The following is a 56,469-nucleotide window of genomic DNA, read 5'->3' on the forward strand; positions in this document are numbered from 1 at the left end:
GCTGCGCCAGAATGGTCTGCACCATCGATTGTACGTTAGGTCGGCCGGTGTCGATGACCAGGTCGGCAATTTCGCGGTACAGCGGCTCGCGCTGGGCGGTCAGTTCCTCGAGTTTCTTGCGCGGGTCGGCCGTTTGCAGCAGTGGGCGGTTCTTGTCGTTGGAGGTGCGCAGCATGATGCTGCTGACACTGGCCCGTAAATAGACAACGCGCCCCCGTTGCTTGAGATAGGCACGGTTGCGCGCATCGAGCACGGCACCGCCGCCGGTGGCGAGCACGATGCCGTCCTGCGCCGTCAGGTCGCGGATGACTTCCGCTTCGCGCCGGCGAAAACTGTCCTCGCCTTCGATTTCGAAGATCCACGGGATCGAGGCGCCGGTGCGGGCCTCGATCTCGTGGTCGGAATCGATAAAGCGTTTTCCTAATTTCCTGGCAAGGATGCGGCCGATGGTGGTCTTGCCCGCGCCCATCAACCCTACCAGGAAGATGTTTCCTGAACTCAAGGCGCCGTGAACCGGTAGGTGTAGGTCGACGCAGTTTGCAAGCTCGGCGACTTGAGTACGATGCCGAACGAACCAGCCTCACACGTATCGGACGGGGTGATCAACACATTATGGATGGTACCGCCCGGAACGGAGGTCGATGCCACGAGATTTGGCGACACTGAACTTACTGCCACTTTTTTCACATCGGCGGTACCCACCGTGGTCTCGGAAGGCAAGGGGTTGTTGTGCAGGTCGTACAGGCGGAACGCTACTGACTGCGCCTGGCAGCCAGGGCCCGTCAGCCCGGTGACGACGAACTGGTCGCCGTCAGCGGCGATCCAGTCGCGGCAACTGCCCGCGCCGCACACCTGGCGGATCAAATTCGGCACGGCATCGCTGAAGGTGATCTCGGCCTGGGCGCGGATGTAGTTCAAGCCCCACTTGCCATTGCCCGCAGCGACAAAGCTGGTGCGGTTGTACGGGACAGGCAAGTCGCCGTTCGAAAAATCGTAACTGCCGTCAAGTGCACCATAGCGGGGGATGTTCTGGAAGCCAAACACCGACCCGAGGACCCCGGCATCAAGGAAAGGATCGCCCAGATCGGTGAACGGCTCGCCGCCGCTATTGCAGGTATCGACCAGCGGACGATACACCCCGGTGCCGTCGGCAGAAGTGAAGTCACTGCAGCTGTACTGACCGTCGCCATTGACGTCGACGAAGTCTTCGATACCTTGCACGAAGGCCAGCACGGTAACCCGGCCGTTGGCAGGACGGAAGTTCTGGCTCTTGAGCGTGACGCTGCAACCACCATTGATGGTCTGGCAACCGCCCTGGGCCGAGGAACCGATGGCGCCGCCTTCGGTGACAAAACTGACCGCCGTGTTATCCGAAATCGGATTGCCGTATTGGTCGGCCATGCGAATCGTTACGTTGGCAATGGCGCCATCGACATTCCAGCCATTGATGTTGTAGCTGTCCACGCTGAGCGACATCGACTTCTGGATCGGCAGGCCGGTCGAGATGATCAGGGTGTCGGACAGCCCGCTGATGGTCTTGCCATTGCGGCTGGCCTGCGCCAGCACGCGCACCGGGGTCGGAATCGTACCCGACGACACCGTGGTGGTCACCTGGCCGGTGGCGTCGGTGGTGCCAGCGGCTGGAGCAACGGACAGCCCGCCGGTCGCGGTGGACGGCCGGAAGGTGACGGCCACGCCGGCCAGGCCGACATTGTTTTCGTCAAGCACGCGGAAGGTCAGCAGCGCCGATTCCTGGCGCCCCTGGCCGCCCGAGCCCTTGAGCACGATCGACTGGCCGGTCGGGTTCGAACTGACGAACTGGATGGTGCCGATATTGGCGGCATCAACGGCAATCGTGGTGTTCATCGACGAGCTGCCCAGCGTGGCGGTGAGAACGTCGGTGCCGCGGGTGCAGCCTTTGTTGACGTAGGTGGCGGTCTGGACGCCGTTGGTGAAGGTGCCCGCTACCAGCGTGGCGGTGCCGTCGCTGACGCACAGCGAGGTCAGCACCAGGCCGGGGGCCGATGCTGCCGGACGACCGCCGGTGGTGATGCCGATATTGAGCGCAGCGCTGCTTTGCGAAGGCAGCGAGCCCACCGGCGCCGGCGAAAAGGCCATGCTCGACACGGTCAGCGGAGCGGCAACCACCGAGACGTTGGTGGTGGCGCTGGCGGTCTTGCCGGCAACAACTGCCGTGGCGCTGATCGCCACCGCACCTGCCGAGCTGATGCTGGCGGGAGACACGGCGATCACGGCGAAGCCGGACGCATCGGTCAGCGCAGAACCGGACTGTGGCGTAAATACCAGCAGCGGGCTGCTGATGGTGTATTCCACGATGACATTCGGCACCACCGCCCCGTTACTGTCCTTGATCAGGCTGCGCACGTTGGCAGACTGGGTGCCGGACAACGAGGTGATTGCGGCATTGGTGTTGTCGACAACGGTCAGCGCCATGGTCGGATTGGCGGGCACGCCAGCCGGGCCGACCGCGATATTGACGGTGGCGCTCACCGGAGCATTGTTCACGATCGCGCTAGCGATAATGCCAACGGCGCCGGCCACGGTAGTGGAGGCAGGCTTGACCGTAATCACGGCAACGCCGTTGGCGTCGGTCAGCGACGAGGCAGAATCAGGAGTAAATGCCAGCAACGGATCGGTCAACGTGAATTTGACAATGGCATTCGGCACAACCGCGCCGGTGCCCGACTTGAGGACAACGCGTACGGTACCGCTCTGGGTGCCGGACAGCGAACCGAGCGGGGCATTAGCGCTGTTGACGACGGTCACGGCCAGGGTCGGCTCGACGACGGCCACTGCGGGGCCCACGGACACGTTGACACTGCCCCTGGCCGCCACATTCTCCACCGTCACACTGGCGGCAATGGCAACCGCACCAGCCGACGTAACCGAGGTGGGCTTGACCTTCAGCTCGGCAACGCCGTTGGCATCGGTCAGCGCCGTGGCCGAATCAGGAATGAATACCAGCAGCGGATCGGACAGCGTGAACTTGACGATGGTATTTGCCACGGGCAAACCGGCTTTTGACTTGACGAAAGCGCGCACGGTGCCGCTCTGGGTGCCGGACAACGAACCGAGCGGGGCATTGGAGCCGTCGACCACGGTAACGGCCAGGGTCGGCTCGACAACTGCGCCTGCGGCGATCACAGACAGGTTGAAGCTGCCCCTGGCCGTTACGTTCTCCACCGTCGTAGTGGCGGCAATGGCAACCGCACCGGCCGAACTGGCCGAGCTCGGCGTGACCTTTAGCTCGGCAACGCCATTCACATCAGTCAGCGCCGAGGCCGAATCAGGAATGAACACTAGCAGAGGATCGGACAGCGTAAACTTGACGATGACGTTTGCCACCGGCAAGCCGGCTTTTGACTTGACGAGCGCGCGTACGGTGGCTGTCTGGGTGCCGGACAGCGAACCAAGCGGGGCATTGGCGCTGTCGACCAGGGTGACGGCCAGAGTCGGATCGAGGACAACGCCTGCGGGCCCCACCGCCAAGTTGATACTGCCCGTGACAGGAGCGTTCTCCACCGTCGCCGTGGCCGTAATGGCCAGCGCGCCAGCCGCAGCGGCCGAGGTCGGCTTGACCGTTATCACGGCAACGCCCTTGTCATCGGTCAGCGCCGAGGCCGAATCAGGAGTGAATACGAGCAGCGGATCGGACAGGCTGAACTTGACAATGGCATTTGCCACCGGCAAGCCGGCTTTCGACTTGACGACGGCGCGCACGGTGGCCGTCTGTGTGCCAGACAGGCCCGTGAGCACGGTGCCGTCGGCCGCGACGGCAGTCACGGTCACACTCGCTACCGCGACGGGCGTCCCCGGCGTCCCCGGAGTGGTGCCGCTGCCCGGAACCGAGCCGGGGCTGCCGCCGCCGCCGCCGCAGGCCACCAGCGCGGCCGACAGCGAGGCCGCGACCAACAGCCGGGCAGGCCGGGCCAATGCACTTTGTATGAGTTTGAGAAACATTTTGTAGTCCTGGTAAATAATCTGCAATTAACGTGTCGTCAAGCGTTCGGCAATGATCTTCGGCGTAATGAACACCAACAACTCCGTCTTGGTGCTCTGGCGCGCCGTGGTCTTGAACAGGTTGCCCAGCACCGGCAAGTCACCGAGGAACGGCACTTTGCTGACATTGTTGGTGTCTTGCTGTTGGTAAATCCCGCCCAGCACCACGGTACCGCCATTTTCAACCATCACCTTCGTCTGCACGTGCTGCGTATTGATGGCGAAGCCGGCGCGCGTCTCGTCGCCCTTGGAATCCTTGTTCACGTTGACGTCCAGAATCACATTGCCGTCAGGGGTGATCTGGGGCGTCACTTCCAGGCGCAGGTTGGCCTTCTTGAAAAAGATCGAGGTGGCGCCGCTGCTGGTAGCGACCTGGTAAGGCAGCTCGATACCCTGCTCGATGACGGCCAAGACATTGTCTTGGGTAACCACGCGCGGGCTGGAGATGATCTTGCCCTTGCCGTCAGCTTCGAGGGCCGACAGTTCCAAATTCAGGAAGCGGTTGGCCGCGGCCGAAAACAGGCTGGCCGCGAGCGAAGCGGGCGCCACGCCATTGATGCCCTGGGCCGGCAAGTTCACCAGTTGCTGGTTGGACCAGGCGTCGCCGGCGTCGGGGGTCTGGCGCGTCACCTGGCCGACGCCGGTGTAATTGCCGCCGATGGCGATGCGCTCGTTGCCCGACACCTGGTAGCCGGCGTCGCCGCCGCGCAAACCGCGCAAGTCGGCAAAACCGAGCTTGACGCCAAGGTTACGGCTAAAGCCATCGTTCGCTTCGACCAGGCGTGCTTCGATCAACACCTGGCGCGAGGCAATGTCGGTTTTCTGGATCAGCTTGCGGATGTCTTCAAGACGCGAAGGAATATCGGTCACAAACAATTGATTGCTGCGGGGATCAATGATGGCACTGCCGCGCTTGGACAGCACGCGGTTCTGCCCACTGGTGCCGCTGGCGCCGCCACCGGCGTCCAGACCGAACACGGTACGGAACGCTTCAGCCTTCTGGTAGTTCAGCTGGAAGATTTCCGACTTGAGTGGTTCGAGGTCGGCGATCTGCGCCTTTTGTTCCAGTTCCAGCTTTTCCTTGGTCAGCAGCTCTTCTTTCGGGGCGATCCACAACACGGTGCCGTTCTTGCGCATGTCCAGGCCCTTGGCCTGCAGCATTGCGTTGAGCGCCTGGTCCCATGGCACTTCCTTCAAGTTCATCGTCAGGTTGCCGGTGACGGACTCGCTGGTGATGATGTTCAGGCCCGAAATGTCGGCGATCGCTTGCAGCGCGGCGCGCACTTCCACGTTCTGGAAGTTAAAGGTAATTTTCTCGCCACGGTAGCCCTGGGTGCCCTGGGTCAGCGCGTTCGGGTCTTCCTTGATCGGCTTGACGTCGATCACGAGCTGGGTGTCGCTCTGGTACACGGTCTGTTCCCACAAGCCGCGCGCTTCCACGGTCATGCGCACATTGTCGCCTTGCGGCACAGTGGTGATCTGCGACACGGGAGTGCCGAAGTCGGTCGTGTCGAGCCGGCGCCGCAGCGTGTCGGGCAAGCCGGTCTTCATGAAGTCGACCACGATGCTGTTGCCGACCTGGCGCACGTCGACCGCTACCTGATTGTGCGGCAGGTCGACCACGACGCGCCCTTCACCATTGGCGCCCTTGCGGAAGTCCAGGTTCTTGAGCATGGAGCGTTTTGGCGCGCCGGCCACAACGGGGGCGACGACCGCGATGCCGGCGCCGTTGACAGCCTGGGCCACGCCGCCGGAACCGTCGACGGTGACGATGACGGATTTGCCATCGATGGCCATCGCATAGTTCAGTGAACGCTTCAGGCTGAACACGAGGCGGGTGCGCTCGCCAGCCTGTACCACGTTGACCGAACGCACGTCGCCTAGGTTGACTTCCTGCGCCGTCTTGCCGGTGTTGTTGGCGGTAGAGCCGAAGTCGAGCGCAATGCGGGTCGGGTTAGCGATCGTAAAGCCGAGCGGCAACTTGGTGGGCGCGTTTTTCAGCGCGATGTTGAGCACCACGTTGCCGCCCTGCTGGGCGGCCGTGATCGATTCGATCGCGTTTTCCTGGGCCGTCGCATGCTGTGCGAACAGGGTCAGAGCCAGCAATGCGCCCATGCGTGCCGCCAGCGCGGTCACGGCGGTGAAATTTTTTCTTAGTGCGATCATTTCTTGGTCTCCTTACTTTCCTGCAACTCAAGCTTCGTCATGCGCTCGACCCATTCGCCGCCAGCGTCCTGAACTCTTTCCGCGACATTGATGGCGCTGTCGGCCACCCCCGTCACGACGCCGAAATTCTGGCCCAATTTTTGCCCTTTTTTGACCTGGTGCACGGCGCGGTCAATCTGGATCAGGCCATAGTTTACGCCCGCCTTGTTAATCGTTCCCACCATCACCATGCCATCGAGCGGAAAGGTCTCCAGATATTCCTTGCGCCGCTCGGTGTCCGGCTTGAGCGGATTGGGAATCGCGTTGGCCGAACGCGCCAGTTCGGCCAACAGCTTGTTGGCGTCGAACGGCTCGATCTCGTCGCGTACGCCATAGGCGAAGGGAATGAACGTTTTCGGTTCCGAGATCGGCTCGACGCTGATCTTGGTGCCGGCCTTGACGCCCGCCATCCAGGTGTTGATTTCAGCCTCGTCGCTGCCGCCGCAGCCGGCCAGCAGCGCGCCGCCCAGCAGCAGCGCGAGGGCATGTCGCAGTGTCGTCATTTTGGCTTGCCTTTCTTCAGGTCCGCAGCGGCCTTGCGCTGCGACGACACTTCATCCATGTCGAGGTAGCGGAACGTCTTGGCGACCGCATCGAGCACCAGGGTGCCGTTGGTGCCGGTGGTGAGCGACATGTTGTTGAGCGTGACAATGCGCGGCAAATTGGCCATGTCGCTGGCAAATGCGCCAATGTCATGGTAGGAGCCGACCACCCGGATATCGATGGGCTGCTCGGCATAATAGTCGCGCACCACCACCGCCCCCGGCTTGAACAGGTCAAACGTCAAGCCGCGCCCGGTGCCGGCCTGGTTGATGTCCGACAGCAGGGCCGCCATTTCCGCCTTGCCCGGCAATTGCTTCTGGAGCCGCTCGACATACTGGTCGACCTGCATTTTCTGCAGCTTGAGGGCGGGCAGATTGATCGCCGACGAAATTTTGGTGGTGTACTCGTCCTTGAGCGTGGTTTCCTGCGCCACCAGCGTATCGTGGGCTTCGAACTGGCCGCTCCAGTAAAAGAAGTAACCGGCCGCCACCACGGCAGCGGCCATGCCCAGGCCGCACAGCAGGCGCGGCGCGAGCGGCCACTGGCCGGGCGGCAGGCCGGCCAGGTTCTTGAACTGGCCGCTGAGCGACTGGCCGGCCCTTTTGAGATCTATATTCATCGTCGTATCCGTTCTCGGCTATTTGGGCGCAGGCGCGGCGGGCGTGACAATGACGCCGGTAACGGGCTTGACGCCGCCCTCGACCTTGTCCTTGTCGCGCGGCCGCTTGATGCCCACTGACATGGTGAACTCGCCGATTTTCTTGCCGTTCTTGCTGCCCACCAGCGGCACTGCGCGCACTTCCACCAATTCCGGCTTTTCCAGCCAGACCGAGCCAGTCGACAAGTTGCGCAGCAGTTCAGCCACCCGCTCTTGCGACTGGGCGCTGCCCGTCAGGAGCACTTTCTGGCCTTCCTGGCGGAACGAGCGCAGGTACACGCCCTGCGGCGTCTGGCGCACCAGCTCTTCGAGCAAGTACACCGGCTGGTTGCGATCGCCCTGCAAGTCCTCGACCGCCTGCTGACGTGCCTTGAGCGCTTCGATTTCCTGCTTGAGGGTGGCGATTTCCGCGATTTCCTTGTCCAGCGCCGCATTGGCGCGCGTGAGCACGGCATTGCGGTCGCTCTGGCTGTCATTGCGCGCGGCATTGTAGCCGCTGACCATGATCACGATCACCGCGCCGATGACGGCCGAGGCGGCCAGCAGCGCCATGAAGGCGGTTTTCTTGGCCTTGCGCCTGGCTTCCCGGTGGGGAAGCAGATTAATTTTGATCATCAGCCAAACCTCCGCAGGGCCAGCCCGCAGGCGACAAGATAGGCGGGCGCCTCGGCACGCAATTGCTGCTCGCGCACGGAGGGACCGAGCGACATGCCCTTGAACGGCGACACCACCGCGCTACTGATCTTGGTGCGGTTGGCAACAATGTCGAGCAGGCCGGGAATCAGCGCGCAGCCGCCGGCCAGGAACAACTGGTCGATGCGGGTGTACGGCGTGGACGTGTAGAAAAACTGGATGGCGCGCGTGACTTCCAGCGCAGCGCTTTCCAGAAACGGCATCAACAATTCAGCCGGGTAGCCTTCCGGCAGCTCGCCCGACTTCTTCTTGGCGTCGGCGTCCTCGAACGAGAGGCCATAGGCGCGTACGATGTCCTGGGTCAGCTGGTTGCCGCCGAAAGGCTGCTCGCGCTCGTAGATGGTTTCGCCGTCAAGCATGACGGAAATATGGGTCACTTGCGCCCCGATCTGGAACAGGGCCACGATCTGGCCGGCGCCGGCATGCGGCATCTGGGCCGTGATGCGGTCGAGCGCGGCGCGCGCGGCGTACGATTCGATGTCCATCACGACTGCCGTCAGGCCGGCCGCTTCGGCGATCGCGACCCGGTCCTCGACCTTTTCGCGGCGCGACGCGGCCAGCATGACTTCAATATCTTCGGGGGAACTGGCAGCCGGGCCGATCACGTCGAAGTCGAGGCTCACTTCGTCGAGCGCGAACGGGATGTACTGGCTGGCCTCGGACTCGACCTGCATTTCAAGCTGGTCTTCGGACAAGCCGGCCGGCAAGATGATCTTCTTGGTGATCACGGACGCCGGCGGCATGCCCAGCGCCACCAGCTTGACGCGGGTGCCGCTCTTCTTCCAGACCCGGCGCACCGCTTCGGAAACCAGCTCGATATTTTCGATATTGCCGTCCACCACGGCGCCACGCGCCAGCGGCTCGGACGCATAACGCTCCAAGCGCAGCTCATTTTTGCCGATCACCACCAATTCCACCAGGCGCACGCCCGACGTACTGATGTCCAGCCCCAATAAAGGCGGACTGGCCTGACCGAACAAAGAACCCAGATTGATCATCGAGCGTACTCCCTCACCTACCGACTTGATTGCTTACGCTGCAAAAGCGACTCTGCAGAACGATTATTTAAACGGCATCTATGGTGTTTAATTGTTATAAAACCGCCATTTACACACTACTCATAAGACACTACATTAAATCGTAGCAACTATCCTGAGTAGCTGTAAAGGTATTTCTGTCGAGGAATATCAAACGGTCGGGCGGGAAAGATACACTCTGTAACCCAAGGAACATCATAGTTGCGCAGAGGCAAATTTCTTTGCGTGACAAGGGGCCACGCGGGCGCGCCGCGCTCCCCAGCCGTGCTTTATAATCAACAGCAACTTCTCAGCGAAAGATCCGACCCGCATGGCCTCTTCCAAACCGGACGCAACCTCCCCCTCCACCGGCGCGCGCGGCAAGCGCTCGCCCAAGCGCCTTGTCCTGCTGTTTCTGGGCGCGGTCACCGGCACCGCGCTGGTAGGATTGCTCATCGTCGTGTTCGCGCTGGCAATGGCCTACCCCAACCTGCCGGCGCTCGACACCCTGACCGACTACCGTCCCAAGATGCCATTGCGCATTTTTACCGCTGACGGCGCGCTGATCGGCGAGTTCGGCGAAGAGCGGCGCAACCTGGTGCACTTGAAGGACATTCCGGACGTGATGAAAAAGGCCATCATCGCCATCGAAGATGACCGCTTCTACGAGCACGGCGGCGTCGACTACAAAGGCTTGCTGCGCGCCTTTTTGCACAACGCGAGCAGCAGCGGCGCGCGCCAGGGCGCCTCGACCATCACGCAACAGGTCGCCCGCAACTTTTTCCTGTCGTCGGAACAGTCGTACAAGCGCAAGGCGTACGAGATCCTGCTGTCTTGGAAGATCGAAAAAAACCTGACCAAGGACCAGATTCTCGAGGTCTACATGAACCAGATCTACCTGGGCCAGCGCGCCTACGGTTTTGCTTCGGCCGCGCAGATTTATTTCGGCAAGAGCATCAAGGACATCACGATCGCCGAAGCGGCCATGCTGGCCGGCCTGCCCAAGGCGCCGTCGGCCTACAACCCCGTGGTCAACCCCAAGCGCGCCAAGACGCGCCAGCAGTACATCCTGCTGCGCATGCACGAGCTCAAGTACATTAATGACGCCCAGTTCGCCAGCGCCAAGGCCGAGCCGCTGCACATCAAGACCGACAGCGGCGAATTTGGCGTGCATGCCGAATACGTGGCTGAAATGGCGCGCCAGCTGGTCTACGAACAGTTCAAGGAAGAGACCTACACGCGTGGACTGAACGTGTTTACCACCATCACCAAGGCCGATCAGGACGCGGCCTATCTGGCGCTGCGGCGCGGGGTGATGGACTACGAAAAGCGCCACCAATACCGCGGCCCGGAAGCCTACATTGAGATCCCCAAGAACAAGGAGGACGCGGACGAAGCGATCGAGAACGAATTGGCCGAGCATCCCGACAGCGACGACATCATCGCCGCCGTGGTGCTGGCCGCCTCGCCGACCGAAGTAACAGCCGTCACGGCCTCCGGCGAGGAATTGAAAATCAGCGGCGCCGGCTTGTCCTTCGGCCAGGGCTGGCTGTCGGCCAAGGCCGCGCCCAACCGGCGCATCAAGCGCGGCGCGGTCATTCGCATCAGCCAGGATGGCGGCACCGCCTGGAGCGTGACGCAGATGCCGGAAGTGGAATCGGCTTTTGTAGCGAGCGACCCGACCGACGGCGCGATTCGCGCGCTGGTGGGCGGCTTCGACTTCAACCGCAACAAGTTCAATCACGTTACACAGGCATGGCGCCAGCCCGGCTCGTCGTTCAAGCCTTTTATATACTCGGCCTCGCTCGAGCGCGGGCTATCGCCGGCGACCATCATCAACGACGCGCCGATCTCGTTTGATGCCGGCCAGACGGGCGGCCAGGCGTGGGAGCCGAAGAACTACGACGGCAAGTATGAAGGGCCGATGAGCATGCGGCGCGGGCTGACCAAGTCCAAGAACATGATCTCGATCCGCATCCTGCAAAAGATTGGCGCCAAGTACGGCCAGGAATACACGACGCGCTTCGGCTTCGACCCGGAAAAGAACCCGCCCTACCTGACGCTGGCACTGGGCGCGGGCGCCACCACGCCGCTGCAGATGGCGGGCGCCTATTCGGTGTTTGCCAACGGCGGCTACCGGGTCAGCCCGTACCTGATTTCCAAGGTCAGCGACAGCAACGGCAAGGTGCTCTCGCAGGCCAATCCGGACAAGGCCGGGATCGAGGCGCACCGCGTCATTGACGCCAGAAACGCCTTCCTGGTCGACAGCATGCTGAAAGACGTCGTGCGCTACGGCACCGCGGTCAAGGCGCTGGCGCTCAAGCGCACCGACCTGGCTGGCAAGACCGGCACCACCAACGACTCGATCGACGCCTGGTTCGCCGGCTACCAAAACAACAAGCTGGTCGGCATTGCATGGATGGGCTACGACCAGCCCAAAAACCTGGGCAACAAGGAAACGGGCGGCGGACTGGCCTTGCCGATCTGGATCAGCTACATGCAAAAGGCGCTCAAGGACGTGCCGATGGAAGAGCGCGAAGTACCGCCCAACATGGTGAAAGTGGGTGAGGAATACTACTACGCCGAAAACCCGCCCGGCGCCGGCGTGCAAAACCTCGACACCGGAGCGCGCGGCACCCCGGCCGAAGAAAAGGTCAAAGACGCCGTCAAGAACGACCTGTTCTAACCTCTCCCCCGGGGTGTTGCTGCCCCGCCGAGGCCTTGTTACAAGGTGACGGCGGCGCCGCCCTGGGCGCTGGCCAGTTGCGACAGCGCGGCGTACAGCTCGCTGCCGTCGCGCGTGTTGATCCAGGCCCCGTCGACGTACTTGTAGTGGAAACCGCCCGCCTTGGCGGCCACCCACATTTCCTTCATCGGCGCCTGGCTGTTGATGATGATCTTGCTGCCATTGTCGATGAACTCGATTTCGAGCACGTTGCCGCTGCGCTTGCATTCCACGTCGATCACGTCCTCGTCGTTGAGCCGGTCAAGCGCCGCTTCGATGGCAGTCAGGGTCGTTTCAGCCAGGTCCAAAAATTCTTTTTCGCTCATGCTACACTCCACAGGTCTAATCCAACCGTGATTCTAATCGTGAAGTCTCCTTTTGCGCGCAATACCGGCATCGCCGCCGTGGTCTTATCGGGACTGCTCGCGGCCGGCTGCGGCCAACCCGGCCCGCTCTACATGCCCAAGCCGCCCGCCAAACCGGCGTCTGGGCAAGCGCCGTTTCCTCCGCCGCCAACCTCTCCTCCAGTACAACAATAAAATCTATGTCGCATTTTTTTCACCTTGACGGCGTGCTGCACGCCGACAGTACCCCCTTGCCCGCCATCGCTGAGCGCTTCGGCACGCCAACTTACGTGTATTCGAAAGCCGCCCTGCTGGGCAATTTCGCCGCGTTTGCCGACGCCTGCGCCGGGCGCGACGCGCTCGTGTGCTACGCCATGAAGGCCAATTCGAACCTCGCCATCCTCGACCTGCTGGCGCGCCGCGGCGCCGGTTTCGACATCGTCTCGGGCGGCGAACTGCTGCGCGTGATCGCCGCCGGGGGCGATCCGCACAAAGTGATCTTTTCGGGCGTGGGCAAGAGCGCCGACGAAATGCGCCTGGCGCTGTCGCACGATATTCTGTGCTTTAACGTCGAATCGATTCCCGAACTGCATCGCTTGAACGAGGTTGCCGGCGCAATGGGCAAACAGGCGCGCGTGTCGCTGCGCGTTAATCCCAACGTCGACCCGAAAGTCCATCCCTACATCGCCACCGGCCTGAAGGCGAGCAAGTTCGGCGTTGCCTTTGACGATGCGCTGGCGACCTACCGCACCGCAGCGGCGCTGGCGCACATTACACCGGTCGGGATCGACTGCCACATCGGCTCGCAATTGCTGGACGACGCCCCGCTGCTGCAGGCGCTCGACAAACTGATCGAGCTGGTCGACGCGCTGGGCGCCGAAGGCATCGTGCTCGATCACCTGGACATGGGCGGCGGCATTGGCATCAATTATGGTGAAGCAGGCGGTTCGGAACCGGTGCCGGTGAGCGACTATCTGGCCCGTGTGTTCGCCCGCATCGATGCCTGGCGCGCCGACAAGCACGCCGGTCGTGCGATCAAGGTGATCTTCGAGCCGGGCCGCGCCATCGTGGGCGACACCGGCGTGCTGCTCACCCGCGTCGAATACCTGAAACCGGGCGCCGAAAAGAACTTTTGCATCGTCGATGCGGCCATGAACGACTTGATGCGCCCTGCCCTGTACCAGGCCTGGATGGATGTGCAGGCGGTGGCGCCGCACGGCGGCGAAGCGGTGACTTACGACGTGGTCGGACCGGTGTGCGAGTCGGGCGACTGGCTGGCGCGCGACCGCCAGCTAGCTGTTGCCGAGGGCGACCTGCTGGCCATCATGCAAGCTGGCGCCTATGGTTTCACGATGTCCTCGAACTACAACACACGCGGCCGGGCGGCCGAGGTGATGGTTGACGGCGACCAGGTGCACCTGGTGCGCCAGCGGGAGCATCCGGCGGACCTGTTTGCGCTGGAATCGGTCTTGAAGTAAATGCCATCCGGCGGCCAGTGATCAGCTGTCCGCCGGAAGCGCCAGCAATGCCGCGATACTGGGCGTATCGCGCGCCCTCACCAGCAAGACGCCGAGCTCTTCAAGGGACGCCTGGTCCAGCAGCGTCAGCGCTGCCGGCGGGACGACCCCGAAGCGCCTGCCAAGGACGTCCTTTAGTGCCGAGCGCACGGAACCGGCCGCAAGTTCGCGACCTTGCTGCATTCCTTGCTGCATTCCTTGCTGCATTCCTTGCTCGATTCCTAACTGCAATCCCTGCTGACGCCCCTTGTCCTCGAGGTAGTCGGCCCACGTTTCGCATTTTCTGGCACCCATGTCGCTTTCCCTTTCGCCGGCAAGCACGGCAGGCATGTCGCTCGCGTTGAACTGGCGCGCCATCAACTGCTCCACCCAAGCGAGCACCGAGCGCCGCAAGGGTGCCTGCGCGTCCTGCACCAGCCAAGCTCCCAGCAGCGGTATAACCTTCTTTAGGACGTCCGGCACTTCCGAAAGTTCCAGCCGAAAGCGCATCGCAAGCACGCCGGGCTTTTCGGCCAACGCCTCCGGGTCGAGGCGCTGCTGGTCGATCAGCACGTAGCGCTGCGCCGCCTGGAAAGGTGCCAGCTTATCGGGGCCGTCCACAATCATCGTTGCCAGGTCAGTGGCCGCCGTCCATGCTGCGGCGCCGCTATAAAACACGAGCGGCAACACCGGCGGCAACAGCGCGCGTGGTGCCAGTTCTTTTCGTTTTACCAGATCCTGATAGAGCAAGCCAATATACACTTGCATGCGCAGCGCTATCCAGCGGTCTATGCCGGATTGGAACTCAAGAAGAATGTCGATGTAGAACCACTGCTCGCCTACCCTGGCGCGCCACACGATATCATCATGCCGTTCTAAAAAACGGTCGCTGACATAGCCCGGATTGACCCGCTCGAAGGCGCTGGGAGCGAGCGCTCCCAGGGCATGAAACTCGGTGAAATCGACAAGCAATTCGCGCACCAGTTCAGGATGCGTAAATAGGTATTTGTATCCAAGGTCGTTGGGGCCAGCCATCGCTCATCGGAACGCGCCCGACAAGGCCCGGCCTGTCGGGCCTCAAGCGCGCGCCGCAGCGAGCGCCTTGGCGCGGCTCCAGTACACGCGCAAGCCCAGCAGCACGGCCACGATCACGCCAAAAATGATCGGCTCCGTAAAATTATGCTTGCCCGCCTTCATCCACCAAAAGTGCAGGATGCCGAGCGGCGCGATAACATACATGAGCCGGTGCAGCCACTGCCAGCGCTTGCCGCCGAGCCGCTTGATCATGCCGTTGGTGCTGGTCAGCGCGAGCGGTATCAGCAACACAAAGGCGGCAAAGCCGACGGTGATGAAAGGCCGCTTGATGACATCCTTGCCCATCGCGGGCACGTCGAAGCCATGGTCGCCCCAAAAGAACATCAGGAAGTGCAGAAAGGCATAGAAGAACGCAAACAGCCCCAGCATGCGGCGCAGCTTGACCAGCCAGTTCCAGCCCGTGTAGCGGCGCAGCGGCGTGACCGCCAGCGTCAGGCACAAAAAATACAGCACCCAGTCGCCGGTGCCGCGCGTGACCGCTTCAACCGGCTCGACAAAGGCCCCGGTCGCGGTCAGGTAAAACAGGCGCGCGAACGGCACCAGCGCCAGCGCAAAGAGCGCGGCCTTGATGCCGGACAGCTGGCGGGAAGTAGGATTGACCGCCATCGCGTCAAAAGTTTTTCTTCAGGTCCAACCCCGCGTACAGCGACGCCACTTCGGGGTAGCCGTTGTACATCAGCGTCTTGCGCTTCTTGGTGAAAAACCCGTCTTCGCCAATGCGCCGCTCCGTCGCCTGCGACCAGCGCGGATGGTCCACGTTCGGGTTCACGTTGGAATAAAAACCGTACTCCGCCGGCGCCGAGACATTCCACGCGGTGCGCGGCTGCTCCTTGACGAAGCGGATTTTGACAATCGACTTGGCCGACTTGAAGCCGTATTTCCACGGCACCACCAGGCGCACCGGCGCGCCATTCTGGTTGGGCAGCGTCTGCCCGTACATGCCAAGGCCCAAGAGCGCCAACGGATGCATCGCTTCGTCGATGCGCAAGCCTTCGACATAGGGCCAGTTGAGCACGCGGCTGCCCACGCCCGGCATTTGCTTGGGATCGGCCAGGCTGATGAATTCGACGAACTTGGCATTGCCGGTCGGCTCCACCTTTTTGATCAGCTCGGACAGCGAATAACCCACCCAGGGAATGACCATCGACCAGCCTTCAACGCAGCGCAGCCGGTAGATGCGCTCTTCGAGCGGCGCGAGCTTTAACAGTGCATCGATGTCGAGCGTCATCGGCTTTTTGACTTCGCCTTCGATCTGCACCGTCCACGGCCGCGTTTTCAGGCGCCCGGCACTTTGGGCCGGCTCGTCCTTGTCCAAACCGAACTCATAAAAGTTGTTGTAGGTCGTAGCGTCCTTGAACGGCGTGGCCGTTTCCAGGATCGCGTAGGCGGGATTGCGCTTGGCGGCGAGCTTGGCAGCGGCGCCCTGCGCGAATGCTTCGCGATTGGCCATTTCCCAGATCGCGCCGCCGGCAACGGCGCCAGCCGCCATTTTGGCAATGAACGCGCGGCGCTCTTGGTACACGGCCTGCGGCGTAATATCGGATGCGAGGACGATCTCGCTACTTTTTGGACGTTTGATCAGCATGACTTCTCCGGGACAGATGGCATTTATTGGCTTAATAATACCCAACATACACCATCTGGCCCGATTCGGCTGACCGCCCGTGCGGCCGTGTTTACAGCTTGCCGTAGGAGTGCAGGCCCGACAGGAACATATTCACGCCCAAAAAGGCGAAGGTCGTCACCAGCAGGCCGATCAAGGCCCACCAGGCCGCCACGCGCCCGCGCAGGCCGCTCATCAAACGCATGTGCAGCCAGGCGGCGTAATTGGCCCAGACGATCAGGGCCCAGGTTTCCTTGGGGTCCCACTGCCAGTACGTGCCCCAGGCGTCGGCCGCCCACAGCGCGCCCAGAATCGTGGCGACGGTGAAAAACGCAAACCCGACCGAAATCGACTTGTACATGACGTCGTCCAGCACTTCCAGCGACGGCAGGCGGTCGGCCAGGCGTCCCGACGACTTGAGCAGGTAGGCCGCGCCGACCATGGCCGACAGCGCAAAGCTGCCGTAGCCGATGAAATTGGCCGGCACGTGGATCTTCATCCACCAGCTTTGCAGCGCGGGCAGCAGCGGCTTGATCTGGGCCGAATCGTCGCGCGCCAGCATATACCAGATCAGAAAGGCGACGGCGGCGACGATTACCAGCATCACGAACGGGCCCAGCTGCCAGGTGGCGTAGCGCGCTTCGTAGTACAGGTAGAACATGGCCGTGATCAGCGAGAACAGGATGAACACTTCATACAGGTTCGACACCGGAATGTGGCCCACGTCCACGCCCACCAGGTAAGACTCGTACCAGCGCACCATCATGCCGGTCCAGCCCAGCACCACGGCCGACCAGCACAGCTTGGAGCCGACCGAGCCGCCATAGTTGGCGCGGCTGAAAAAGCCGATCCAGTAGTAGATGGTGGAGAACACGAAGAGCGTGCTCATCCACAATATGGCGGACTGGGACGACAGCATATAGCGCAGGAAAAATTTGGTCTCGCCCCGGGCCAGGTCGCCGCCGTACATGGCGATCGACCACAGCGCCAGCAGCGCCACCACGGGCAGCAGCCAGCGCACCGGTTTCCAGTGCCAGCCGAGCGTGGCAAAAACGGGCGCGGCCAGCACCAGAATTGCCTTTTCGTATATATCCATGTACGCGCCAAAGCGCAGCAGCGCGAACAGCGCCGCCCCCAGCAGGCCGGCGGCGAACAGCCAGTCAACCAGGCCCAGCTTTTCGAAATAGCCGGGATCCTTGCGGTAGGTTTGCGGCGCTTGTTTTTGTGTCAATTCCATGGTGTTCTCCAGATGCACGGTCAGCTTACGCCGATTGCGGCAGCTTTGCTTTCAGGTCGTTAAATTCGTTTTCAAAGTCGAGCGTCTTGCGCTGGGTGCTCATGGCCATCAACGCGTGGCTGGCGCCCGGGTCGTCGTCGTCGTCGCGCAACCAGACCCAGACGCGCCGCTCGCGGATATAGAACATGGCAAACACGCCCAGCACCAGCAGCAGCGAGCCGAGGTATACCACGAACTTGCCCGGCGAGCGCGTTACCTGCAGCACCGACGCCTTGACTTGCACGAAGTCGTCGAGTTGCAGATACACGGGCGCGCCGTAGAAAAAGCTGTCGGACAAGGCATTGCTGGCCAGCTGCAAGAAGCGCCCGTGCGCTTCGTCCGGGCTCGCTTGCGGCAGGCCGGCCTGCTCGCGCGCCACTTGCCACAATTCCCACAGGCTACCGTTAAGAATCTTCATGAAAATGTCGGCCGCCTTTTGCTGCTCGGCCGCAGGAACTTTTTCCAGAAAGCGGGCCACGCCGGCGTAGCCGCCCGCTGCGCCGTCGCCGCCAAAAATGGCCAGGCTCTTGACGCTCGACTCCTGCAGCTGCGCGGCCAGCGCGGCCGAGGCGCCGTCGGGCGCGGCCGGCATGGCGCGTTTGGCGTAGCGCGCGGCGGCGGCCTTGCGCAAGGCCGGGTCGGCCAGGGCGGCGCGCAGGCGCATCCATTCCTTGACGGTGTGCGCGTCGTCGGCGGGAATGCGCAAGTAGCTGAAGGCATCGTTGGGATTGACGCGCATGCCGGCCAGGAACACTTGGGCGCCGTCGATGGTCACCGGCTGCATGTAGTTCTGGTATTCGCGCGCCTGGCCGGTCTTGTCGCGCAATTTGTATTGCACGCTCGGGCCGACGTTTTTCAAGTCCTTGTTCTTGCCTTCCTTGCCGGCCGAGCCGGAATGCTTGTCGAGCGTGGCGGATAACTGTTCGCCCAGGCTTTGCCGCTTTTCAACGCCGCGCAACTCTTCGGCGCCGCTGGCGACGTTTTCCACGTTGAAAGCGCGAAAGTCCGTCCATTCGACTTCATAGCCGCCGGGCACACCCGTCAACGGGGAAGACGCATTGACTTCGCCTTTAAACGCGAACGGCGCCTGGCCCACGCCCGTCATGGGAAAGCCGGTCAGCGTCAGCTTGGTGCCGCCGTCGCCAAAGCTTGACTGGTAAATCGCCACGCCCTTGTAGAGCAGCGGTTCGTTGACCTTGATGGTGGCGGCAAAGCTCTTGCCGGTTTCATTGTCGCGCACCAGCACGTCGCTGGCGAACAGCTTGGGCATGCCGGTCGTGTAAAAATCGACAACGAAGCGCTTCAGGTGTATCGTGAACGGCAACGGTTGCAACAGCACGCCGTCGGCGCGCTGGACGGTGGCCATGTCGCTCGACTCGCCTTCGGGAATCGAAACGTTGGCGCGATAGGTGGGATTGTTGATCCCCAGCCTGTGTTTTTCAGCAATTTCCGAAATCAGGCCGCCGCCCTGGAACGCCGTCTTGCCCAGCACGCGCTCCTGGAACTGGATCGGCAAGTCCGAATCGAGCATCCCACCCACCAGGATGATGATGATGGCGCTATGGGCGAAAATGTAGCCGAACTTGTTGGCGGCGCCCTTCTTGGCCGCCACCAGCGTGCCGTTCGGCTTGTCGACGATCTTGGTCCGGTAGCCGGCGTGGCGCAGCCGCTCGGCGCTCTGTTCGGCCAGTGCGGCGCGGCTCAAGGGCGCGACCCATTCGCTTTTATGGTGGAAATTGCGCAGCGATACTTCGCGCACGTTCAGGCGCCAGCTGCGCATATCCTTGATCATCTTGGGCGCGTTGCGGATGATGCAAAACGTCGTCGAGGCCAGCAGCAGCGCCAGGATCAGGATGAACCACCAGGCCGAATACACCGAATACAGGCCCAGCTTGCCGAAGATGTCGTACCAGAACGGGCCGAACTGGTTGACGTAGCTGGGCAGCGCCTCGTTTTGCTTGAGCACGGTGCCGATAATGGCGGCGACCATGACCATGACCAGCATCGTGATGGCAAAGCGCATCGACGAGACCAGTTCGACTGCTTCGGCCAGGGCGCGGCTGCGGCGCTTCGACGGATCGATGTTCAGCGTAATGCCGGTGGTGGCCGGGGTATTCATGCGGTAATGCTCATACGGTTTTATTTCCTGACGCCGTTCCCGGCTCAACGCCGAGGATATCAACAAAAAGGGCAGCCTGCTTGCGCCGCTGCCCTCGATCACTGCCTGCCCGCGCCCGGCGCGGCGGCCGGTGGTGCTACTTCAAGCCGGCGATGTAGTCGGCCACGGCCTTCATTTCATCGTCGGACATGCGCTTGGCGATCGTCATCATCATCGGACCGTTCTTGCGCGCGCCGCTCTTGAAACTTTGCAGCTGGGCTACCGTGTAATCCTGGTGCTGGCCGGCCAGGCGCGGGAACAGCGCCGGAATGCCGCTGCCGGTGGCGCCGTGGCAACCTGCGCAGGCGGCCACGCCGGTGGCGGCAATCCCGCCCCGATAAATCTTTTTGCCGAGTTCGACAATATCCTTGTTCTTCGCCGCGCCCTGCTTGGGCGCCTGCGCCGCGACGTAGGCGGCGACGTTTTTCATGTCCTCGGGCGTGAGCATCTTGGCGTAGGCCGTCATGATCGGGTTGACGCGGTTGGGCGTGGTGAAATCCATCAGTTGCTTGACGATGTAAGGGCCGATCTGGCCGGCCAGCTTCGGGTTGGTGGCGATGGTCGAGTTGCCGGCCGCGCCGTGGCACGAGACGCAGGCAGGCAGGCCGCGCGCAGCGTCGCCATTGTCGTACAGCGTGGCGCCCTTGGCCGGATCCGCCTTGGCAGGGGCCGCAGCGGGGGCGTGCTCGTTGGCCGAGGCAAAGCCGGACACTGCCAGGGTGGCAACCAGCAAGGATTTCACTAAGGAAGAAAAAGCACGATTCATTCAAACACCCTGAGACAAGTCAAAAATTAGTTTTATGAAGGAGCTACCGGTGGGGAGCTGCTGCGATGATCTACACTATTCGGTACTGCGCGGTACTGCGCGGTACTGCGCGGTACTGTATTCGGTGCTGCCTGTACTGCGAACGATCTTGCTAGCGCGCTATGGCTTTTGCGGCGCAACAATTCGTAACCCCTTATTGTACAATAGCTTTCTCGGGTTATCGCCCCCTGTTGTTCCAATTTCTTGCAATTTCTGCCCATTCCATGTCCAAACTCTGGCAAGCCCGCTTCTATACGACCGTCAACCAACTGCGCGATCTGCCCGATACGCAGGCGCCTGAAATCGCCTTCGCGGGCCGTTCCAACGCGGGAAAATCGACGGCCATCAATATCCTGACCAACCAGAAGGGCTTGGCGTTCGCCTCCAAGACGCCTGGCCGTACCCAGCACATCAATTATTTCTCGGTCGGCGGCGCCCACGTGGGACAGCACCGCAAGGACGCCACCATCGTCGAGGAAATCGAGGCGCTGCTGGTCGACTTGCCCGGCTATGGTTACGCGGAAGTGTCCGGTTCGGCCAAGCTGCACTGGCAAAAGCTGCTGGGCGACTACGTCCAGCGCCGCGAACAGTTGGCCGCACTGGTCTTGATTATGGATTCGCGCCGCCCGTTCACCGAACTGGACGTGCAGATGCTGGAATGGTTCGCCCCCACCGGCAAACCGATCCACTGCATCCTCACCAAGTCCGACAAGCTTAACCGCAACGAATCGACCAATGCGCTGCGCCAGGCGAAAATGATGCTCGCCTCGTATGTCGACGAAGATGGCGAAGGCTTCCCGTTCACCGTGCAACTGTTCTCGGCGCTCAAGCGCGTGGGCATCGACGAAGCGAACGACAAGATTATCGATTTGCTGGGATTGACGGCCGTGCCGGCCGACCCGGATGCGGTGCTGGTCGACCCGGTCGACAGCGACGACTAGCCTTTTTGCAAAGTGGATTTCTGATGCCCAAGCTGCCAGCGCACGCCTACCCCGCCTCCCGTCCCCGCCGCATGCGGCGCGACCCGTTTTCGCGCGCCATGATGCGTGAAAACACGGTCACCGCGTCCGACCTGATCTACCCGGTGTTCATCCTCGACGGCGCCAACGTGCGCCAGGCTGTCGCTTCGATGCCGGGCGTGGAGCGCCTGTCGGTCGACCTGCTGCTGCCGGTGGCCGAAGAGTGCGTCCGGCTGGGCATTCCCGCCATGGCGCTGTTTCCCGTCATCGATGCTTCCCTCAAGACGGCGGACGGGATCGAGGCGACCAATCCGGACGGGCTGGTGCCGCGCGCGGTGCGCGCATTGAAGCTGCGCTTTCCGGAACTGGGCATCCTCACCGACGTCGCGCTCGATCCATTCACCAGCCACGGCCAGGATGGCTTGATCGACGAAAACGGCTACGTGATCAATGACGAAACCGTCGCCATGCTGATTCGCCAGGCGCTGTGCCAGGCCGAAGCGGGCGTGGACATCGTGGCCCCGTCCGACATGATGGATGGCCGCATCGGCGCAATCCGCGATGCGCTGGAACAGGCGCGCTTCATCCATACCCGCATCATGGCCTACTCGGCCAAGTATGCGTCCGCCTTTTACGGGCCCTTCCGCGACGCGGTCGGCTCGTCGGGCAACCTGGGCAAGAGCGACAAGAACACCTACCAGATGGATCCGGCCAACAGCGACGAAGCCTTGCGCGAAGTGGGCCTGGACATTGCCGAAGGCGCCGACATGGTCATGGTCAAGCCCGGCATGCCGTATCTCGACATCGTGCGCCGCGTCAAGGATGAATTCCAGGTGCCGACCTTTGCCTACCAGGTCAGCGGCGAATACGCGATGCTCAAGGCGGCCGCGCAAAACGGCTGGCTCGACCACGACAAGGTGATGATGGAAGCGATGATGGCGTTCAAGCGCGCCGGCGCCGACGGCGTGCTGACCTACTTTGCGCGCGATATCGCGCGCCTGCTCAAGGCGCGCGCTTAGCACGCTCGGGGACGGAACGAGCCGCCCTGCGAGGCTCCTTACGAGCCGCCCTGCGAGGCTCCTTACGAGCCGGCCGAGCGGCGGTAGCGCGGGAACAGCTCCTGGTACAAAAAGTTTTCCAGCTGCTCGGTGTCGGCCGGCCGCACGCTGAGCGTGAGCTTCTTGTTCAGGCGCTCCGAATTCCATTTGACTTCTTGCGCGTTGCCCTGACGCATAAGCTGGACCATCTTCTTCACGCACGCCGTCTCGATGTCGCGGTGCAGGCCCAGTTCAACTTCGACCCGGTCCAGCACGCGCCGCTTCTTGACCGTATCCCAGCCGCGAAAATCCAGGTTGGCCGCGTTGAACGAGAGAATCTTGGCGCTGACGCCCGTTTCCTCATCGTCGCCGCGGCTCTTGCCGTTGGCCGCCGCGATATTTGCGCGCGCCAGCCGGTTGCCGCGGTCCGCTTCGCTTTCTTCTCCGTTCTGGGCGCGTTCCTGGGCGCGCGCCGCCTGGCGTGCGGCAATGCGGGCCGACATGTCTTCGGCCGGTGGCACCGGGTCCGGCTTGGGCGGCTCGGGCGGCTCCTGCTTGACCGGCTTTTCTTCGGGCAGCGTGATGGTGTCGGGCAGGCGCTGCATCACCACCACTTCGGGTTTGCGCGCCTTGACCGGCTTGGTCGGCTTGGTCGGCTTGACGGTGCTCTTGGCTGGCTCGATGCGCTTTGGCTTGCCGGGCAGCGGCCGAATATAAGTGATGTCGGTGCCGGACGCGGGCACCGGGGGCTTTTCTTCGACGCTGCGAAATACGTACAGCAGCAAGAGCAACACGTGCAACAGCACCGCGACCACCAGGCCCGTACTGCTGACGCGCTTGTCCCCATAGCTGAGCACAGGGCGCGCCAGTTGCTGCCCGCAATGGGCGCAAGCGCCGGCGTCATCCGGCGGAGAATGGGAATGGTCGCGCAAAATAGGCTTAGTTTCCAAAAGGAATTATCGATTGATGCTGGTCCGTGCCGGAGTCTATACTTTTTGCGCGTATTGCGCACGAGCGCAGTCACCCTGAGCAGCTATGCAAGCTTACAGGGTGTGGGTCTTGAAGGTTGTTACGGGATGTTTCCGGCGCGGGCGGCGCGGCTGCTGCTGCGGCGGCTGCCTGGCTACAGCAGGGCATCCTGGACCGCGCTGCCGGCGCGCGGCCGCGCCGGGGCGGGTGCGCCTTCGCGCCCGGTGATGCCGGCAAACAGTTCGCGCACGCAGCCATCGGCGTCCTGCACCTGGCGTTCGCCGGGCGTCTGGCGCTGGGGACGCGGCAACACCTGGGTAAAATAATGCGGTCCCTCGACCAGGCAGCCGCTGGCCCAGACATTCGGAATGACGCGCCCGGCCCGGCTGAGCGGATGCCCGGCCGCGTCGATGTCCAGCCCGCCAGGATGAAACGTGCCATTGTAGAAGGGACGCACGGTGCCGCGCTTGAGCAGGTTGCGCATGAAGTCGTCGTCATTGGTTTCCGGCGAAAATGCATCCATGCGGGCGATCACGAGCGCGTCCAGGCAGGTGACGTCGGTGCCCCCGCCGGTGCGCGTGTGCAGCGCAAAGCGCGACAATTCTTCGTCGATCCGCACCGCTGGATTGGGGCCGCTCGCCATGTCCAGCACGCCCGCCTCGATCAGTGCCAGCAGTTGCTCGTTGCGCGCCCCCGGCGGGCCATACGCCACCCGGTTGAACGCCGGATGATAGACACTGAGGTACTTGCGGTGCGAGGCGGCGCTCAAGCCGCCCTGCTCGACGGCATCGCGCAACACGTCGCGCGCGCCAGCCAGCGTGGCAGCGGCCGCCTTGGCCGGGCTGGCTGTGCTGCTGCGGCGCGCTTCGGACAAGTCGTCGGCGAGCAGGCAGGTCACAAACGTGGTGAACGCGGCGCCGCTGTCAAAGGTGCGCGCGCGCAGCGGGAACAGCAGCGCTTCAATGCCGGCCAGTTCGGCCGCGCCGGGCATGTACTGGGGACCCGGCGCAGTGCCGTCCTGGACGCAGCGCCAGGCGTAACCGAGTTCTTTCATCAGCAAGGGCAGCAGGTCGCGGTCGAAATCGAGCTGGGCGCTGGCGCGCGTTTGCACGGCGGCATGGCGCAGCGCGGCAAGCGCGTCGTGTGTGAAAAAACGCGGCGCGGCGCAGCTTCGCGCGCAGGCATCCGGTTCGGCGGCGCGCGCCAGCGCCGGCAGGCAACTGCGGGAAAACAGCAGCAGGCGCGGCTCATGGCCCGACGCTACGTAGCGCACGCCGCTGCCGGCGGCCACGAAGCGCCCGCCGCGACCCACCGTCAGCTCGGCCACCACGTCGTGCGCGGTCAAGCCCATGCCGGCGATGCCGACCCGGGCATCGCTGCCGAGCGCGGCCAGCTTACCCAGCGGATAAGGATGACGGATGTACACCAGCTTGCTGTTGTAGCGCGCATGGTCCTGGGCAAACTTGCGGCACCAGGCTTGCTCGTCGGTCAGGTTGCTGCGGCTGTGTCCACTGGCCAGGAACACGAAGTCGCTGTTGACCGAAAAGCCGCTGTCCAGTTCAACGACAAAATTGCCGTCCGGCTGCTGGAACATGTCGATGGCGCGGTGCCGCAGGTGCGTCAGCCTGACTGCCGGCGGCAGCGCGCTTGCCAGCGTACGGTAAGCCCAGGCCAGATAGCGCCCCAGCAGACAGCGGGGCAAAAACGCGTTGTCGTCGAGCGCCTCGCCTTCGGTGGCGTCCGGCGCCAGCTGGTGCACCTGCTCGCCGAAGCGGCGGTAACCCTGGGCGCGCGCCCACTCGGCCAGCGTGGCGCCCGCGCATGCACTGGGCAGTTCAACGGCGCCGGGTGCCGGGAAAATGCTCAGCAGACCAGCCTCGGTATTGCATAGCAGATGGGGCGGCAGGTGCACGCCGTGCACGCCGGGCCCGCATTCGCCCGGCTCGACCAGGTTGACCTGCAACAGGCAGGCGTTGGCGCGCGCAAACGCGGCCAGGCGTTCGAGGATGGACAGGCCGCGCGGCCCCATGCCGATGATCGTGACGCTGTAACGTTTCATGGTGTGCCCGCTGGTGTGGATTCACCTCTATGTTGGCAGGCCGGCCGGGTGCGGTGTTGTCATCAGTCAATTATTACTTGCGGAACAGGGAATCGGCTTGGTAGCGGCTTTCGACGGTTTGCATTGCTATGCGTCAAGTAGGCAACCTATACTCAAGGTCTTTATTTTGTCGCTCTCGTGAAATATTTCCTATTGTCAGCATTTTGTAAGCATTTCCTCAGGGTAATGCAAGCTTGGCTTGCTAGTATGGGAACTGCACGATCAGCCTACCGCCCTGGCAAACGCCAGCAGCGCCGGCGTCGAACCCACCACTTCGGGATAACTTTATGCAAAAGCAAGCCAGTGGATTTACGCTGATTGAATTAGTGGTAACCATGGTGATTATTGCCATTCTTGCGTCGATCTCTGCGCCCTCCTTTAATTCAATGATCATCGGCAACCGCTTGAGCGGCGAAATGAACGCCATCATCGGTGGCTTAAATATTGCGCGCAGCGAGGCACAAAAGCGCGGCACCACGGTGTCGGTCTGCGCGGGCACGGATATCGCCTGCGTCACCGACTGGTCCGCCGGCTGGGTGGTGTTGTTGGAAAGTGACCCTAAGGAACAACTGCTGGTGAGACCGACGCTGACCAGCGGCGATACGATCAGTGTGAGCTTGGCGTCGGAATATCCGCAATTCAACGCGGCCGGATACACTTTTTATACTGGGAAAATATTTCTGCGCGATAAATCCAACACAGCGTCGCTGACGCGCTGCATCATATTTAACGCTGGTTCGTGGGTCAGCAAAAAGGGGGCAGCATGTCCAACAACATGAATAAAGAACGTGGGTTTTCGATGCTGGAAGTGTTGGTGGCCATGGTCGTGATCATGGTCGGCGCGCTCGGCATCGCGGGTATGCAGTTGCTTGCCATTACCAGTACCGAGAATGCCCGGTACCAGAACGTGGCAACCATCCTTACCGGCAGCCTGAGCGCCGCCATGCAGGCCAACGTCGCCTATTGGGGCACGCCGCCGACCAAGGTCAGCGTGACTGGGACAACCATCACGGGCGGGCCGGCGGCGACTGCCAAAATCTGCGTTGGCCTGACGGTCGTGTGTGACAAGACTGAAATGGCGTCTTACGATTTGAAAACTTGGGTGGACGAGCTCGCCGTATTACCCGGGAGCAGCGCGGTCATCGTTTGTCCTGCTAACAAATCGCCGGCGATTTGCTCAATCACACTGACCTGGAGCGAAAAAAACGTATCGCTGCGCAACGCCGACAAAACCGAGACTGGCGATCTGGCGAGCGAACAAAGCCAGCCCCACACCTACCAAACCTTGGTGACCATACTATGAAGCGCGCTCAACAAGGTTTCGGACTGGTCGAGATGCTGATCTCGCTGACGATCGGCCTGGTCCTGCTGCTGGGCCTGAGCACGATCTTGATCTCCATGACGCGCACCGCCGAGCTGCGCGGAAAAATGGCCGAACTTCAGGGTGCTCAACGCATGGCACTAAGTTTGGCAGGCAATGCCTTGCGCTATGCCGGCGCGTTTCCGTATTCGCCATTGGACACTCCCGCTACCAGATTTCCCGCCGCCAGCCCATTCGGCGCAGGCCAGTCCCTGGTCGGCACCGAGGGCGGCACCAATTCGGATACGGTGAGCGTGCGTTTCGTTGCCAGCGCAACAACTACCTCTAGCCAGGGATGCTCGGCCAAGCTGGTTCCAGGCCACAGCTACACCGATGTCTTTAGCATCGTCAATGGCTACTTGCACTGCGACGAAACTGACACAACGGACAGCAAGACGATCAAAGTTGATCTGATTGCCGGCCTGACCAAGATGGACATCATGTATGGCGTCGACAAGCCCAAGGCCGGTGCCGATGAAACCAAGTCCGGTTCCGTCACGCAATACTTGAGCGCAACCGATGTCGCCTCGCCCAAGGATTATTGGGATGACGTAAAGACGGTAAAGCTCACGCTCACTTTCACCAATCCGCTGGCCAATGATCCGGGCAACCAGCAGCCGCCCACCGTCAGCATAACCCAAACTATTCCGCATGCAATTGGACTATGACATGAATCAAAACAAACAACGAGGGGTGGTTCTCATCACCAGTCTGGTCATCCTGGTCGTCATTTCCCTGCTCGCCTTGTACATGTTCGGCGGCTTCACCCAGGACGAAAAAATTTCGGGCAACACCCGCGAAAAAGCGCGCGCCGTCGATGCCGCTTTCGCGGCTCTCAACGATGCCCAGTTCTGGATGGGGCAACCGGATCACACCTACAAGGGGAACTGGATCACCGGGGTTCCCTGCTCGGCCATGAGCGCCACGCCTGTGATTTGCAGCAATGCGCTGGACAAGCCGACTACCCTGCCCTGGGCCTCGGGTTACACACCCACGCTCGACGGCATGACAGTCGATGCAGACGGTGGCACCGCCGGCACCTATGCTGCCAGCACCAAGTATCACATCGAATATATCGAAACCGTTGGGAAAACGCCGGGTTCGGCCATGTACCGGGTGACAGCGTCCGCGTCCGGGGGCAATGCAACGGCAGTGGCGGTGGAACAAGCCATCTTCCAGGTGTCCACCGATGCCGATGGCATTGACGGCGGCTGAGGCCTGGCGCAGCTATCACCAGAAAAATTGTTAGCGCGGACCGATGCGCTCTTGGAAAAATCGGGGCGCAGTGCAGTCGCTGGAACATTCGGCACTCAACGGAAGGATACACAATGTTAAAGAACATATGGATAGTCGCCCCGGCAACGATGGCAATGCTTTCCGGGAGCGCTAGTGGGCAGACGCTGGCCGAGGATTTTACCAAGGCGACCATCACCAATAACTGGGCCGTGAAAGGCACGCCGGGCGCATGCCTGACGGCCGGCACCCCCACCAACAACAGCCTGAGCGGGGCTGTCCCAGCCGCCGGGAAGCCCGATCCCACCAGTACCATCCCCGGCTGCAATCTGGGCACCGCCGCCGATGCCGTGGGTTCCGGCGCGCTGCGCCTGACTCCAGCCCTCACCAATCAGAATGGCGCCATTGTATGGAAGGACACTTTTCCTACGAAAAAGGGATTGCAAGTCACCTTTACCACCCATACCTACGGCGGTAGCACGGCAACCTCGCCCAACCCGGGTTTCCAGGGCGCCGACGGCATCTCCTTCTTTCTCATGGATGGTGCCGTAGCGCCGAATATTGGTGCGTGGGGTGGCAGCCTGGGTTACAGCTGCTCGAACGGCAACGGTAACGGCGACGGCCTGGAGGGCGCCTATCTTGGGCTGGGCATGGATGAATACGGCAACTTCCTCAACAGCGGCGACAATACCAATAGCGGGATCAATGTCGCTTCTTTGCCCACCAGCCCGAATGGTTACAACAGTTATGGCAGCGGGCTATACTTTCAGAGCAACCGGATCGGCTTACGTGGCGCCGGCAATATCAGTTGGGCTGCGCTGAGTAAAGCTTACCCGCTGTACTACGCGGCAGATGCCGATGCCGCCATGCGCGTGGACATGGTGAAGCGAACTTGCGCCAGTGGATTTCTCCACAAAGTGGTTAAAACGACTGTCTACACCTACGACAGGAAAGGTAATGTCACCGGTTCGTCAATCGTTACCAAGGTCGCACCCACCACTGAAACAGTGATGGATTACCCTGCGATCAAGGACGGGTATTGGGTACTGCCGGACAATAACCTGATCTCGAATGTCACTGCCAAGGTAAGAACCAAGGCCACGCCGATTACCTATCGGCTCATGATTACGCCGGCCGGCAATCTCAATTTCATGTACAGCTACAATGGCGGCAAGTACAAGTCGGTGCTGGCGAACCACCCGATCACCAAGGACAACGGTCCCTTGCCGGCGACGTTCCGCTTCGGCTTTGCCGCAGCAACGGGTGGCTCCACCAATATCCACGAGATTTCGTGCTTTGTGGCGGAACCGACGGAGTCGACCAGCAGCGCTGGTGCCAACACCGTTCAGGCCGGACAAGTGCGTACCGGAACCCAGGTCTACCTCGCCTCCTTCAATCCAAACAATTGGACCGGATCGCTGGTATCGGCCGACCTGAAGGTGAATACGGACGGAAGCGTCGTCGTTTCCAGCGACTACAACTGGGATTTGAACTGCAAGCTGACCGGCGGTCCGTGCGCGTCCATGGGTTCGACCAACGGGGTGCCGGATAATGACATTCCGATACAAACGCCGGCGACCCGTGCCCTGATTACCTACAACGGCACGTCGGGAGCTCCGCTCGTTTTGGCAAAGCTGTCCACTGCACAGCAAAACGTCTTGAAGTCAACCGATGGATTGCAACAGGCCCGCCTGGATTGGTTGCGCGGCGACCGTAACAAGGAACAAACGGCAACGCCAACCGCCGGCCCCCTGCGCGCACGGGGCGGCGTTCTTGGCGACATTATCGACTCCAGCCCGACATGGGTGGGACCACCATCACTGGCCTACGGTACTGGCATCAAGGACGCGCTGTACGGTGCAGGTACCGAATCGTCCTACACAGCTTTTGCCACCAGCATGGCACAGCGCACGCACGTCGTGTATGCCGGCAGTAATGATGGCTTCCTGCACGGCGCGCGCGCCGGCAGCAATGACGCGAAAGGCGCGTATGTCCAGACCAACAACGACGGCGCCGAACTCATTGCCTACATGCCCGCCAGCGTCCTGGCCGATTCAAAGGTCGTGGAACTGACCAGCCCTACCTATGGACACAATTACTATGTCGATGCAGCCCCGGGCACTGGCGACGTTTATTATGCCAACGCCTGGCATACCTGGCTTGTCGGCGGGCTTGGACCCGGCGGGAAAGAAATTTACGCGCTGGACGTGACCAATCCCACGGCAACAGCCGGCCCAGGCTCCGTCGGTTTTTCCGAAGCGAACGCTGCCAATATCGTGAAAGGCTCCTGGAACGACACGACCCTGGCCAACCTTGGCAACACCTATGGCACGCCACTGGTGCGCCGCATGCACAACGGCCAATGGGCGATCATTTTTGGTAACGGCATCGGCAATGCCAACTATGTGGGCGGCATTTACATCGGTTTGATCAACCCGTCGGACGGGGCGGTGACGTTTCAATGGATCAGTACCGATACAGGTGATGTCAAAACGCCAAATGGCATCACCAACGTTGCGTCGGCTGATCTGGACGGGGACCGTGTTATCGACTACCTGTATGCGGGCGACTTGTTGGGCAATGTGTGGCGAATTGACGTTACCAGCCAAAAGCCCGTCGATTGGGCCGTCTCGACCTACGGCCAGACATCGCCAACCCCGCTATTTGTCGCCACGGATGGCACCAAGGTGCAGCCCATCACCACCAAGATCGCGGTCGCAGCAGTGCTTACGGGTGGAACACGCCGTGTAGTGTTGGGCTTGGGCACGGGACGGATGACGCCCTTCACCGATACCCTGGCCCCTTCTTATGCCGGAGGCGTTCAAACCATCTACGGCCTGTGGGACTGGGACATGGACGCATGGAACTCGGGCACGACGACCGTTGTCGGTAAGGTTGTCATTCCTGCGTCGAACAATGATTTTGCTTCGCTGACCAAGCCAGTTGCCGCACCTTTCCGCACGTTCACCAGAAGCGATCTCTACAGCGATGTGTTGGCAGCCTCAAGCTCGGACACCCAGCGTGAGCTTGCCATCGCCAAGGTCTGCTGGTTCGGCAGTTCTTCCTGCTCACTCGGCAATACGCAGTATGGATGGCGCTTTGACCTTCCGGAAACGGGAGAACAGCTCATCTACAATCCAATTTTCACGGATGGTGTATTGCTTGTGAACACGACAATTCCGCCGGTCAGTACGCCGGGGCAATGTACACCCGTGTTGCCATCAGGCTGGACAATGGCATTCAGGATGGATTCGGGCGGCGGCGCGAAGGACAATTTGTTTCCGGATCAAAATGGCAGCTTGGTGGTTCCGACTGGCCACAAATCAATCGTAGGGATCAAGAAAAAAGCAGTGGGTACTTCCTTTCTTGTTACCGTTGGCAGCAAGCGCTATGCTGTCAATGAAACCATTGAAGGCATTCCGACCGTAGACCTGTTCAACCCGCAAGGCGGGCTTGTCGTTAAACGTATATCAGTGGAGCAACTGCGATGAACCGCGTCCGAGGTTTTACGCTCATCGAATTAATGGTCGTCGTCGCCATCATCGGGATCCTGTCGGCCATTGCGATACCAAGTTACACCGCTTACGTGCTCAAGGCGCGTCGGGCTGGCGCCGTCACTGCCATCCTGGACCTTGCGTCCCGGCAGGCGCGCTACTACACGATTAATAATGCCTACACCACCGACATGAAAAAGCTGGGGTACTCTGCCGATCCAATGCCGATCGACAATGCATCAAAGCGATTTTACGACCTCAGCGTGACGAAAGGCGATGCGACAGAGTTTGGCCTGAAGGCTGCGCCGTATGGCAACCAGACCAAGGATGTGTGCGGCGACTTCACGTACACCGAACTTGGGAGAAGGGACATCACCGGAGCCAAAGGCTCGATCAGCGAGTGCTGGAAGCAGTAATTTTGTGTTGTAGCAATCCGGCTTGGCCGGCGCCGGATGCGCGTGGTGATGCGCGCATCCGGCGCGAGCCAATCCGGCTTGGCCGGCGCCGGATGCGCGTGGTGATGCGCGCATCCGGCGCGAGCCCGCCGTCAAGACCCATCTCTTACTTCCCCATTAATTGTCCCGCAGCGCTCCAGGCGCCGTCGCGCCCGCCAGATGCGCGTCATCCATCGGTCCGCTGCCGCTGTACTTGTCCAAATACAGATAAATCACGGGCGTGATATACAGCGTAATGACTTGCGAAAACAACAGGCCGCCCACCACGGCCAGGCCCAGCGGCTGACGCAGTTCCGCGCCGGCGCCCAGACCCAGCGCGATCGGCAGCGCGCCCATCAGCGCGGCCAGCGTGGTCATCATGATGGGCCGAAACCGCAGGATGCAGGCCTGGCGGATCGCCTCATGCGGCGCCATGCCCTCGTTGCGCTGCGCGTGCAGCGCAAAATCGATCATCATGATCGCGTTTTTCTTGACGATCCCGATCAGCATCAGGATGCCGATGATGGCGATCATCGTCAGGTCCATGCCGAACAGGCGCAGCGTCAGCAAGGCGCCCACCGCCGCCGACGGCAGCCCGGCCAGAATAGTCAGCGGATGGATAAAGCTTTCGTACAGCACGCCGAGCAGCACATAGATCACGCCCAGGGCAGCGACAATCAGAATCACCTGCGAGGATTGCGAATCCTGGAACACTGCGGCGTCGCCACCGTACTTGGTGATCACGGAGGCCGGCAGCTTCATCTGCACGCCCATCTTGTCGATCTTGGCCGTGGCCGCGCCCAGCGGCACGTCCGGCGCCAGGTTGAACGAGAGCGTGATGGCTTGCAATTGCCCCTGGTGGTTGACCGAGGTCGGCCCGACGGTGCGCTCGACGCTGGCAAAACTGCCCAGCTGCACCAGTTGGCCGGCCTTGCTGCGCACCGACACGCGCGTGAGCGCGTCTTCCGACTGGCGATCGGCGGCGGCAGCCTCCAGGATCACGTTGTAGCTGGCCGCGGCCGAGTAGATGGTCGAGACCTGGCGCTCGCCAAAGGCGGCGTACAGCGCGGTGCGCACGTCGGCCAGTTGCACGCCCATCGCATTGGCCTTGTCGCGGTCGATGCGCAAGGTCGCTTGCAGGCCGCGGTTTTGCGAGTCGCTGGTGACGTCGCGGAAATCCGGATCGGCGCGCAGCTGCTCGAGGTATTTGTTGGCCCATTCGCCCAGCGCGTCCGAGCTCACGCTTTGCAGCGTGTACTGGTAGCGGCTCTTGCTGGGCCGTCCGCCCAGCTGCAGGTTCTGGATCGGCGACAAAAACACCGACACGCCGGCGATCTGGCGGGTCGACTTGCGCAGGCGGTCGACCACGACCGGCATCTTGTCGCGTTCGGTGCGCGGCTTGAGCGCAATGAAGCCGCGCCCGCTGTTGCCGCCGCCCGAAAACGACGTCACATCCTGCACATCGCGGTCGGCGCGCACCACTTCCACCACTTTCTGCTGCAGCGCGAACATGGCCTCGGTCGAGGTGTCTTCGGCCGCTTCCACCGTCATCCGCATCTGCCCCAGGTCTTCCTCGGGGAAGAAGCCTTTCGGAATCGTCATGAACAGCCAGACGGTTGCCACCAGCGTGGCCAGCAACACCATCAGCACCACGAAGCGGTGCAGCAGCGCCCAGTCGAGCGTGCGCGTGTAGCCGCCCCGCACGCGCTCGAAACCGGCTTCGAAGTGGCGCCCGATGAAGCTCTTTTCGCCCTCCCCCGTTGCCACGTGCGGCGGCAGCAGTCGGCTGGCCAGCATCGGCACCAGCGTGAGCGACACCAGCGCCGAGACAATTACGGCCAGGCCGACGATGACGGCAAATTCATGGAACAGCAAACCGATCACGCCCGGCATGAAAAAGATCGGAATGAACACGGCCACCAGCGAAATGGAAATCGAGACGATGGTAAAACCCATTTCGCGCGAACCGACCAGCGCCGCATCCACCGGCTTTTTGCCCATCTCGATATGGCGCACGATATTTTCCAGCACCACGATGGCGTCGTCCACCACCAGTCCAACGGCCAGCGTGATGCCCAGCAGCGAAACGTTGTCCAGGCTGTAGCCAAAGGCGTACAGCAGCGACAAGGCGCCCAGCAGCGAGATCGGCATCGTCACTGCGGGAATGAAGGTGGCGGCGGCGCGGTGCAGGAACAAAAAGATCACCAGCACCACCAGCGCCACGGTCAGCGCCAGCGTCAGGTTGACGTCGTGGATCGCTTCGCGGATCGACACCGAGCGGTCGTTGACCAGGTTGATCTTGATCGAGGCCGGCACCTGGGCCTGGAAGCGCGGCAGCAGCTTGCGCACCGCATCCACCACCTGCACCGTGTTGGCGTTGGGCTGGCGCTGCACCAGCAATACGATCGCGCGCTCGCCGTTGTAGCTGCCGGCCGTCTTGACCGACTGGTAGCTGTCTTCGACCACGGCCACGTCGCGCAGGCGCACCGGCTCGCCATTGCGGGTGGCCACGATCAGTTCCGAAAACGCGGCCGCGTTCATCAACTGGGGATTGCCCTGGATCGTCATGGTCTGGCTGGGGCCGTCGATCACGCCCAATGGCGCGTTCGAGTTGGCCGCCCGCAGCGCGAGGGCCAGTTCGTCCATCGACAGGTCGCGCGCCTGCATCAGGTCCGCCTTGGCGCGCACCCGCACCGCAAAGCGCTTCTGGCCATTCACGGACACTTGCGCCACACCGGGCAGCGTCGACAGGCTGGGCGCGATCAGGTTTTCCGCGTAGTCGTTCAGTTCCGACAAATTCATCGACGGCGACGTCATGGCCATGAACAGCACCGGCGCGTCGGCCGGGTTGACCTTGCGATAGGACGGCAACTCCGTCATCTCTTGCGGCAGCTGGCGCTGGGCGCCCAGCAGCGCGGCCTGGACATCGATGGCGGCCACGTTGACGTCGATGCTGGGATCAAATTCGAGCGTGAGCGAAGTCGAACCCTGGGTGCTGGTGGAGGTGATCAGGCTGATGCCGGAAATGGTCGAAAACTGCTTTTCAAGCGGCAGCGCGACCGACGAAGCCATGGTTTCGGGACTGGCGCCGGACAGGTTGGCCGACACATTGATGACCGGCGTGTTATAGCTTGGCAGCGCCGCGACCGGAATGCGCAGGTAGGCCAGCACCCCCACCAGCACCAGGCTGAGCGAGAGCAGGATCACCATCACGGGACGGCGGATACACAGTTCTGACAGAGTCATTTCGGCTCCGCCTTGGCGGCGCGCCGGCCTTGGCTCTTGTCTTTGCCCTTGTCTTGGCCCTTGCCTTCGCCGCCAGCGCTGGCGCTGGCGCTGGCCAGGCGTACCTTGCCGCCCGGGCGCAAATTCTGCTTGCCTTCGGTGATGACCTTCTCCCCGCCGGCCAGGCCCGTGACGACCGCCTCCAGGCCAAAGCTGTGCACGCGCGTGACCGGCACCGCTTGCGCCTTGTCGTCGGCGTCGACCACGTACACCGAGGTGCCGCGCGTGCTGGTGATGATGGCGGCCTGGGGAATCACGATCGCGTCCTTGAGGATGCGCACAGTCACCTGCGCGTTGGCGTACTGGCCGGGCCACAGCAGCGTGTCGCGGTTGTCGAAGCGTGCCTTGACGCGGATGGTGCCGGCCTTCGGGTCGACCGTGTTGTCGATAAAGGAGAGCTTGCCGACCACGGGAGCGGCGCCGCCGGTGTTCGCCTCGACTGCCACGGCGCCTGCACGCTGCGCGGCCAGCAGGTCGGCCAGCGCCGACTCGGGCAGCGTAAAGGCGACGTCGACCGGATCGAGCTGGGTGACGGTGGTCAGCGACGTGGCCGGCTGCACCAGGCTGCCCGGGAATACATTGATGGCGCCGACCCGACCTGCCATCGGCGCGCGGATCGCACTGTAGCTGGCGGCCACGCGTTCGGCCTGCAGCGTGGCCGCGCCCGCACCGATGCCGGCACGCGCCGCTTCGACCTGGCTGCGCAGCGTGTCGAGCGCGCTGCTGGCGATGAACTTTTGCTGGTACAGTTCTTCGCTGCGCTTGTACTGGCGCTCGAGGTCGGCCAGCGCGGCGCGCTCGCGCGCAATGCCGGCTTGCGCCTTGTCGACGTTGGCGCGGTCGGCGCGGTCGTCCAGCGAAAACATCAATGTTCCGGCCTTGACGAACTGGCCTTCCTTGATATGCACGGTGCGGATGGTGCTGGTGGTCTGCGGATGCAGGTCGACGCTGCTGACCGGCGTGACGCTGCCGCTGGCCTGCAGCACCACCGGTACGTCGCGCTTGACCGGGGTGACGACATTGACGACCGTCGGCATCTGGCCGCCCTTGCCACCTTTTTCACCCTTCTCCCCGCCGGCCGCAGTGGCAGGCGGCGCGTCGGCGCGGGTGAAGTGCCAGGCGGCGCCGGCGGCTAAGGCGGCGGCAAGGACGAGGACGATGGCGGTCTTGTTGTTTTTCATGGGTGTGATGGCCGCTCTGGCGGCGGCGCTGAACTCTCTGGTAAGTGGAATTTATTTTCTGGTGTAGTACTCGGGCAGTACCAGTGTGACTTCAAGGCCGCCGTCGGGATGGTTGCACAGGCTGATGGAGCCGCCGTGCTGCTCGGCGATGTTGCGCGCGATGGTCAGCCCCAGGCCGGTGCCGCCCGACTCGCGCGAACGCGACAACTCGACCCGGTAGAACGGCTCGAACACGCGCGCTTGCTCGATCGGGGCGATGCCGGGTCCGTTGTCGCGAATCCGGATGCGCGCTGCGCCGCCGGCACTGTCGACCGTGACCACCGCCTTCTTGCCGTACTTGACGGCGTTGTCGATCAGGTTGACCAGGCAGCGCCGCAAGGCCATCGGCCGGCCCATCAGCGCGCGGTTGGCGCTGCCGATGACTTCGACCTGCTGGCCGGCATCGGTGGCGTCGCAGCACACGCTGCCCAGCAGCGAATCGAGGTCGAGCGGCTGCATCGTTTCAGTGGTGTCCATCGAGCGCGCCAGGTCCAGCCCTTCGCGCACCATTGCCTGCATCGCCGACAGGTCGTCAACGAGGCGCTGCTGCAATTCGTTGTCGCCCACTTTCTCCAGCCGCAAGCGCATCCGCGTGAGCGGTGTTTGCAGGTCGTGCGTGATGGCCGCCAGCATTTGCGTGCGCTGGAAAATGTGCTGGCGAATGCGCGCCTGCATGGCGTTGAAGGCGGCGCTGGCCTGCCGGATTTCGCTCGCGCCGGCCAGCGCGAGCGGCGGATGGTTGATGTCGTTGCCCAGGTCCTTGGCCGCCTGCGCCAGCTGCTTGAGGGGGCGCGTAGTCATGCGCGCAACCAGGTAGGCGAGCGCGGTGACGCTGACCAGGAATACGGCGAACACAATGCGATAGTCCGACTGCTCGCCTTCGAGCGAGGAGGCCGGCGGCAGGATCAGCAGGCGCAGCATTTCGCCGTCGCGCATGCGCACATTGATGCTCTCGCACACCCCCGGCCAGATCCGTTCGGTGGGCCAGAACAGGCTGTACTGCAGGCGCGGCACGTTGCAGGCGGCGGGCCGCTCGGCCAGCGTCTGCAGCTGGTAGTGCGCGCCGATGCGCGCGGCCAGCGCCGCGGTGAACTTGGAGGGCGCGCGCGCCAGCCTGGCCGGCGCGTCGGGTTCCTCGAGCCGGATGCCGGGCCGGTTTGCCGAAAGCAGGTAGGCGGCGCGCGCCGACGAAGGCACGATTTCGGCCGAGTAGATCAGCTGTTCGGAACGCTCGAGCGCGGCGTTGTCGCGGTAGTCCTGGAACCAGCGGTACTGCTGCTCTTCGACCAGCACCTCGGCCAGAATGGCGGAAACGACGGTGCCAAAAAACAGGGTCAGGAACACGCGCCCGGTCATCGAACCCAGAAAAGCCTTCACGCCGGCGGCTCCACGGTGACCTGGCCGGCCAGCACGTAGCCGCCGTTGCGCACGGTCTTGATAATTTGCGGCAGGCGCGCGTCTTCGCCCAGCTTTTGGCGCAAGCGGCTGATCTGGATGTCGACCGAGCGGTCGAACGGATCGGCGTCGCGCCCCTGCGTGAGGTTGAGCAGCTGGTCGCGGTTGAGCACGCGGTTGGGGTGTTCGAGGAACACGCGCAACAGGCGAAATTCGGCGCCCGACAGCATGATGACGATGCCTTCGGGATTGAGCAGGTGGCGCGCCGTCAAGTCCAGCGTCCAGCCTGAAAAGCGCATTCGCTGGGCGTGATCGAGCGGGGTGTTCGATGGCATTGCATGGCTGCGGCGCAGCACGCTCCTGATGCGCGCGAGCAGCTCGCGCGGCTCGAACGGCTTGGGCAGGTAATCGTCGGCGCCCATTTCCAGGCCCAGGATGCGGTCCAGCGGCTCGTTGCGGGCGGTGAGCATGATGACCGGCAGCGAAGACGTGGCGCGCAGCTTGCGGCACAGCGTCAGGCCGTCGTCGCCGGGCAAGTTCAAATCGAGCACGATCAGCTCGGGCCTGGCCTCGTCGAGCACCTTCCACATGCCGGTGCCGTCGGCCGCGCTCAGCGCCCGGTAGCCGTTCGCTTCGAGATAGTCGGCCAGCAGCGAACGGATGTCGCGGTCGTCGTCGACGATCAGAATGGTAGAAGGATTATCCATGCTCGCAATTATGTCCACTTACCGGCGCCGTGAATAGCGACTTTGTATCGTTGTGTATATACCAAAGGGACCGAAACAAATCGATACAAACTCGTCGGCTGGCGACATGCCGCGCTTACATCTGCGGCGCAGCATGAAGTTGCACCTCGCACATTTCACACAGAGGATCTATATGAACACCCTGCGCAAAAGCATCCTCATCGGCATGACGGTATTCGGACTGGGCGGCACCACGCTGGCGGTCCAGGCTAGCGACGCCCCGACCACGAAACACGAACAAAGGCAGGCCAAATGGGGCGAGCACGCCGCCGCGCGCGAACAGAAGCTGCATGACGCGCTGAAGCTGACGCCGGCCCAGGCCGGCGCCTGGACCACTTACGCGGCGGCGGTCAAGCCGGCCGCAGGCAAGGAACGGGGCGAACGCGGTGCATGGAAGAGCATGCCCGCGCCCGAACGCATGGAAAAAGGCGTCGAGATGGCCAAGCAGCACCTGGCGACGATGGAAACGCGCCTGGCCGCCACCACCGCGTTCTACGGCGTGCTGACGGCGGAGCAAAAGGCGCTGTTCGACGCGAACAGCATGCATCACCGCCGCCACGGCGGGCATGGCATGCACGGTTGATACCCTGCTGCGGCAACCGGCAGGAAGGCGCTTCGGCGCCTTTTTGCATTGGCTGATTGTATAGACATTGTAACTAAATGCAATGTACGTACCGATAGAACTGGACCGGTGATTTACGCTAGGTGTATGCTTAATTTATCTTAGCGGCAAGATCTTGTAATCATTGGGAATAGTATGGACAAGCACATCTACGACAAAACCGACAAGGGCCGCGAGGAAATCGCCACGCGCAAATACCATATCCCCGCCAAGCTGCGTTCCGTGCTGCTCATGGTCGACGGACATCGTCCGCTGGAAGTGCTGATGAAAAACTTCGGGCCGCTGGGATTGGCGCTCGATCATATCAACGAATTGCTCAAGGACGAGTACATCGTCCTAGTCGACGCCGGTGCGCCCGAGACGGTAGCGGAGGCGGAACACGCCAAGGACCACGGGCCGTCGGCGCGCGCGCGCATGGCGGCGCGGCGCGAGGCGGCGCGGCGCGAGGCGTCGGGACGCTCGCACAGCCATGAGGATGTAGTACATGCGGCTGCCGGCGACTCGCCTGGCGGCAGTGCGGCTGGCGCAGGGCCCGAGGGAATGTCCACTGCCGAGCGCCATGTCGCCTTGAACGAGTTTTATACCCAGACCATCAAGAGCACGCTCGGGCTGCGCGGCATGATGCTGCAATTGAAAGTGGAACGATGCGCGGGAATCGACGACTTCCGTCAACTGCGCGACGTCTACCTGGAAGCGGTGCTCAAGGCCAAGGGCCGCGAAATGGCATTGAGCCTGTCGGGCCGCCTCGATCAATTGCTGGGCATCGAGCAGGCTGAAAAAGCCCTGTCCTGAAAGCCTTTCCTAACAAGCCATTCCCCTAGTTCAATTTCAGCAGCGACGTCGTGAACTTTTGCGCGTCCTGGTAGCCGACCACGCGGCTGTCGGCAATTTCGGCGCCCTGCGCGTCGAACAGGATGATCCCCGGCGGCCCGAACAGGCCGAAGCGCTTGAGCATCGCCTTGTCGTCGGCATCGTTGGCCGTCACGTCGACCTGAAACAGCAGCGTATTGGCCAGCCGTGCCTGGACGTTCGGATCGGTGAAGGTCAGCTTTTCCATTTCCTTGCACGATACGCACCAGTCGGCGTAAAAATCGAGCATCACGGTCTTGCCGCCCGTGGCAGCGAGCGCGGCGTCGAGCTGCGCCACGGTCTTGATGCGCTTGAAGGCCAGGCCTGCATGGTGCTTGCCGGTGATGTGCGCGAGCGGCGCCAAGGCGTCGCGCCCGCCGGTGGCGACGCCCGTCAGTTCCAGCGCGCCCAGCAGCGCGAACAGCGCGCCGAGCGTCATGCGCACCCAGTGGCCCCGGCCGCGCAGCAGGTGAAAGCCGTAGGCGAGAAACAGCACGCTCCAGGCCACCATCGGCAGCACCGGCGGCAGCACGGGCGCCACCATCCACACCGCCATCGCCAGCATCAGCACGCCGAACAGTTTTTTTACGCCGTCCATCCAGGCGCCCGCGCGCGGCAGCAGGGAGCCGGCCGACAGGCCGACCAGCAGCAGCGGAATGCTCATTCCCACCGCCATCGCAAACAGCGCGGCGCCGCCGATGACGACGTCGCGCGTCTGGCTGATGTAGACCAGGGCGCCGGCCAGGGGCGCGGCCACGCAAGGCCCCACGATCAGGGCAGAAATTGCGCCCATGATGAACACCCCCGCCAGCTTGCCGCCGGACTGGCGCGACGACGTGTTGACCAGCCGGTTTTGCCAAGCCAGCGGCAGCTGCAGCTGGTAGTGGCCGAACATCGACAGCGACATGCCGACGATCAGGAGCGCAAAGGCGCCCAGCACCCACGGATTTTGCAGCGCCGCGGCCAGGCCTTCGCCAACCAGGCCGGCGGCCACGCCGAGGGCCGTGTAGACGATCGCCATGCCCAGCGAATAGGTGAGCGCGAGCGTAAAGCCGCGCGCGCGCTTGACCTGCGCGCCCTCGCCCACGATGATCGACGCGAGGATCGGCACCATCGGCAGCACGCAGGGCGTGAATGCCAGGCCCAGGCCGAGCAGGATAAAGGCCGGGACGATCACGAGCAGCTTGCCGCCACCGAGCACTGACGCGATGCCGGTCAGTTCGGACGGCGCGGCGGGGGCACTGACGCCATCGGCCGGCGCCAATGCCTGGCCGGCGCCAGGCAAGGCGCCCACCAGGCGCGCGCTGGCGTCTTGCGGCGCGTAGCACAGGCCGGCGTCGGCGCAGCCTTGCGAGCTGGCCATCAGCGTGAACATGCCGTTGGCGCGCACGGGAATGGTAATCGTGACGCTCTTGCGGTAGGTTTCGACGTTCTTCATGAACGTTTCGTCGTACTTTACCTTGCCGTACGGAATGCGCGGCTCGCCCAGCGTGGCGCCGGTGGCGGTAAACTTGAGGCGTTCGCGGTACATATAGTAGCCGTCGGCGATGTCGTAGGTGACGGCCACGGTCTGCGGGTCGAGCATGCGCGCCGAAAACTTGAAGGCCGCTTCCGGATCGAGATAGTCGTCGGCCGCGAGCGTCGGCGCGGCCGCCAGCAGCAGCGAGCAGGCCAGCAGCAGCCACGCGAGCGCAGCCTTGAGGGTGGAACGGTACATGACTTCCTTTCGCGAAACCAAGCGGAATAGTACACCGGAGGAAGCGTTCGCGTCGGCGCAGGCTGGGTTTTCTTGACTTGACCGGGTATAACGGGCGTCTGCCTACTTGCCGGCCTGCCCGGCGCCGTGGCCGGATTGCGCGGCGCGCAACCCATCGGCGGGGGCCGTATCGTCCAGTTCCTTCTGCAGCGTTGCCAGGTTGCCATTGATGGTCTGGTAGGAAGAGATGATCTGATTGAGCAAACGATACGTTTCGTGCGCATCGACCACGCCCATCTGGGCATTGCTGAGCGCATCCATCATGCGCGGACCATCCAGAAAGCTATTGCCGCCGGTGATGGAAATCGACTGTATGTCGCGCATGGATGCGTATGCAACGGAATAGCGCTTCAGCGCGTCGGCCTGCATCCAGCTCACGGCCTGGTTGGCGACCGCCACGTCCCAGGCCTCGCGCCGCAGGGTGGGCGTGCGAATGCTCAGCGCAAAGGCACCCCGGTAGTCGCCAAGCAGGCGCTTTTTCAATTCCTCATCGCTTTTCTTGGCATGAATGTCGGCCAGCAAAGCTTCGCGGATCAGCGCCAGTTTGTCCCCCTGCTGTTGGTTATACACGCGGGTTGCCTTGATCTGTTCAATGTTGGCCCGGATCTCCGCATCGATCTTCTCGCTTGCTTCATGCGCGACCGTCCGATGATGCAGTGTCTGGGCGCCGTGTTCGAGCGCCAGCGCGGTCAGGATACTGATGACGATCATCAGATATTCGCCGCCAAATTCTTTCAATGACGAAGCTTTCGGGACTTCAAAATGCATACATGGTTTCCGGATCGAAGAGTTGGGGCGACCAAAATACCTGACACTGATATTGCGAATTGTCATTTTCAGAAGGCGACTGCACCATTTTGTTGACCCAGACGGCGACTGTGCATACGATTCCTGACTTACTTTTGTCAGTAGCCGCCTTCACCATCATCGACTATGCTGAATACTCCTATGCACAGAAGTGAGGTGCGGGCGTGGCAACAGAAATACGGCGCATAGCCGAGCAAGGGGTCTTGACACTGCCGGATGTTGCCTGGGAGCAGGCGCGTCAACGAATGGATGTCGTAGGGCCGCTCGCGGCACTTGATTTCGTCGGACATCAGGCCGCCGATGACGCCGCACACTCGTTGGGCTTGTCCCGGCGGCAGGTATACGTCTTGATCCGGCGCGCACGCCAGGGCTCCGGCTTGGTCACGGACTTTGCGCGAGGTCAGTCCAGCGGCGGTAAAGGGAAGGGGCGCTTATCGGAGCCGGTCGAGCTCATCATCCGCGACCTGTTGCAAAAGCGGTTTCTGACCCGGCAGAAGCGCAGCCTGGCGGCGCTGTATCGTGAAATAATACAGGCGTGCAAGGCACAGAAGCTGCGGGTGCCGGCACGCAACACTGTAGCTTTGCGCGTCGCCAGCCTGGACCCGCGAAAAGTGGTGCGCAGCCGGGGTGGCCAGGATGATGCCCGTGATTTGCAAGGCGTCGGCGGCCTGCCTCCAGAAGTCACTGCGCCACTTGAACAAGTTCAAATCGACCATACAGTCATCGATCTGATTATCGTGGACGAGCGTGACCGGCAGCCCATTGGACGCCCTTACCTGACAATCGCCATCGACGTATTCACGCGCTGCGTGCCCGGTATGGTGGTCACGCTGGAAGCCCCGTCCGCCGTCTCGGCCGGCCTTTGCCTGGCCCACGCTGCCTGCGACAAACGCCCGAGCTTGGAACGTCTGGATGTGGAAATGAATTGGCCGATGAGCGGCAAGCCCAAGCTGCTCTATCTGGATAATGCTGCCGAGTTCAAGAGCGAGGCGCTGCGCCGTGGCTGCGAACAGCACGGCATTCAGTTGAGTTATCGACCGCCGGGCCTGCCGCACTTTGGGGGCGTCGTGGAGCGAATCATCGGCACCGCAATGCAGATGATCCACGAATTGCCGGGCACGAGGTTTTCCAACCCGAACCAACGCGGCAAGTACGATTCGGACGGCATGGCGGCGTTGACGCTGCGCGAATTGGAACGCTGGCTCACCCTGGCAATCGGTGCCTATCACGGCTCTGTGCACGGAACTCTGCTCCAGCCGCCGGCGGCGCTATGGGCCGATGCCGTGGCCCGTTCCGGCACGCCGGCCATCGTCACGCACGCAACCGCTTTCCTTGTCGATTTCCTGCCGGTGATCCGACGCGCACTGACCCGGACGGGCTTTGTCATCGACCACATCCACTACTATGCCGACGCGCTCAAACCATGGATCGCCCGGCGCGGAAGCTTGCCGGCATTCCTGATCCGGCGCGACCCGCGTGATATCAGCCGAATATGGATTCTGGAGCCGGAAGAGCAGCATTATCTGGAAATTCCCTACCGTACCTTGTCCCATCCCGCCATCACGTTGTGGGAGCAACGCCAGGCGCTGGCCAGCTTACGGCAGCTCGGGCGTGAACAGGTGGATGAGGCCGCGCTGTTCCGCATGATCCGGCAAATGCGCGACATCGTGGATACTGCTCAGCACACTACGCGCAAGGCGCGGCGCGATCAGGAACGGCGGCAGCATCTCAAAACGCAATCGCCATCGGGCAAGCTTGCGCCGCCGGTGACTGACGTACCTGATGCCCAAACCGAAGGCCAACCGGCTGCTATGCCATTTGGCCAGATCGAGGAATGGTAGCCATGGACGAATTTCCTGCCATCGACCTATCCCACCTGCTGCCGGGAGCACAGGGGCTGGCCCGTCTGCCGGCTGCCGAGCGTATTCAGCGCATCCGTGCCGACCGCTGGATTGGCTATCCGCGCGCGGTCGATGCGCTGAACCGGCTGGAAACCCTGTTTGCGTGGCCGAGCAAACAGCGCATGCCCAACCTCTTGCTGGTCGGCCCGACCAACAACGGCAAGTCGATGATCATCGAGAAATTCCGCCGTACCCACCCCGCCACATCCACCGACGATCAGGAACACATCCCGGTTCTGTGCGTGCAGATGCCATCGGAGCCATCGGTCACGCGCTTCTATGTGGCCTTGCTCGCCGCCATGGGCGCGCCGCTGCGCCCGCGCCAGCGGCTGCCTGAGATGGAGCAATTGGCGTTGTCGTTGCTGCGCCGCGTCGGTGTGCGCATGCTGGTGATCGACGAGCTGCACAGCGTCCTTGCCGGTAACAGCGTGAGCCGGCGGGAATTCCTCAATCTGCTGCGCTTTCTTGGCAACGAGCTGCGCATTCCGCTGGTCGGGGTTGGCACGCGCGAGGCGTACCTTGCCATCCGGTCGGACGATCAACTGGAAAACCGATTCGAGCCCGTCATGCTTCCATTGTGGGAGGCCAACGATGACTGCTATTCGTTGCTGGCGAGCTTCGCCGCGTCGTTCCCGTTGCGGCGAAGCTCGCCCATCGCCACGCCGGATATGGCCCGCTATCTGCTAACCCGCAGCGAGGGCACCATCGGCGAACTGGCACATCTGCTGATAGCGGCGGCCGTCGCCGCTGCGGAAAGCGGAGAGGAAGCCATCAACCACCGCACGCTTAGCATGACCGATTACGTTGGCCCCAGCGAGCGGCGCCGGCAGTTCGAGCGGGAGTTGATGTGAGCCAGGCGCAACGCTGGCCGCTACATCCGGCCCCCAAGGAAGGCGAGGCATTGTCGTCCTGGCTTCATCGTGTCGCCGACTGCTACCAGATGGACATGCGCGAGCTGCTGGAGCATGATCTTGGCCACGGCCAGATCGACGACCTCGACACTGCGCCGCCGATACCGCTGTTGATAGCCCTGGCTCAGCGCAGCGGCATCGAGCAAGACCGTCTGCGCTGCATGAGTTTCGCCGGCTGGACGCCGTGGCTGCTGGACAGTCTTGACAACTCGGTTCCGTCCGCCCTGGAAACCTATGTTTTTCAGCTATCAGTTCTGCTGCCGAAGGGGCGTCGAAAAACGCGGTCGATCATGAGCTGGCGCGCCTGGCTGCCGATGCAGCCGCTGCGTCGGGCGTGCCCGCCCTGCATTCGCGACTCGGCGGAACATGCGCTGCCACTCATATGGCAATTGCCGTTGCTATTGAGCTGCCCGACGCATTGTTGATGGCTGGAGCCCTATTGGGGAGGGACTGGGACGTTCATGGGCTGGGATGACGCTTCATGTGGGCAGCGGCCGGCCAGTGCGCCGATTTCGGCGATGGACCGGCGCACCTGGCAGGCACTCACAACAGGATACGTCGAGCTACCGCGCCGCCGGGTCCATGCCGGACTTTGGTTTCGGCTGCTGCGCACTTTGTTGGACGAGCTGAACACGCCGATATCGCTGTGCGGATCATACGGTGAAGCTATCCGTTACGTATGGGAGCGATGCGGCCACCCGCTCCGTGCCGGACAGAGCCAATGGCAGGCCTTTGAGATTTTAGCGGACTCGGTGCAGTTGCAAATGCTGGAGGCGGCGGCTACAGCCACCGGGTTGATCGAATCGCAGATTTTGAATGCAGCCGGAGAGTTCGCTGGCTTGTTCGTGCAAGAGCCGCAGAGAGAATTCACAAACGGTCTGCCGGTACACGTGGGATCGGAAGAACCCGTCAACTACTGGCGAAAGGCGGCCGAAGCAATTGAAGAGGCCGTTCTTGATGCTCGACACAATCCCGAAACGGCACGTTCGCTATTCCGGTTGGCGTCGTACGGTCGGAACGACCCTGCTTCTTTGGAGCAACTTAGGGCGATATTTGCTAAAGAGCAAATTCCAGCCGAATTTCTGTTACATTATGAGCCAGCGGAACCCTTTACATGTCATACATTAAGTAACGGGTTAAGTGACAGTTTTTGATGATTGGCAAGTGACAGGACGGACTGTCACACAATCGACCGTATAAGTGACAGACGAAATCATGTTAATTGGATACATGCGGGTCTCGAAGGCCGATGGTTCGCAAACGACGCACTTGCAGCGAGATGCGCTGGAGTTGGCCGGTGTCGACCCGAAGCATCTCTATGAAGATCAGGCATCAGGCAAACGGGAAGATCGTCCCGGCTTGGCCGCCTGTCTCAAAGCGCTGCGCCAAGGTGATACCCTGGCGGTTTGGAAGTTGGACCGGTTAGGCCGGGATTTGCGTCATTTGATCAATACAGTGCATGACCTGACGGCGCGCGGGGTGGGACTGAAGGTGTTAAACGGCCACGGCGCAGCAATCGATACTACAAACGCCGCTGGCAAACTAGTTTTCGGTATATTTGCCGCCTTGGCTGAGTTCGAGCGCGAGCTAATTTCCGAGCGCACTGTCGCCGGGTTGGCATCTGCGCGCGCTAGAGGGCGTAGCGGCGGGCGGCCGTTCAAGATGACGCCTGCTAAGCTTCGCCTAGCGATGGCTTCCATGGGCAAACCAGAAACCAACGTGACTGGGCTTTGTAAAGAACTTGGCGTCACGCGGCAGACTCTGTACCGGCATGTCTCACCCAATGGAGAATTGCGGCCAGACGGCGAAAAGATTATTAACAAGCCATAATTATTGGTTATGATTGGCTTGGTTGCTAAAAATACGGCCCAAGTCAACCTAGGCCGCTATTTCTTTAAAAAATGCACTGCTGCACTAACATGCTTTACCTTAGATTGCTCGGCGTACGTCCATTCACCATTTACTGGGAGTTTAAAAGAATGAGTGCTCAAGGGGAACACATTTTTAACGCAATTCCTGACCTATTAGAAGAGTCGTTTCCAAAACTTGATCGGAGAATCAATCCAAACGGGGCTATCGAAAGACGTACCGCCGCAGCGGCTACCATCTTGGAATTAAGAAATATTTATGTGGAGTGCAAAACTGCAAGGGACAACCAGGAATTCCGGAGTGCTCCAATAGGGCATGCTGCGAACTCATACCGCTATTCCCAGTTTTGTCAGGATACGAGAGATTCTCTAGACAATATCATGTCCGGAGTTCCGGATTTATACGCCCGTGGGTACACTATACTGAACAAGCTGTTGAATGATTTTGAGCATTTCACAACTGATCAGACCGCGCGAAAAGCAAAACGCGATTCACTCGCTTCAAATCGCCGGCAGGATTTTGATAATTGGTATAATAAAACTTACGATTTAATGTATGCATCGTTTAAGAAATTACGGGATGCAGCAATTGTGGTTAACGCGACGCGTGAAATTTAATTGTCGCAAAGAGAACGTATTATAGTAGATGCACGATGCACTATGGAACCGTTGACTATTAAGGTTTGTAGATTTATTCGCGGTTAACTTTAACTCAACGGTTCTCTTTGATCTCTTCCACGCCCTCGCAGCCCGAGTCGCTAAGCGCTGCTCTCTCGACACGGCGTAGCGACACGTGTGCTGTACGCTTGTCTCACGTCCGAGACATTCCTGAACAGGCATTTAGCTGCTGAGCGCGGTTGCTGAGTTCCAAGCGTGCTTTGTTAATAGAGCGCACCCACGGGTATCGCATGCGCGCGTGCCGAAGGAAAGACTTTGAGCCGGCCGCCAGCGCTAACGATAGTACAGCAAATCGAAGCAATCGCCCGTCTCGCGGCGGGGGAGTCCATCGCCAAGGTAGCCCGTGACTTTACACGACACGCCAGTCCATCATGCGGGTACGGGCTAAGCATGTTTCAGTTGGTGCAACCGACTCCAGACATTCGAGCAGTCGCCTTCTGAAAATGACACGAATTTCGCAACCTGGCTCACAAGGGACGAAAAAAAACCAGGCATCGCCTGGCTTTTTCTTCGTATCACGGACTAATTACTCAGCCGTTGGAGCATCTTCAACGTTGGTGACGTCCGGACGATCCATCAATTCAACGTAGCACATTGGCGCATTGTCGCCGACGCGGAAACCCATTTTCAGGATACGCAGGTAGCCGCCATTGCGGTTTGCGTAACGTGGGCCGAGTTCAGCGAACAGCTTCAACACCATTTCGCGGTCGCGCAGGCGGGCGAATGCCAGGCGCTTGTTGGCCAGGGTGTCGGTCTTGCCCATGGTCAGGATCGGCTCGATAACGCGGCGCAGTTCCTTCGCTTTTGGGACGGTGGTCTTGATGGCTTCATGACGCAGCAGGGAAACGGTCATGTTGCGCAGCATAGCCAGGCGGTGGGACGAGGTACGATTCAGCTTGCGAAGGCCGTGACGGTGACGCATGGTAATTCCTTTCGAGTTGTTTAAATCCAGCTCTTCGATCACTCACTGAGTGCGGGCCGGTTGATAGCTTGGTTAGACATCCGGAGCACCCGCCCCGGATGGGGTAAAACTTGGTTCCCCGCGTTCGCGAGGACACGCAACGCTTGCGCGTTGCTTACTTTTCGAGACCTGCAGGCGGCCAGTTCTCGAGTTTCATGCCCAAGGTCAAGCCGCGCGAGGCGAGCACTTCCTTGATTTCGTTCAGGGACTTGCGGCCCAGGTTTGGCGTCTTGAGCAATTCGTTTTCCGAACGCTGGATCAGGTCGCCAATGTAGTAAATGTTTTCTGCTTTCAGGCAGTTGGCCGAACGCACGGTCAGTTCCAGATCGTCGACTGGACGCAGCAGGATCGGATCGACCAGCGGCGCGCGCGATGGCGCTTCGGCGGCAGCTTCCGTGCCTTCCAGTGCAGCGAACACATTCAACTGGTCCACCAGAACGCGGGCCGACTGGCGGATCGCTTCTTCCGGCGTGATCACGCCGTTGGTTTCAATGTTGATGACCAGCTTGTCGAGGTCGGTACGCTGTTCGACGCGAGCCGATTCAACGAAATACGAGACCCGGCGCACCGGCGAAAACGACGCGTCCAGAATGATGCGGCCGATCGTCTTGTTGGTGTCTTCCGACAGGCGGCGCACATTGCCTGGAACGTAGCCACGGCCTTTTTCAACCTTGATCTGCATGTCCAGCTTGCCACCGGCGGTCAGGTGAGCGATCACATGGTCCGGGTTGATCAGTTCGACGTCATGCGGCAAGTCGATGTCGGAAGCCAAAATCGCGCCTTCGCCTTCCTTTTTCAGGGTCAGCGTGACCGAATCGCGGTTGTGCACTTTGAACACAACGCCCTTCAGGTTCAACAGCAAGTCAACGACGTCTTCCTGCACGCCGTCGAGCGACGAATATTCATGGACCACGCCGGCGATCGTCACTTCGGTAGGCGCGTAGCCAACCATCGACGACAGCAGAACACGGCGCAACGCATTACCCAATGTGTGGCCATAGCCACGCTCGAACGGCTCCATCACGACTTTTGCGTGACCGGCGCCCAGGGCTTCAACATCGATAATACGTGGCTTCAACAAACTGTTTTGCATGAAATGTCCTTTTCAATACCCTCGGCTCATTACACCGATAAGGCTGATGGCATTAGTGAAAACGCCCGCGTCAAGAAGAAGCGGGCGGGAAACGATATCAACGGCAAAACCGCCCTCCCTGCGTGAACAAGGAAGGCGGTCAGGCGTTCTTAACGCGAGTACAGCTCGACGATCAGCGATTCATTGACATCGTTAGCGATTTCGTTGCGCTCTGGGAAGCTACGGAAGGTGCCTTCCATTTTCTTCGAGTCAACCGACACCCAGCTAGGCATGCCAATCTGCTCCGCCAGCGACAGCGCTTCGGCGATACGTACTTGTTTCTTCGACTTCTCACGAACTGCAATGACGTCACCGGTACGCACTGCGTACGAAGCGATGTTCACAACGTTGCCGTTGACCGTGAATGCCTTGTGGCTGACCAGCTGGCGCGCTTCGGCGCGGGTCGAGCCAAAGCCCATACGGTAGCAAACGTTGTCCAAACGCGCCTCCAGCAAACGCAGCAGCGCTTCGCCGGTGTTGCCCTTGCGACGGTTGGCTTCGGCGAAGTAACGGCGGAACTGACGCTCCAAGATGCCGTACATGCGCTTGACTTTTTGCTTTTCGCGCAGCTGGTTGCCGTAGTCCGAGGTACGCGCACCGGATTTGACACCGTGCTGGCCTGGCTTGACGTCCAGTTTGCATTTCGAATCGAGGGAGCGGCGTGCGCTCTTGAGAAACAGGTCCGTACCTTCACGGCGGGACAGTTTTGCTTTAGGTCCGATATAACGTGCCACAATAATTCCTTTGTATGACGCCCCGGCAACACCGCATGGTGTGGCAGGCGCTAGTCCACTTCGCTTTCAAGCAGACGGTGGCTTACAAGAGTAAGGATAGCGTTCCAGCCGCGCATGTAAAAACATGGCATGCATGAACAGCCGGGCAGTATACCCTTGCGGGGGCTGCTCCGGCAATCTTTATTTCGCTAACGACGGCCAGACGAATCCGGCGTCGGGTAATTCTTATCGTATTTCTTAGATACGACGACGCTTCGGTGGACGGCAGCCGTTGTGCGGCACTGGCGTCACGTCCTGGATTTCAGTGATCTTGATACCCAGGTTGTTCAAAGCGCGAACTGCGGATTCACGACCAGGACCGGGGCCCTTGATACGCACTTCCAAGTTCTTCACGCCGCACTCGACAGCGACCTTGCCTGCTGCTTCAGCCGCAACCTGCGCTGCGAACGGGGTCGATTTACGCGAACCCTTGAAGCCAGCACCGCCAGACGTCGCCCACGACAGAGCATTGCCCTGGCGATCGGTGATCGTGATGATGGTGTTGTTGAAAGAAGCGTGGACATGTGCAATGCCTTCGGCGACGTTCTTTTTAACTTTTTTGCGTACGCGTGCTGCTGCGGCGCTGCTTTGTTGCTTGGCCATAGTCGTTTCCTAGTTATTTCTTAAGCGATTGTGCGGCTTTGCGCGGACCCTTGCGAGTCCGTGCATTGGTGCGGGTCCGCTGACCACGGCAAGGCAGACCCTTGCGATGGCGCATGCCGCGGTAGCAACCCAAGTCCATCAACCGCTTGATGTTCATGGACAGTTCACGGCGCAGATCGCCTTCGACAACGAACGTTCCGACTGCGTCACGCAGCTTTTCCAGTTCGCTATCGTCGAGATCCTTGACCTTTTTATTGGTCGCTACACCCGTCGTTGCGCAAATTTTTTGTGCGCGTGGGCGGCCAACACCGTAGATGGCGGTTAAGCCGATGACGGTGTGCTGATGATTTGGGATATTAACCCCTGCAATACGTGCCATTCGTTATCCTCAATAAATAACGTTAAATTAACCTTGACGCTGCTTATGACGCGGTTCCACGCAGATTACGCGGACAACGCCTTTGCGCTTGATGATCTTGCAGTTGCGGCAGATCCGCTTGACTGATGCGAGAACTTTCATAATTGCCTCTTTACGATTTGGTTCGACTTCTAAATTATTTACTTGGTCCGGAACACAATCCTGGCCCGGCTCAGGTCATAGGGCGTGAGCTCCACCGTGACCTTGTCGCCAGGAAGGATGCGGATATAGTTCATCCGCATCTTTCCCGAAATATGTCCGAGCACCACGTGACCGTTTTCCAGCTTTACCCGAAACGTAGCATTTGGGAGATTCTCGAGAATCTCGCCTTGCATCTGTATGACGTCGTCTTTTGCCATTCGGTTCGACCGCTCCTGGGCGCTTATCGCGTCGGAATACCGCCCTTGAAATTCGCCTTGCGCAGCAGCGATTCATATTGCTGCGACATGACGTAGTTTTGTACTTGAGCCATGAAATCCATGGTAACAACCACAATAATCAACAGGGACGTACCGCCGAAATAGAAAGGAACTTTCCATTTGGCCTGTAAAAATTCCGGCAACAAACACACCAAGGTGATGTACACCGCACCAGCCAGTGTCAAGCGCATCAGGATCTTGTCGATGTAGCGGGCAGTCTGGTCGCCTGGACGAATCCCGGGAACGAATGCACCACTTTTCTTCAAGTTATCCGCTGTTTCTTTGCTGTTGAACACCAGCGCCGTATAGAAGAAACAGAAAAAGATGATTGCCACTGCATACAACAGCGCATGGATGGGCTCACCGGGCCCCATCGATGCTGCCAAGTCTTTCAAGAAACCGATCACCGGGCCGCTGGTGTCCTTACCCTTGGTGAACCAGTCGACGATCGTCGCGGGAAACATAATGATCGACGAGGCGAAGATCGGCGGAATCACGCCGGCCATGTTCAGCTTCAAAGGCAAGTGGCTGGTTTGACCGCCATATACCTTGTTGCCGACCTGCTTCTTCGCATAGTTGACCAAAATCTTGCGCTGACCGCGTTCCACGAACACCACTGCGAAGGTCACGAAGGCCACCAGCATCAGGATGACGATCAACGCCACCGGGTGCATCGAACCGTTCGATACTAGCGAGAACATCTGCACCAGTCCGGCCGGCAATCCCGCTGCGATACCAGCGAAAATAATGATCGAAATACCGTTACCGAGGCCGCGCTCCGTGATCTGCTCGCCGAGCCACATCAGGAACATGGTACCAGTCAACAGCGTCACTACCGTAACGAAGCGGAACACCATGCCAGGCTCGATCACCAGATTCGGCTGCGACTCGAGCGCGACCGCAATGGCAAAAGCCTGGAACAACGCCAGCACTACCGTGAAGTACCGGGTGTACTGGGTAATCTTGCGGCGTCCGGATTCGCCTTCTTTCTTTAACGCTTCCATCTGCGGGGAAACGATCGACACCAGTTGCATGATGATCGAGGCCGAGATGTAAGGCGTGATGCCAAGTGCAAATACCGCGAAACGTTCCAGCGCGCCGCCCGAGAACATGTTGAACATGCCCAGGACACCGCCAGAGTTTTGCTTGAACAGGCTAGCCAGTTGTGCCGGGTCGATTCCTGGGACAGGAACGTGCGCACCGAGACGATAAACGACTAACGCGCCAAGCAAAAACCAGAGACGACCCCAAGGGAAACCGGCAGCTGCACTTTTACCGAGTTGTGAATTAGTCGCCAATTTTTGCTCCGATCAAGCTGTTAGATCTGCAACTTACGCTACCGAGCCGCCAGCTGCTTCGATTGCCGCTTTCGCGCCTGCAGTCACTTTCAAGCCTTTGAGGTTCACCGCTTTGGTGACTTCGCCGGACAGGATCACGCGCACATCGCGCGCCAGGACTTGCAAAATGCCAGCTTGCTTCAACACTAGGATGTCGACATCGCCGACAGGCAGGTTGTTCAGGTCCGACAGGCGTACTTCAGCTTTGAACGTTGCGTTGAGCGATTTGAAACCACGCTTAGGCAGACGGCGCTGCAGAGGCATCTGACCGCCTTCGAAACCGACTTTATGAAAGCCGCCCGAACGCGATTTCTGACCTTTGTGACCACGGCCAGCGGTTTTACCGATGCCCGAGCCAATACCACGACCGACGCGACGCTTGTAGTGCTTGGCGCCTTCGGCTGGTTGGATTGTGTTCAATTCCATAAGTTTCTCCGTTACTTAAGCCCGAAGGCTTAAGCGACTACTTTAACGAGGTACGACACTTTATTGATCATGCCGCGTACGGATGGGGTGTCCTCTAACTCGCACACCGAGTTAACACGACGCAAGCCCAGACCGCGGACGGTGGCACGGTGGTCTTGCCGCGTGCCGATCAGCCCTTTGACCAATTGTACTTTGATGGTGTTTGCCATGATGTTCCTCTTAGCCCAGGATGTCTTCGACCGACTTGCCGCGCTTGGCGGCGATGTCGGAAGCAGTACTCATTTTTGACAGACCGTCGAGCGTGGCGCGCACCAGGTTGTAAGGGTTCGACGAGCCCGTGGATTTCGCCACGATATCGGTCACGCCCATTACTTCGAAGATAGCGCGCATTGCGCCGCCAGCGATCACGCCGGTACCTGGCTTGGCGGGCATCATGATGACTTTCGATGCGCCGTGCTTGCCCGATACGTTGTGGTGGATCGTGCCGTTCTTGAGAGGTACCTTGATCAGGTTGCGACGGGCTTCTTCCATTGCCTTCTGCACACCAACCGGTACTTCCTTCGACTTGCCCTTGCCCATGCCAATGCGGCCATCGCCGTCACCGACGACGGTCAACGCGGCGAAACCCATGATACGACCACCCTTGACCACTTTGGTCACGCGGTTGATCGCGATCATTTTTTCGCGCATGCCATCATCCGGCTTGTCGCTTTGCATTTTAGCTTGCATTTTTGCCATGACGATTCTTCCTTAGAACTTCAGACCGGCTTCACGCGCGGCTTCAGCCAACGCCTTCACACGGCCGTGGTAACGGAAACCGGAGCGGTCAAACGCAACTTCGGTAATCCCTGCTTTGAGTGCTTTCTCCGCTACACGCTTGCCGACCAGGGCAGCAGCGGCGGCATTGCCGCCGGCGCCGCTCTTGCCTGCCAGTTCGGCGCGCACTTCCGCTTCGGCCGTCGAGGCCGAAACGAGAACTTTGGCGTCCGGGCTGATCAGGCTGGCGTAAATGTGCAGGTTGGTACGGTGTACCGACAAGCGATTTACTTTCAGCGAAGCGATCTTGATGCGGGTCTGGCGTCCACGACGCAGACGTGATTCTTTCTTGTCCATGGTCAGCCTTATTTCTTCTTGGTTTCTTTAAGCTTAACCACTTCGTCCACATAGCGGACGCCCTTGCCTTTATAAGGCTCAGGGGAGCGGTAAGCACGCACTTCGGCAGCGACTTGACCAACCTGTTGACGATCGATACCCTTGATGATGATCTCGGTCGGGGTTGGGGTGGTCACGGTCACGCCGGCTGGCATCTGGTGCGCAACAGGGTGCGAGAAACCCAGCGACAGGTTCAGCTTGTCACCGGCGGCCTGGGCTTTGTAGCCCACGCCTACCAGCGACAGCTTCTTCTCGAAGCCTTTGGTCACGCCGGTCACCATATTGTTGACCAAGGCACGCAAGGTGCCGGACATCGCGTTCGACTCACGGCTGTCGTTGACGACGTCAAACGACAGGGTGCCATCTTTGTTTTCTACTTTTACCAAGCCGTTCAGGTTCTGGGTCATGGTGCCCAGCGGGCCCTTGACGGTGATCGCTGCTGCAGTGATCGCCACTTCGGCGCCAGCTGGAACAGTGATCGGCATTTTAGCTACTCGGGACATTGTCGATACTCCTTAAGCCACGTAGCAGATAACTTCGCCGCCGACACCGGTGGCGCGTGCTTTGCGGTCTGTCATGACGCCTTGCGGGGTCGACACAATCGCCACACCCAGGCCGTTCATGACGGTAGGGATATCATCTTTGCCCTTGTAGACGCGCAGGCCCGGACGGGACACGCGCTCTAAGCGCTCGATGACCGGACGGCCAACGTAATACTTCAAACCGATCTTCAGTTCCGCCTTGCCACCAGCTGCGGTGACGGCGAAATCTTCAATGTAACCCTCGTCCTTGAGGACGTTGGCAATCGCCACTTTGACTTTCGACGATGGCATGGCCACGGTCGTTTTTTGAACGCCTTGTGCATTGCGAATGCGGGTCAGCATATCGGCGATAGGATCGCTCATACTCATTGCATATTCTCCTATTACCAGCTTGCTTTAGTCATACCCGGAATTTCACCACGCATGGCGAATTCACGGAGCTTGATG

The 56,469-nt window shown here is 61.1% G+C and carries 54 protein-coding genes and 1 pseudogene (2 of these 55 only partly in view); 18 read left to right on the forward strand and 37 right to left on the reverse strand.

Going from position 1 to position 56,469, the window contains the following annotated elements; translation table 11 throughout:
* The 7 genes in view from aroKB to ACP7D4_RS01085 are tightly spaced (at most 29 nt apart) and all read right to left on the reverse strand, a layout consistent with a single transcriptional unit that may run on beyond the window.
* On the reverse strand, window positions 1-469 hold the 5' end (the start) of the coding sequence (gene aroKB / locus ACP7D4_RS01055) for a bifunctional shikimate kinase/3-dehydroquinate synthase AroKB (RefSeq protein ID WP_426101876.1). It extends 1,160 nt beyond the left edge of the window; the window shows 469 of its 1,629 coding nt (coding positions 1-469); it begins with the start codon at window positions 467-469; the stop codon falls past the left edge of the window.
* A gap of 29 nt (window positions 470-498) precedes the next feature.
* Window positions 499-3,981 (reverse strand): beta strand repeat-containing protein, encoded by a 3,483-nt coding sequence (locus ACP7D4_RS01060; RefSeq protein ID WP_426207546.1) that lies wholly within the window; start codon window positions 3,979-3,981, stop codon window positions 499-501.
* 27 nt (window positions 3,982-4,008) lie between these two features.
* The gene (gene pilQ, locus ACP7D4_RS01065) at window positions 4,009-6,186 is read right to left on the reverse strand and encodes a type IV pilus secretin PilQ (RefSeq protein ID WP_426101447.1); all 2,178 of its coding nucleotides are present in this window, start codon (window positions 6,184-6,186) and stop codon (window positions 4,009-4,011) included.
* The gene (locus ACP7D4_RS01070; RefSeq protein WP_426207547.1) at window positions 6,183-6,728 is read right to left on the reverse strand and encodes a pilus assembly protein PilP; all 546 of its coding nucleotides are present in this window, start codon (window positions 6,726-6,728) and stop codon (window positions 6,183-6,185) included. Before ACP7D4_RS01070 ends, pilQ begins: the two co-directional genes overlap by 4 nt.
* Window positions 6,725-7,387: a type 4a pilus biogenesis protein PilO gene (locus ACP7D4_RS01075; RefSeq protein ID WP_426101451.1), complete on the reverse strand. Its 663-nt coding sequence runs from the start codon at window positions 7,385-7,387 to the stop codon at window positions 6,725-6,727. The genes ACP7D4_RS01070 and ACP7D4_RS01075 overlap by 4 nt, the downstream gene beginning before the upstream one ends.
* An 18-nt stretch (window positions 7,388-7,405) precedes the next feature.
* A complete protein-coding gene (locus tag ACP7D4_RS01080; RefSeq protein ID WP_426101453.1) occupies window positions 7,406-8,041 on the reverse strand; it encodes a PilN domain-containing protein in 636 nt (211 codons plus the stop codon).
* On the reverse strand, window positions 8,041-9,117 hold the full coding sequence (locus ACP7D4_RS01085) for a pilus assembly protein PilM (protein WP_426207548.1): 1,077 nt from the start codon (window positions 9,115-9,117) through the stop codon (window positions 8,041-8,043). The genes ACP7D4_RS01080 and ACP7D4_RS01085 overlap by 1 nt, the downstream gene beginning before the upstream one ends.
* A 349-nt stretch (window positions 9,118-9,466) precedes the next feature.
* On the opposite strand from ACP7D4_RS01085, the gene ACP7D4_RS01090 reads away from it, so the two are divergent.
* Window positions 9,467-11,821, forward strand: coding sequence for a penicillin-binding protein 1A (locus ACP7D4_RS01090; protein WP_426207549.1), 2,355 nt, complete (start codon window positions 9,467-9,469; stop codon window positions 11,819-11,821).
* Between the two features lie 38 nt (window positions 11,822-11,859).
* On the opposite strand, the gene cyaY is transcribed toward ACP7D4_RS01090, so the two are convergent.
* Entirely contained in the window at window positions 11,860-12,186 is a 327-nt protein-coding gene (cyaY, locus tag ACP7D4_RS01095) for an iron donor protein CyaY (protein ID WP_426207550.1), read from the reverse strand.
* Between the two features lie 78 nt (window positions 12,187-12,264).
* Here cyaY and lptM point away from each other — a divergent pair, with 78 nt between their 5' ends.
* Both lptM and lysA read left to right on the forward strand, forming a co-directional pair.
* Complete coding sequence (gene lptM / locus ACP7D4_RS01100; RefSeq protein ID WP_426207602.1) at window positions 12,265-12,399, forward strand: LPS translocon maturation chaperone LptM; 135 nt, start codon at window positions 12,265-12,267, stop codon at window positions 12,397-12,399.
* A gap of 5 nt (window positions 12,400-12,404) precedes the next feature.
* The gene (gene lysA, locus ACP7D4_RS01105) at window positions 12,405-13,682 is read left to right on the forward strand and encodes a diaminopimelate decarboxylase (protein WP_426207551.1); all 1,278 of its coding nucleotides are present in this window, start codon (window positions 12,405-12,407) and stop codon (window positions 13,680-13,682) included.
* Window positions 13,683-13,703: 21 nt separating this feature from the next.
* On the opposite strand, the gene ACP7D4_RS01110 is transcribed toward lysA, so the two are convergent.
* The 6 genes from ACP7D4_RS01110 to ACP7D4_RS01135 all read right to left on the reverse strand — a co-directional run bounded on the left by ACP7D4_RS01110 (window position 13,704) and on the right by ACP7D4_RS01135 (window position 20,598).
* Window positions 13,704-14,735, reverse strand: a complete 1,032-nt coding sequence (locus ACP7D4_RS01110; RefSeq protein WP_426207552.1) for an Rpn family recombination-promoting nuclease/putative transposase — start codon at window positions 14,733-14,735, stop codon at window positions 13,704-13,706.
* A gap of 42 nt (window positions 14,736-14,777) precedes the next feature.
* A complete protein-coding gene (locus tag ACP7D4_RS01115; RefSeq protein ID WP_426207553.1) occupies window positions 14,778-15,401 on the reverse strand; it encodes a sulfite oxidase heme-binding subunit YedZ in 624 nt (207 codons plus the stop codon).
* 4 nt (window positions 15,402-15,405) lie between these two features.
* Window positions 15,406-16,380 carry a protein-methionine-sulfoxide reductase catalytic subunit MsrP gene (gene msrP / locus ACP7D4_RS01120; protein ID WP_426207554.1) on the reverse strand — a complete coding sequence of 325 codons (975 nt, stop codon included), beginning with the start codon at window positions 16,378-16,380 and terminating at the stop codon, window positions 15,406-15,408.
* Between the two features lie 91 nt (window positions 16,381-16,471).
* Window positions 16,472-17,635: a c-type cytochrome biogenesis protein CcsB gene (ccsB, locus tag ACP7D4_RS01125; RefSeq protein ID WP_426101471.1), complete on the reverse strand. Its 1,164-nt coding sequence runs from the start codon at window positions 17,633-17,635 to the stop codon at window positions 16,472-16,474.
* A gap of 25 nt (window positions 17,636-17,660) precedes the next feature.
* Window positions 17,661-19,793, reverse strand: coding sequence for a cytochrome c biogenesis protein ResB (locus tag ACP7D4_RS01130; RefSeq protein WP_426207555.1), 2,133 nt, complete (start codon window positions 19,791-19,793; stop codon window positions 17,661-17,663).
* Between the two features lie 136 nt (window positions 19,794-19,929).
* Window positions 19,930-20,598, reverse strand: coding sequence for a c-type cytochrome (locus tag ACP7D4_RS01135; protein ID WP_426101475.1), 669 nt, complete (start codon window positions 20,596-20,598; stop codon window positions 19,930-19,932).
* Window positions 20,599-20,861: 263 nt separating this feature from the next.
* On the opposite strand from ACP7D4_RS01135, the gene yihA reads away from it, so the two are divergent.
* Both yihA and hemB read left to right on the forward strand, forming a co-directional pair.
* Window positions 20,862-21,578, forward strand: coding sequence for a ribosome biogenesis GTP-binding protein YihA/YsxC (yihA, locus tag ACP7D4_RS01140; RefSeq protein ID WP_426207556.1), 717 nt, complete (start codon window positions 20,862-20,864; stop codon window positions 21,576-21,578).
* 23 nt (window positions 21,579-21,601) lie between these two features.
* Window positions 21,602-22,615: a porphobilinogen synthase gene (gene hemB, locus ACP7D4_RS01145; RefSeq protein ID WP_426207557.1), complete on the forward strand. Its 1,014-nt coding sequence runs from the start codon at window positions 21,602-21,604 to the stop codon at window positions 22,613-22,615.
* A gap of 62 nt (window positions 22,616-22,677) precedes the next feature.
* Here hemB and ACP7D4_RS01150 read toward each other — a convergent pair whose 3' ends face one another.
* Window positions 22,678-23,583, reverse strand: a complete 906-nt coding sequence (locus ACP7D4_RS01150; RefSeq protein ID WP_426207558.1) for a hypothetical protein — start codon at window positions 23,581-23,583, stop codon at window positions 22,678-22,680.
* A 173-nt stretch (window positions 23,584-23,756) separates the two neighbouring features.
* Entirely contained in the window at window positions 23,757-25,661 is a 1,905-nt protein-coding gene (locus ACP7D4_RS01155) for an FAD/NAD(P)-binding protein (RefSeq protein ID WP_426207559.1), read from the reverse strand.
* Window positions 25,662-25,987: 326 nt separating this feature from the next.
* Here ACP7D4_RS01155 and ACP7D4_RS01160 point away from each other — a divergent pair, with 326 nt between their 5' ends.
* The 6 genes from ACP7D4_RS01160 (at window position 25,988) to ACP7D4_RS01185 (ending at window position 32,203) form a co-directional block, all read left to right on the forward strand.
* Complete coding sequence (locus tag ACP7D4_RS01160; RefSeq protein ID WP_426207560.1) at window positions 25,988-26,479, forward strand: GspH/FimT family pseudopilin; 492 nt, start codon at window positions 25,988-25,990, stop codon at window positions 26,477-26,479.
* Window positions 26,464-27,003, forward strand: a complete 540-nt coding sequence (pilV, locus tag ACP7D4_RS01165) for a type IV pilus modification protein PilV (protein ID WP_426207561.1) — start codon at window positions 26,464-26,466, stop codon at window positions 27,001-27,003. Before ACP7D4_RS01160 ends, pilV begins: the two co-directional genes overlap by 16 nt.
* Window positions 27,000-27,728 (forward strand): PilW family protein, encoded by a 729-nt coding sequence (locus ACP7D4_RS01170; protein ID WP_426207562.1) that lies wholly within the window; start codon window positions 27,000-27,002, stop codon window positions 27,726-27,728. Before pilV ends, ACP7D4_RS01170 begins: the two co-directional genes overlap by 4 nt.
* A 1-nt stretch (window position 27,729) precedes the next feature.
* Window positions 27,730-28,275 (forward strand): pilus assembly PilX family protein, encoded by a 546-nt coding sequence (locus ACP7D4_RS01175; protein ID WP_426207563.1) that lies wholly within the window; start codon window positions 27,730-27,732, stop codon window positions 28,273-28,275.
* A gap of 113 nt (window positions 28,276-28,388) precedes the next feature.
* A complete protein-coding gene (locus ACP7D4_RS01180) occupies window positions 28,389-31,784 on the forward strand; it encodes a pilus assembly protein (protein ID WP_426207564.1) in 3,396 nt (1,131 codons plus the stop codon).
* A complete protein-coding gene (locus tag ACP7D4_RS01185; protein ID WP_426207565.1) occupies window positions 31,781-32,203 on the forward strand; it encodes a type IV pilin protein in 423 nt (140 codons plus the stop codon). The genes ACP7D4_RS01180 and ACP7D4_RS01185 overlap by 4 nt, the downstream gene beginning before the upstream one ends.
* Window positions 32,204-32,359: 156 nt before the next feature.
* On the opposite strand, the gene ACP7D4_RS01190 is transcribed toward ACP7D4_RS01185, so the two are convergent.
* Genes ACP7D4_RS01190 through ACP7D4_RS01205 form a run of 4 tightly spaced genes read right to left on the reverse strand, consistent with a single transcriptional unit; the run spans window position 32,360 to window position 38,828 of the window.
* Window positions 32,360-35,467 (reverse strand): efflux RND transporter permease subunit, encoded by a 3,108-nt coding sequence (locus ACP7D4_RS01190; RefSeq protein WP_426207566.1) that lies wholly within the window; start codon window positions 35,465-35,467, stop codon window positions 32,360-32,362.
* Window positions 35,464-36,687: an efflux RND transporter periplasmic adaptor subunit gene (locus tag ACP7D4_RS01195; RefSeq protein WP_426207567.1), complete on the reverse strand. Its 1,224-nt coding sequence runs from the start codon at window positions 36,685-36,687 to the stop codon at window positions 35,464-35,466. Before ACP7D4_RS01195 ends, ACP7D4_RS01190 begins: the two co-directional genes overlap by 4 nt.
* A 51-nt stretch (window positions 36,688-36,738) precedes the next feature.
* Entirely contained in the window at window positions 36,739-38,103 is a 1,365-nt protein-coding gene (locus ACP7D4_RS01200; protein ID WP_426207568.1) for an ATP-binding protein, read from the reverse strand.
* Window positions 38,100-38,828 (reverse strand): response regulator, encoded by a 729-nt coding sequence (locus ACP7D4_RS01205; RefSeq protein ID WP_426101503.1) that lies wholly within the window; start codon window positions 38,826-38,828, stop codon window positions 38,100-38,102. Before ACP7D4_RS01205 ends, ACP7D4_RS01200 begins: the two co-directional genes overlap by 4 nt.
* A 172-nt stretch (window positions 38,829-39,000) precedes the next feature.
* On the opposite strand from ACP7D4_RS01205, the gene ACP7D4_RS01210 reads away from it, so the two are divergent.
* Together ACP7D4_RS01210 and ACP7D4_RS01215 are read left to right on the forward strand one after the other, a co-directional pair.
* On the forward strand, window positions 39,001-39,450 hold the full coding sequence (locus ACP7D4_RS01210) for a Spy/CpxP family protein refolding chaperone (RefSeq protein ID WP_426207569.1): 450 nt from the start codon (window positions 39,001-39,003) through the stop codon (window positions 39,448-39,450).
* Between the two features lie 174 nt (window positions 39,451-39,624).
* Entirely contained in the window at window positions 39,625-40,281 is a 657-nt protein-coding gene (locus tag ACP7D4_RS01215) for a hypothetical protein (protein ID WP_426101507.1), read from the forward strand.
* Between the two features lie 25 nt (window positions 40,282-40,306).
* On the opposite strand, the gene dsbD is transcribed toward ACP7D4_RS01215, so the two are convergent.
* Entirely contained in the window at window positions 40,307-42,055 is a 1,749-nt protein-coding gene (gene dsbD, locus ACP7D4_RS01220) for a protein-disulfide reductase DsbD (RefSeq protein ID WP_426207570.1), read from the reverse strand.
* A gap of 102 nt (window positions 42,056-42,157) precedes the next feature.
* The gene (locus ACP7D4_RS01225; RefSeq protein WP_426207571.1) at window positions 42,158-42,862 is read right to left on the reverse strand and encodes a hypothetical protein; all 705 of its coding nucleotides are present in this window, start codon (window positions 42,860-42,862) and stop codon (window positions 42,158-42,160) included.
* Window positions 42,863-43,065: 203 nt separating this feature from the next.
* On the opposite strand from ACP7D4_RS01225, the gene ACP7D4_RS01230 reads away from it, so the two are divergent.
* From ACP7D4_RS01230 to ACP7D4_RS01250, 5 genes and pseudogenes are all read left to right on the forward strand, one after another.
* The gene (locus tag ACP7D4_RS01230) at window positions 43,066-44,742 is read left to right on the forward strand and encodes a transposase (protein ID WP_426207572.1); all 1,677 of its coding nucleotides are present in this window, start codon (window positions 43,066-43,068) and stop codon (window positions 44,740-44,742) included.
* 2 nt (window positions 44,743-44,744) lie between these two features.
* A complete protein-coding gene (locus ACP7D4_RS01235; protein ID WP_426207573.1) occupies window positions 44,745-45,653 on the forward strand; it encodes a TniB family NTP-binding protein in 909 nt (302 codons plus the stop codon).
* Window positions 45,650-46,867, forward strand: a pseudogene (locus ACP7D4_RS01240) (TniQ family protein). Before ACP7D4_RS01235 ends, ACP7D4_RS01240 begins: the two are co-directional and overlap by 4 nt.
* A 61-nt stretch (window positions 46,868-46,928) precedes the next feature.
* A complete protein-coding gene (locus tag ACP7D4_RS01245; protein ID WP_426101517.1) occupies window positions 46,929-47,543 on the forward strand; it encodes a recombinase family protein in 615 nt (204 codons plus the stop codon).
* Window positions 47,544-47,632: 89 nt separating this feature from the next.
* Complete coding sequence (locus tag ACP7D4_RS01250) at window positions 47,633-48,199, forward strand: hypothetical protein (RefSeq protein ID WP_426101519.1); 567 nt, start codon at window positions 47,633-47,635, stop codon at window positions 48,197-48,199.
* Window positions 48,200-48,785: 586 nt separating this feature from the next.
* Here ACP7D4_RS01250 and rplQ read toward each other — a convergent pair.
* The 15 genes from rplQ to rpsN all read right to left on the reverse strand — a co-directional run.
* Complete coding sequence (gene rplQ / locus ACP7D4_RS01255; protein ID WP_426101880.1) at window positions 48,786-49,181, reverse strand: 50S ribosomal protein L17; 396 nt, start codon at window positions 49,179-49,181, stop codon at window positions 48,786-48,788.
* Between the two features lie 154 nt (window positions 49,182-49,335).
* The gene (locus ACP7D4_RS01260; protein WP_054265842.1) at window positions 49,336-50,313 is read right to left on the reverse strand and encodes a DNA-directed RNA polymerase subunit alpha; all 978 of its coding nucleotides are present in this window, start codon (window positions 50,311-50,313) and stop codon (window positions 49,336-49,338) included.
* 149 nt (window positions 50,314-50,462) lie between these two features.
* Window positions 50,463-51,086 carry a 30S ribosomal protein S4 gene (gene rpsD, locus ACP7D4_RS01265; protein WP_426101521.1) on the reverse strand — a complete coding sequence of 208 codons (624 nt, stop codon included), beginning with the start codon at window positions 51,084-51,086 and terminating at the stop codon, window positions 50,463-50,465.
* A gap of 237 nt (window positions 51,087-51,323) precedes the next feature.
* On the reverse strand, window positions 51,324-51,728 hold the full coding sequence (gene rpsK / locus ACP7D4_RS01270; protein WP_008444339.1) for a 30S ribosomal protein S11: 405 nt from the start codon (window positions 51,726-51,728) through the stop codon (window positions 51,324-51,326).
* 13 nt (window positions 51,729-51,741) lie between these two features.
* Window positions 51,742-52,107, reverse strand: a complete 366-nt coding sequence (gene rpsM, locus ACP7D4_RS01275; RefSeq protein WP_426101524.1) for a 30S ribosomal protein S13 — start codon at window positions 52,105-52,107, stop codon at window positions 51,742-51,744.
* 27 nt (window positions 52,108-52,134) lie between these two features.
* Complete coding sequence (gene rpmJ, locus ACP7D4_RS01280; protein ID WP_010394471.1) at window positions 52,135-52,248, reverse strand: 50S ribosomal protein L36; 114 nt, start codon at window positions 52,246-52,248, stop codon at window positions 52,135-52,137.
* A gap of 38 nt (window positions 52,249-52,286) precedes the next feature.
* Window positions 52,287-52,505, reverse strand: coding sequence for a translation initiation factor IF-1 (infA, locus tag ACP7D4_RS01285; protein ID WP_005663428.1), 219 nt, complete (start codon window positions 52,503-52,505; stop codon window positions 52,287-52,289).
* A gap of 23 nt (window positions 52,506-52,528) precedes the next feature.
* A complete protein-coding gene (gene secY / locus ACP7D4_RS01290) occupies window positions 52,529-53,863 on the reverse strand; it encodes a preprotein translocase subunit SecY (protein WP_426101526.1) in 1,335 nt (444 codons plus the stop codon).
* 33 nt (window positions 53,864-53,896) lie between these two features.
* The gene (gene rplO, locus ACP7D4_RS01295) at window positions 53,897-54,328 is read right to left on the reverse strand and encodes a 50S ribosomal protein L15 (RefSeq protein WP_099789584.1); all 432 of its coding nucleotides are present in this window, start codon (window positions 54,326-54,328) and stop codon (window positions 53,897-53,899) included.
* Between the two features lie 29 nt (window positions 54,329-54,357).
* The gene (gene rpmD / locus ACP7D4_RS01300) at window positions 54,358-54,537 is read right to left on the reverse strand and encodes a 50S ribosomal protein L30 (RefSeq protein ID WP_426101529.1); all 180 of its coding nucleotides are present in this window, start codon (window positions 54,535-54,537) and stop codon (window positions 54,358-54,360) included.
* 10 nt (window positions 54,538-54,547) lie between these two features.
* Entirely contained in the window at window positions 54,548-55,066 is a 519-nt protein-coding gene (gene rpsE / locus ACP7D4_RS01305) for a 30S ribosomal protein S5 (protein ID WP_426101531.1), read from the reverse strand.
* 12 nt (window positions 55,067-55,078) lie between these two features.
* Complete coding sequence (gene rplR, locus ACP7D4_RS01310) at window positions 55,079-55,441, reverse strand: 50S ribosomal protein L18 (RefSeq protein WP_426101533.1); 363 nt, start codon at window positions 55,439-55,441, stop codon at window positions 55,079-55,081.
* Window positions 55,442-55,449: 8 nt separating this feature from the next.
* Window positions 55,450-55,983 (reverse strand): 50S ribosomal protein L6, encoded by a 534-nt coding sequence (rplF, locus tag ACP7D4_RS01315; RefSeq protein WP_426101535.1) that lies wholly within the window; start codon window positions 55,981-55,983, stop codon window positions 55,450-55,452.
* 12 nt (window positions 55,984-55,995) lie between these two features.
* Window positions 55,996-56,391 (reverse strand): 30S ribosomal protein S8, encoded by a 396-nt coding sequence (rpsH, locus tag ACP7D4_RS01320; RefSeq protein WP_426101537.1) that lies wholly within the window; start codon window positions 56,389-56,391, stop codon window positions 55,996-55,998.
* 14 nt (window positions 56,392-56,405) lie between these two features.
* Window positions 56,406-56,469: the 3' end of a 30S ribosomal protein S14 gene (gene rpsN / locus ACP7D4_RS01325; protein ID WP_426101539.1), read on the reverse strand. It continues 242 nt past the right edge of the window; the window shows 64 of its 306 coding nt (coding positions 243-306); its start codon lies beyond the right edge, outside the window; the stop codon is at window positions 56,406-56,408.

It is taken from the genome of Massilia sp. TWP1-3-3 (assembly GCF_049897805.1).
Lineage (GTDB): Bacteria > Pseudomonadota > Gammaproteobacteria > Burkholderiales > Burkholderiaceae_D > Telluria_A.

Bases quoted from the DNA above. Each gene is read 5' to 3' on its own strand.
- rpsK (WP_008444339.1), bottom strand. From the start codon at position 51,728: ATGGCCAAGCAACAAAGCAGCGCCGCAGCAGCACGCGTACGCAAAAAA.
- rpmD (WP_426101529.1), bottom strand. From the start codon at position 54,537: ATGGCAAACACCATCAAAGTACAATTGGTCAAAGGGCTGATCGGCACG.
- rplF (WP_426101535.1), bottom strand. From the start codon at position 55,983: ATGTCCCGAGTAGCTAAAATGCCGATCACTGTTCCAGCTGGCGCCGAA.
- ACP7D4_RS01190 (WP_426207566.1), bottom strand. From the start codon at position 35,467: ATGACTCTGTCAGAACTGTGTATCCGCCGTCCCGTGATGGTGATCCTG.
- ACP7D4_RS01160 (WP_426207560.1), top strand. From the start codon at position 25,988: ATGCAAAAGCAAGCCAGTGGATTTACGCTGATTGAATTAGTGGTAACC.
- yihA (WP_426207556.1), top strand. From the start codon at position 20,862: ATGTCCAAACTCTGGCAAGCCCGCTTCTATACGACCGTCAACCAACTG.
- ACP7D4_RS01215 (WP_426101507.1), top strand. From the start codon at position 39,625: ATGGACAAGCACATCTACGACAAAACCGACAAGGGCCGCGAGGAAATC.
- ACP7D4_RS01175 (WP_426207563.1), top strand. From the start codon at position 27,730: ATGAATCAAAACAAACAACGAGGGGTGGTTCTCATCACCAGTCTGGTC.
- rpmJ (WP_010394471.1), bottom strand. From the start codon at position 52,248: ATGAAAGTTCTCGCATCAGTCAAGCGGATCTGCCGCAACTGCAAGATC.
- ACP7D4_RS01070 (WP_426207547.1), bottom strand. From the start codon at position 6,728: ATGACGACACTGCGACATGCCCTCGCGCTGCTGCTGGGCGGCGCGCTG.
- msrP (WP_426207554.1), bottom strand. From the start codon at position 16,380: ATGCTGATCAAACGTCCAAAAAGTAGCGAGATCGTCCTCGCATCCGAT.
- rplO (WP_099789584.1), bottom strand. From the start codon at position 54,328: ATGGAATTGAACACAATCCAACCAGCCGAAGGCGCCAAGCACTACAAG.
- ACP7D4_RS01260 (WP_054265842.1), bottom strand. From the start codon at position 50,313: ATGCAAAACAGTTTGTTGAAGCCACGTATTATCGATGTTGAAGCCCTG.
- ACP7D4_RS01225 (WP_426207571.1), bottom strand. From the start codon at position 42,862: ATGCATTTTGAAGTCCCGAAAGCTTCGTCATTGAAAGAATTTGGCGGC.
- rplR (WP_426101533.1), bottom strand. From the start codon at position 55,441: ATGGACAAGAAAGAATCACGTCTGCGTCGTGGACGCCAGACCCGCATC.
- ACP7D4_RS01110 (WP_426207552.1), bottom strand. From the start codon at position 14,735: ATGGCTGGCCCCAACGACCTTGGATACAAATACCTATTTACGCATCCT.
- ACP7D4_RS01250 (WP_426101519.1), top strand. From the start codon at position 47,633: ATGCTTTACCTTAGATTGCTCGGCGTACGTCCATTCACCATTTACTGG.
- ccsB (WP_426101471.1), bottom strand. From the start codon at position 17,635: ATGGAATTGACACAAAAACAAGCGCCGCAAACCTACCGCAAGGATCCC.
- ACP7D4_RS01080 (WP_426101453.1), bottom strand. From the start codon at position 8,041: ATGATCAAAATTAATCTGCTTCCCCACCGGGAAGCCAGGCGCAAGGCC.
- cyaY (WP_426207550.1), bottom strand. From the start codon at position 12,186: ATGAGCGAAAAAGAATTTTTGGACCTGGCTGAAACGACCCTGACTGCC.
- ACP7D4_RS01205 (WP_426101503.1), bottom strand. From the start codon at position 38,828: ATGGATAATCCTTCTACCATTCTGATCGTCGACGACGACCGCGACATC.
- dsbD (WP_426207570.1), bottom strand. From the start codon at position 42,055: ATGTACCGTTCCACCCTCAAGGCTGCGCTCGCGTGGCTGCTGCTGGCC.
- ACP7D4_RS01210 (WP_426207569.1), top strand. From the start codon at position 39,001: ATGAACACCCTGCGCAAAAGCATCCTCATCGGCATGACGGTATTCGGA.
- rpsH (WP_426101537.1), bottom strand. From the start codon at position 56,391: ATGAGTATGAGCGATCCTATCGCCGATATGCTGACCCGCATTCGCAAT.
- ACP7D4_RS01085 (WP_426207548.1), bottom strand. From the start codon at position 9,117: ATGATCAATCTGGGTTCTTTGTTCGGTCAGGCCAGTCCGCCTTTATTG.
- ACP7D4_RS01060 (WP_426207546.1), bottom strand. From the start codon at position 3,981: ATGTTTCTCAAACTCATACAAAGTGCATTGGCCCGGCCTGCCCGGCTG.
- ACP7D4_RS01185 (WP_426207565.1), top strand. From the start codon at position 31,781: ATGAACCGCGTCCGAGGTTTTACGCTCATCGAATTAATGGTCGTCGTC.
- ACP7D4_RS01090 (WP_426207549.1), top strand. From the start codon at position 9,467: ATGGCCTCTTCCAAACCGGACGCAACCTCCCCCTCCACCGGCGCGCGC.
- hemB (WP_426207557.1), top strand. From the start codon at position 21,602: ATGCCCAAGCTGCCAGCGCACGCCTACCCCGCCTCCCGTCCCCGCCGC.
- ACP7D4_RS01135 (WP_426101475.1), bottom strand. From the start codon at position 20,598: ATGAATCGTGCTTTTTCTTCCTTAGTGAAATCCTTGCTGGTTGCCACC.
- ACP7D4_RS01130 (WP_426207555.1), bottom strand. From the start codon at position 19,793: ATGAATACCCCGGCCACCACCGGCATTACGCTGAACATCGATCCGTCG.
- ACP7D4_RS01155 (WP_426207559.1), bottom strand. From the start codon at position 25,661: ATGAAACGTTACAGCGTCACGATCATCGGCATGGGGCCGCGCGGCCTG.
- pilV (WP_426207561.1), top strand. From the start codon at position 26,464: ATGTCCAACAACATGAATAAAGAACGTGGGTTTTCGATGCTGGAAGTG.
- rpsM (WP_426101524.1), bottom strand. From the start codon at position 52,107: ATGGCACGTATTGCAGGGGTTAATATCCCAAATCATCAGCACACCGTC.
- ACP7D4_RS01075 (WP_426101451.1), bottom strand. From the start codon at position 7,387: ATGAATATAGATCTCAAAAGGGCCGGCCAGTCGCTCAGCGGCCAGTTC.
- infA (WP_005663428.1), bottom strand. From the start codon at position 52,505: ATGGCAAAAGACGACGTCATACAGATGCAAGGCGAGATTCTCGAGAAT.
- ACP7D4_RS01115 (WP_426207553.1), bottom strand. From the start codon at position 15,401: ATGGCGGTCAATCCTACTTCCCGCCAGCTGTCCGGCATCAAGGCCGCG.
- ACP7D4_RS01180 (WP_426207564.1), top strand. From the start codon at position 28,389: ATGTTAAAGAACATATGGATAGTCGCCCCGGCAACGATGGCAATGCTT.
- lysA (WP_426207551.1), top strand. From the start codon at position 12,405: ATGTCGCATTTTTTTCACCTTGACGGCGTGCTGCACGCCGACAGTACC.
- rplQ (WP_426101880.1), bottom strand. From the start codon at position 49,181: ATGCGTCACCGTCACGGCCTTCGCAAGCTGAATCGTACCTCGTCCCAC.
- ACP7D4_RS01170 (WP_426207562.1), top strand. From the start codon at position 27,000: ATGAAGCGCGCTCAACAAGGTTTCGGACTGGTCGAGATGCTGATCTCG.
- pilQ (WP_426101447.1), bottom strand. From the start codon at position 6,186: ATGATCGCACTAAGAAAAAATTTCACCGCCGTGACCGCGCTGGCGGCA.
- ACP7D4_RS01235 (WP_426207573.1), top strand. From the start codon at position 44,745: ATGGACGAATTTCCTGCCATCGACCTATCCCACCTGCTGCCGGGAGCA.
- ACP7D4_RS01195 (WP_426207567.1), bottom strand. From the start codon at position 36,687: ATGAAAAACAACAAGACCGCCATCGTCCTCGTCCTTGCCGCCGCCTTA.
- rpsE (WP_426101531.1), bottom strand. From the start codon at position 55,066: ATGGCAAAAATGCAAGCTAAAATGCAAAGCGACAAGCCGGATGATGGC.
- ACP7D4_RS01245 (WP_426101517.1), top strand. From the start codon at position 46,929: ATGTTAATTGGATACATGCGGGTCTCGAAGGCCGATGGTTCGCAAACG.